The following is a 57,671-nucleotide window of genomic DNA, read 5'->3' as shown; positions in this document are numbered from 1 at the left end:
CATAGGTTTGCCAAACCAATAGCCTTGACCATACTGGCAACCCATAGCCAAGAGCAAATCGCGCTGTTGCTCATTTTCGATACCTTCTGCGATGACCTGCATATCCAGTGCTTCTGCTAATGCCAAAATAGCGTTAACAATGGCACGTTGAGTTTTGTCTGCGGTAATTTTAGAGATGAAACTTTTATCGATTTTAATGAAGTCAAAGGGATATTCTTGCAGATAACTCAAAGAAGCATAGCCGGTACCAAAGTCATCTAAAGCCAAGCAAACCCCTAGCGCTTTTAACGAATTTAGCTGTTCTTTAACATTAGAGTGGCGCTTCATCAAAGAAGATTCTGTCACCTCAATATGTAATTGGTGCGCGGCAATTTGATGCTGTGCCAGTAAATTACTGACCACATCAAAAAATTCTGGATTGCTGAATTCAGCGGCATCGGCATTGATACAGATATGTTGGTCAAAGCCAAGTTTTTGCCAAATGGTTAATTGTTCAGCGATTTGGGTTGCAACTTGAGAGAACAACTCAAGCGATAATTTGTGAGAGAGAATGGCATCAATAAAATCAATAGGTTGCAGCAATCCGCGAATGGGATGCTGCCAGCGTACCAAAGCTTCAAAGCCTGAAATATCACCTGTATCTAGGGCGAATTTGGGTTGATAATAGGCGATAAACTGACCTTCGTTAGTGGCTTTTTTAAGCTCATATTCTAATTGTAAATGATCAGCATTGAGCTCAAGAAGGGAGTTGTTATACCAAAAGACATCGTCGCCACCTTGCTGCTTGACATAATTTAATGCTCTTTCAGCTTTGGTTAATAAGCCGATAAACTCATTATCATTTTCAGGATAGTAACTGACCCCGACAGAGACATGACAATACACCTCGGTATTTGTGGCTCCATTATCACTAATAAAGAAAGGACGCTCACACATTTGCATTAAAATATCTAGTTGATGGCGCACCATATTGGCATCACTACACTCAAACAGTAAAGCAAAATCATCACCGCCAAAATGAGAGAAACAGCGCAAACAACCGAGTTTTAGGTCTTTGATGCGTGTCACAAATTTTTTTATTAAGCTATTGATACCATCGGGACCCAGTAAGCTTGCAAGGCTGCGATAGCGATCAATATTTAAACGTACAATGATAACTTCTTGATAGCTATCCAGTAACAAGTCGCTAGTTTGGCTCAAAAATACTTTGCGGTTAGGCAGTTCAGTTAATTGGTCGTAGTTTAACAAGTGTGCTACTTGTTTTTTATTTTTTACCACGGCAGACATATCTCTAACCATACCAACGTAATAAATAGTATGACCTATTTTTATTTTTCGATAGGTCATATAACAATCTAGAAGATCTCCGTAGCGATTTGGCATTGAAAAGTCGTTTTCATAAAAACCTTGACTGTCTAAGTGTTCAGCAATATCTACTAGAATAGATCTTTCTTCTTCTGATAAAAATTCAGCCGCGTATATACCAAGTGGACGCCCAAGTAAAAAATCTTCCGTATAACCGATCATGCGCTCATAAGTTGCATTGACCGATAAATAATACAAATTTGCATCCAATATAAAGATAGCATCTTCATATTGTTCACAAAGTTTGACCAATAATTGCTGTTTATCCGCCAGTGGCATTGGTGTAAAAGCAGTCATAAATGAACTCATAAATTAGAGGTAAATCGATAAAGAGAGCTTTTCGTATTGGCAATTAGCGCTGTTTTAATGTAATTAGTGCAGTTTAAAAAGATACAGTGCTACTAGGACAAATTTTTGAAGACTGTGGTGCTCATACGCATAGTGCACAGCAAGCGAAATTTGTCTCAGTAAAACGCTATTTCATTTGTATCTTTTATTGTGAACTGACTATATAACGCTTTGCACTGCTACTAAGGATTGACACGTGGCAACAGCGCTTGCAATGTTGCCAAGGCGACTACTGGCGCAGTTTCTGTTCGTAATACCCTTGTGCCAATTTGCCAAGGCTCAAAACCAACGTCTGCTGCTTGAGCGCATTCGTTAGCACTTAGGCCACCTTCAGGACCAATCAACAATTCAATATAAGGCACTGGTTGCTGTAATACCGATAGTAGCGAATCAGGCATAGCAGGTTGTCCTGCCGCTGGTACACTAAGCTGTAGACGCAAATCAGCGGGTTGTTGTAATACTTGATAATAAGCATCCTGACTAAGGGTGGTAACCATAGAGCTGATAGTCGCTTCTATCTTCACAGGCGTGGTCGTTGTGATAGGCTTAAGCCAATCGTTAATGGGAATAGGCGCAATAATAAGCGGTGGACGGTTAAGACCGCATTGCTCACAGGCAGCAATCGCAACCTGCTGCCAATGAGCAAGCTTTTTTTCGACTTGGGCAGGCTTCAGGTTGACCTCGCCATGATGACTGCTTAGCAATTGGATGGCAGTGACGCCAAGCTCGGTAGATTTTTGAATGGCGTAATCCATCCGTTCGCCACGACTCATTACCAGCCCGATTTTGGTAAATATTGGTGCACTATTATCATTATTTGTGTGAGAAAGCAGGGTCACAGTCGCGTTTTTTTTACTGATGGTCAGTATCTGTACCTGATATTCACCGCCAAAACCGTCAAATAAGATACCTTTATCGCCAATATTAGCGCGTAATACACGGCACCAATGATGGATGATACTTTCGGTTAATTCGACGCTGGCACCGATAGGCAAGGTGCTAAGCTGAGGGTAGGTCGCAGCCTTTTCATTGGTAACGTCATTACTAATGTTGCTATTAGTGGCATAAAAGAAACGTCGCAAAATTACTTATTCCTATAATGGGGGTCATGATATTTTTAAATATCTTAGCAGAATATCATTTGAGTGGGTAAAGGGATTGTCAATAATGGAATTCGCATAACTGCAATTCCCATACCAAAAAAGACTGGCGCTCCTAGGAACGCCAGTCATTAAGCAATACATTCGGTAAATATTTAAGCAATCAAGCCTAAGGCTTCAATTAAGCGCTTGTTTGGCTCAACCTTATTCATGCTATAAAAATGCATGGCAGGTACACCCTCGCTAATTAAACGCTCACACAGACGATAGACCACTTCAAAGCCAAACTCGCGAATCGCCTTACTATCATCACCAAAGTCAGCCAATTGCTTACGTACATAACGCGGAATATCGGCGCCACAGCTGTCAGCAAAACGCATCAGATTGCTAGAGTTGGTGATGGGCATAATGCCAGCAACCAATGGCTGTGCTACGGTATCAATACCGCGTTTTTCTAAGCTCTCACGCAGATACAAGTAGCTATCAGCGTTGTAGAAAAACTGGGTAATCGAAGCATTGGCGCCAGCTTGATATTTATTGACCAAGTTGTCGACATCAAGCTTAAAGCTACGCGCTTGTGGATGCATCTCAGGATAGGCGGCTACTTCGATATGGAAATGATCGCCCGAATGCTCACGGATGAACTTGACCAAATCTAATGCAAACGGCAGCTCGCCCATGCCTACTTGACCTGAAGGCAAATCGCCACGTAATGCGACCAAACGTTTGATGCCCAAGCTTTTGTAATGCTCAAGTAACTCGGCAATTTCACTTTTATCATCGCCAATACAAGACATATGCGGCGCAATATCAGTCTCACCGCGCGCGCATAAGGCTTGGACAATATCTAAAGTGCGGCTACGAGTTGAACCACCAGCACCATAGGTCACCGAAAAGTACGCAGGTGACAGCTTATTCAGCTCATCATAAGTGCTGAGGAGCTTTTCGTGTCCTTGCTCGGTTTTGGCTGGGAAAAACTCAAAGGAGAAAGCAGGCTTAGTCACAGTCTGACTCCTTTTAGTATTTATAAGCGTCAGGCTTAAATGGACCTTCAACAGGTACGCCTAAATACTCAGCTTGCTTTTCAGTCAACTTGGTTAGCGTACCATTAAAGCCAGCAACCATCGCAGCGGCAACTTCTTCGTCTAGCTTTTTCGGTAACACTTTGACGTATAAGTTTTCAGTACGTGTATCAGCTGGCAAGTCAGCAAATTTTTCTTCATACAGATACATTTGTGCCAATACTTGGTTAGCAAATGAGCCGTCCATCACGCGCGATGGGTGACCAGTAGCATTACCCAAATTTACCAAACGACCTTCAGCAAGCAAAATCAAGTAATCATTTTCGTCGTCTGAGCGGAAGATTTGATGCACTTGTGGTTTAATCTCAACCCAGCGCCAGTTGTCACGCATAAATTGGGTGTCAATTTCGGTGTCAAAATGACCGATGTTACAAACGACTGCACCAGGCTTCAATGCTGCAAGCATATGTCTGTCACAAACATGGTAGTTACCAGTAGTGGTAACAATCATGTCGGTATCTTCTAACAGACGCGTATTGATGTTTTCTGCGCCGCCAGTGTTATCGCCGTTGATATAAGGTGACAATACTTCAAAGCCGTCCATACAAGCCTGCATGGCACAGATAGGATCGACTTCTGAGACACGGACAATCATGCCTTCTTGACGTAGACTTTGCGTAGAGCCTTTACCCACATCGCCATAACCGATAACTAAGGCGCGGCGACCAGCAAGGAACATGTCGGTAGCACGTTTGATGGCATCATTTAAACTATGACGGCAGCCGTATTTATTATCGTTTTTAGACTTAGTAACCGCGTCATTAACGTTGATAGCGGGTACTTTAAGCGTACCTTTACCAAGCATTTCAACCAAGCGATGGACACCAGTGGTGGTTTCTTCTGAGATACCATGGATGTTATCAAGAAGCTCGGCATAATCGTTATGAATCAAAGCAGTCAAATCACCGCCGTCATCCAAGATTAAGTTAGCATCCCAAAGCTGACCTGATTCTTCACCACCAACGTGGATTTGTTGACGTAAGCACCATTCGTACTCTTCTTCGGTTTCGCCTTTCCAAGCGTAAACAGAGATACCAGCAGCAGCAATCGCAGCAGCAGCATGGTCTTGAGTTGAGAAGATGTTACATGATGTCCAGCGTACTTCAGCACCTAGCGCGACTAGTGTCTCGATAAGTACGGCGGTTTGGATGGTCATGTGGATACAGCCAGCGATTTTTGCGCCTTTAAGCGGCTGATCGGCTTCGTAGCGACGACGCAAACCCATAAGGGCAGGCATTTCGGCTTCGGCTAGAGTGATTTCACGGCGGCCGTAATCAGCTAGGCTGATGTCGGCGACTTTATAGTCAGTGAAAGAGGGGTCGATCGTATGGGCAGATGGGGTGTTAGACACTGCGTCCATAATATGCTCCTATCAGTGGTTAATGTATGATAAAAAGAATAATAACGCAGGTGCCGTTATTTGCGCTGTCAACAATCATGAGAAAGATTATTCAACAGTTGCCGAGCCTAACATAACCACTGATTAGCATGGCTCTAAAGCCTATTTGCAAGATCAGATATTATGGTGCAACACCTCTCGGAGGGTGATTATTGTAATAGATGATGTGTAATTTGTCACCTATTGACTGATATAAATGGTAAGTAGTGATGACACGCAATATCGTTTTATGTGATTGACATCCATAAAAAAGGCCATCGTTGGATGACCTTTTCTCATTTAAATGAATAATACCAGTTCAGTGTGATTCTAAATCACCCTAGAACCAATTATAGGTTAAAGAGGTGAAGAAGTTAATACCATCAGTATTATAACCCGGTAGAGTAATATATTTTTTATTCGCAATATTATTTAAACGAGCAGTCATAGATAGATTATCAGTGAGTTTATAGTTACCGCTGATATTCAATAAACCGTAAGAATCGACTAACTGTGAGTCTGTATTAGCGACACCACTATAATAATCACCAACATATTGGTATTCTGCACGAACATCTAAGCTTGGTAAGCGGTAGCCTGCATATACCAGACCTTTATGTTCAGGACGAATGGCAAGGAAATTACCATCGCTCGCACCGCCACTGGCATTTTTTGCTTGCTGATAGTCATAGCTACCACCAAATAAATAGCTATCAACAACCCAATCTGAAGTTAAGGTAATACCTTCAATTTTAGCTCTATCAACGTTTTCACTGCTACCGCCCCAAGGATTGCCAGGTGTAGGTTTTGCAACATAGCCAATTAGATCATCAACTTTGTTGTGATAGCCTGTTAGACGTGTCGACTGTAATACAGTATCGTATTCAACAAAAGCTTCATAGTTATCGCTGGTTTCAGGTTTCAAATTAGTATTACCTGAACCCGGATAGTATAAGTCATTAAAAGTAGGCGCACGAAAGCCTTTGGCGTAGTTGGCACCAGCGCGTAGGTTAGGATTAATGTGATAGGCACCACCTAGGTTGTAAGTCGTCTCACCACCATATTGTGAGTTGTCATCAAAGCGCACGTTGGCTTGAGCATCGAATTGATTTTTGGCCAATAGATAGCCTAAGAATGCGCTTTTCACGTCACGGTCATCAACGGTATAGGCAGTACTATCAAGCCCTTGGTTAAGGTATTCAAGGCCATATATGCCTTGACCAACTTGAAACTTATGCTGACCTACTAGGCTAACTTGATTTTGTTTGGTATCAAAAACACCAGGGAAGCTACCGTAGTTATCACTCTTATCAATAGAATGACCATACTGTAATTTGACAGAAGAACCAGGCATATAACGCCAATCAACAAACGCTTGCGCAGAACCGTTTTCTTGTTTTGAATAGGCGTTTGCTGCACCATCGTCATAATCTGTGGTCGATTTGCTATATAAGGCGCTTGCACCGGTTAACCATTGTTCATTGATACGCTGAGTTAACGCTAAGCTAACGTTATCGCTTTTAAAGCCGTCATCATCGCTATTATAACCATAGGCATTTGGTAAGGTCGCATTGATGCCATCCGTCTCATTATGGCTGGCTGATAAACTCATTGTCGTGCCATTGCCACTGTTAAGTTGAGCACTAGCGCCATATAGATATTCATTATGTGAGCCTATACCTGCAGTAATAGAAACCTGACTCTTTTCAATGTTTGAGCCTTTAGTAAACACTTGAATCACGCCGCCGATTGCGTCTGAACCATAAATACTAGAGCCAGAAGCACCATATAATATTTCAATACGATCGATTTGATCAGCAGGCAGTAAGCTTAATGTTGCGCCGCCAGCACTAATTGAGCTATAGCGTACCCCATCAATAAGCACCAATATTTGCTTATTATCATATCCACGCATATAAAAGTTTGAGGTGGTACCAGGCCCGCCATTGGTATAATGACTGATACCTGGCTGACGTTTGATGATATCAAGGGCATTTTGACCTTGGAAGCGTTTCAAGTCTTCTTGATCAATGACGCGAGTCTGAGCAATGACATTGCTGGTTTTAGTCGGTGTACGAGTGGCGGTGACTACAATTTTATCAAGCTCAACTTGTGGTAGCTCGCTATCACTGATGACATTGACGTCAGTAGCGGCGTTAGCGCTCATAGCAAATGCGCCAAATGCGCTTAAAATACACAACCGCAGATAAGTGGTTGAAGATGAACGTGATAAAACCATGTTGAATTCCAAATTAATCAAATAAAGAAGTTACAGAAGTGAAATCTGAGCAGCTAAAAATTACAAAAAGTAATAAATAAAATACATGGCGTTATTATCTATAAAAGCACCTCATTTATAAACCACTTTCACCTAATGTTTATTCATCATAGGGTGAATATTATTCACTATTAGCTATCTTTGATTGTTTTAAGCAAGGGACAAGCTATTTATCATTTTTTTATTCACTAGTGATATTTTTGACCATCATAATTGTTATTATAGGGCAGATTTTTCCCGTTTTTCGTTATGCCATTCATAAAGCCATGAGGTTTGTTTTGTTTATTAAACATCGTCTGAATACCACTACCGTGCCATCTTTATCGATGTCATTGATGAAATTACCATTAATCGTGATAACACTACTCGTTGCTATGGCACTTAGTATCCTCTCGCAGCCTAGTGCGTTGGCAGCTGAGACGAGCATACTGGGTGTGGGTGGGACTAAGACTGAGGAAGGGGATGGCACATCGATACCTGATTCATTCGGACGCGATACGCCTCGGCATACGGTGCAAGGATTTATTGCAGCATTGGGTGAAAATGATTATTTGCTGGCGAGTAATTACTTAAATCTATCTAAATCTGATAATCCCACAACCATTGTACGACAGTTCAAGCAAGCCCTCGATGCAGGTGGTCGTTTTCAGGCTGATCTACAGATTAATAATACGCCTGAAGGCAATTTGACCGATCAGCTACCGCCAAGCCAAGAAAATGTAGGTGTCATCAAAGTCAGTGATGCCAGCATTCCTCTATTACTTGAAAGAGTGGTGTCAAAAGAAGGTGAGCAATATTGGCAGTTTTCTACCGATACACTCAGCTCAATACCAGAGGCGATAGAGAACTATGAGCCGACTTTGGTTTCTCGTTATACCATTGACTCGTTGGAAGGCAAAAAGCTTTTTGGTTATCAGTTGGCTGATTTGGTAGCCGCTTTAATGATTACTATCAGTAGTTTTTTGTTCACGTACATCGCAGTATGGCTATTGTATCATTTATTAGAAATCACTTACCCTCGTGTCCGTGATGTACCGCTACCATTGCCAGATAAAGTGATATTGCCGCTAGCGGTGGTGATTATGGCGCTGATTTTATCTGAGGTGATGGTTTATGCGGGCGTGTCAGTGACCCTGCGCGAGCCTGTCAACCGTTTCGCCGAGATTGCTTCGTGGGTGGCGATAACGTGGTTGTTATTACGCATTATCGATGCATTATTTACCCGTGCAGTGAACTTAAGCTATAAGAAAAACTATACTGAACGGGTCTCAATTTTGGGGCTACTACGCAAAGTCGTCAAAGCACTGCTATTGATATTTGCAGTCATTGTCACTTTTGGTAACTTGGGCTTTGACTTAACGACGGGTATTGCGGCACTAGGTGTCGGTGGTTTAGCGTTAGCATTAGGTGCGCAAAAGACCATCGAAAACTTAGTCGGTAGTGTGGTAGTAGTGGCAGATTCGCCCGTACGTATCGGTGATTATTGCAAGTTTGGTACCTATGAAGGTACTGTTATTGATATTGGTATTCGCTCATCGCGCGTGCGTACTTTGACTCGCACTATCGTCACAGTACCTAATGGTGATTTTTCATCGATGCAAATTGAAAACTTTACCTCGCGTGATATGTTCCGCTTTTTGCATCAGCTATATATCAAGCGTACCGCTGATATCGATGTTGTGTTTAAAATGGTCAAGCACTTGGATACGTTTTTGGATGAGCATGAATTAACCAATCAAGAATGGAACCAAGTCAATATCTTAGAGTTGCGTCAAGATTGTTATATTATTCAATTGCAAGCCTATATCAATGCCACTGGTATCATCGAATTCTATGAAAAACAAGATGTGTTATTTGTTGATCTATTAATGCAAGTTAGAAAGTATGATGTAGAGCATGCCCTGCCAACACAGCAGCTGATTGTTAAGCAACCAGAGCTTCAGGCTGAATTAGATCATGAAAGTAAAGAAGGCGAGACGGTTGACAAGAAAGCTGATAAAAAAAATGCTGCTGCTGATAAGCCTGAAGCCGTTAATTTAAGCAAAGATGTGGATACTATTGATGATGAGCAGACCGCAGATAAACCCAAAGATGGCTTAAAAAAGGATATGATCGACAATAGATACAAACGCATTCATAAAAATCGTGGGTATAATTTAGCAAAACTAAAGTTCAAGCAGGTTAAAAAGAGCTTTAGATTCCCTAAGATATGAAGCATTTAATAAGATAGCCTATTATAAAGGCACTGCTTTTCTATTATTTAGCCAGCCGTAATGTGACCATAGTAGTAAGCTAGCAGCACTCCGATGTGGCGACCAATCTTTGGTCGCCATTTTTAATTGTTTTGGTGTTGGACGTTCTGCTAGACCTAGCAAATCCATCGCTGCGACTTTAATCGCCAAGTCATCGACCGCCAGTACATCAGCTCGTCCTAAAGAGAATAATAAGTACATTTCAGCCGTCCAACAGCCAATACCAACGACGGCAGTGAGTATCTCAAGCACTTCTTTATCACTTATGGTGGTTAATGCTTCAAAGTCGATATCATGCTCAACCAATGAGCGCGTATAACGAATTTTTTGCTTAGATAACCCTTGTGTTCGCAATATATCGTCTTCTACCTGAATAATCGTTTGCGGTGAGGTGAGGTTAGCATTAAGCAGTTTTTTCCAAATGCTGGAAGCCGCCGCTACAGATAGCTGTTGACCAATTATCGCTCTCATTAGCTGCTCAAAGCCGCCAGTATTACGTCTTAAGTCTGGAGCACCTACTTGCTCATAGATAGAAGAAAATTTTGGTTCAATAGCAATAAGTGCATCGATGTGAAGTTTTAGCTGTTCATTATTTTCAATTGTTTGAACGGTTTTTATTATTTCAGTATTTTGTACGTCCATGAGAGACTTGTCCTAAATAATTAAATTTACCTACTGAATATAGGTTAAATACAGCTATAAAAAAAGACTGCTTATTTGCAGTCCTTTTTTGTTCCTAAACCAAAGAGCTTACTCGCTATCAGGCTTATTCTTTTTTAATAATACCAATACAGCGCCATTACCACCATCTTTTGGCGGGGCTGAGCAAAATGCCAACACTTCTGGTAATTGACGTAACCAACCGTTGACGCAAGTTTTTAGAATCGCTTCACTACCTTTACCATGGACGATTTTTACCGATGTTTCATTGTTTTGCTTTGCTTGGCTGAGTAATTGAGTCATTGCTACACGCGCTTCTTCAATAGTGCAGCCATGAATATCTACAGCATCATACCAACGTAATTTACCTTGTTTGAGCTGGGTAAAAATTTTGTTTTGTAAGGTAGGGTTTTTATAAGATAAGTAGGCTTCACCAGCAACAGGGTTCAATAAAGCCTGCATATCTGATAAACCAGCGCCCAAGTCGCTTGCTTCGCCACCTTGAGCGGCTGCACGTTTAGACAGTGTCGCTGCATCAGGCTTCTTGGCTTTTGCTGCATTGGCAGGTGAACGTACGTTTTTATCGTCGAGTTGATTGACACCATTCATCGCTTGCATGAACAAGACTTTATCATCATCGATATGTTCGCTATCCATCTGTTTGACGGTTTTTTTAACTTGCTTTTGAGTCAATAGCGAGACAGGCTCAGTGGGCTTACCGTCGTCGCCATCAGGTGACACGGTATCACGACCTTTACTCAATTGACCTTTAAGCTCTTTAAGTTGGTCTTGCATTTCTTTTGAAAATAGAGAGTTTGACATAATAATTAATGTATCGTTGGTTAGTGAATAAATGATTAATTAAGTAAGTAATAAAGATAATGACTATTTTCATATTGGCTTTATCTAAACTATCTCACTTACTTTACGCCTGTGCTGCGACGCTCGCAAGTAAGGATTGTAATGCTTGTCCAGGATGATCGGTTTTCATAAATTGCTCCCCGATTAAAAAGTGCTGAATATTATGGCTTAGCATCATGCGGATATCGTTACTGCTGTGAATGCCACTTTCGGTCACGATAAGCGGTCGTAGCAAGCTATCATTAGAGTTAGCAGAAAATGCATCATCAATGGCAAGCTCGCGTAATAGGGCGTTCTTTAAATCAAGTGTCGTCTGCAAATCCACATCAAAGGTATTTAAGTCACGGTTATTGATACCGTAGATATTGTGCTCTGAATGTGGCAGTTGTAGGGCACGTTCAAGCTCTTCTGCCGTATGCACTTCTATCAACACATCCATACCAAGCTCGATGCTAAGCGCATGTAGCTCTTGCACCTGTGCATCATCAAGGCAAGCCATAATCAGTAATATACAATCTGCGCCAAGTAGATATGACTGATAAATCTGATAGAGATCAATCATAAAATCTTTACGTAATATCGGCAGATTACAAGCTTCACGTGCTTGGACCAAGTAGCTATCATCACCTTGGAAGTAATCGCGATCTGTCAATACAGACAGACAGCTTGCGCCTGATTGCTCATACTGCTTAGCAAATAAAGCCGGCGCAAAGTTGTGATTGATAATACCTTTAGAAGGCGAGGCTTTTTTTATCTCAGCAATAATACCGATATTAGCGGCGCGCAAGGCACTGGCAAAACCGCGACGAGGTTGTTTATCTGCCGCGACTTTCGCTTGTAAGTCCTCAAGTGATAACAGATTACGAGCAGCAGCAACCTCTTCATGTTTGGTAGCAACGATACGTTGTAATACTGAAGGAATATGTGAGCCAACTGTTTTGTTAGTAGTCATGGCGGTATCCAAATATGGTTAAAGATAAATAGTCTATGATGGCTAGGTTTATGTACTTATAAGTTAAGCATTGGCTGCCAATTGCTGCGTATATTGTGCCAAAGACTCAAGCTTCACTAAAGCCTCGCCATTTTGGATAATTTTTTGTGCTCGGCTCACACCGTTTGGATAGTTGCTTGCAAGTCCTGCAGTATATATCGCTGCGCCTGCATTTAACGCAATCATATCGCGCGCTTTAAGCACTGATCGTTCATGTGTCTCTGTGCCTGACAAAGCGGCACGTATTAGCTCAAGGCTTTGCGCTGGTGAGTCAACATCAAGCCCAATCAAGGTTTGTGAATCAATACCTGCATCCTCTGGCATCATATCATAGACAGAAATTTCACCATCTTTTAATTCAGCCACCGTGGTCGAGGTTGCGAGACTTATTTCATCCAAACCATCTTTTGCACCGACGACCATCACATGGCGCGCGCCTAGATTTTTCATGACCTTTGCTAAAGGTTCACATAATTGCGCGGTAAAAACGCCAATCACCAAATTGGGCGTACCAGCAGGGTTGGTGAGTGGACCTAAAATATTAAAAATCGTTCTAGATTTTAGCTCACGGCGTACTGGATTGGCATAACGCATGGCGCTATGGTGGTTTGGCGCAAATAAAAAGCCAATACCTTGGTCTTCGATACAGGCTTGCGCTTGCTCAGGCGTCAGCGATAGACTGATACCAGCTTGCTCAAGCAAGTCCGAGCTACCAGATTTGCTTGACACACCGCGGTTACCATGTTTGGCAACTTGTGCACCTGCTGCTGCTGCTACCAACGCTGCCGCTGTAGAGACATTAAATAAGTTGGCACCATCACCACCTGTACCAACGATATCGACCATATAGTCACAGTCTTTTGGGGCGATATTTGACGCTAATGCACGCATAGCACTTGCTGAGGCAGTAATCTCATCGATTGATTCGCCTTTCATACGCAGACCGGTCAAAATAGCACCCATCATGGCATCACTACATCTGCCTTGCATGATGATTAGCATCACTTGATACATCTCATCAAAGGTCAGATCAATGTGTTGAAAAATCCTACCTAATGCGGTGGTTAGTAGCTCATGGATACTGTCATCTGACAACTGATGGATATCTTCTGGCGTACGGGTTACGTTTGAAAGTACATTCTGCAAAGGAGCAGTGGTCATCATATTCTCACTTATTATTATTTTAAATTTTTAGATAATTTCTAGCGGCTAGCCTACCTGTGGCAAGTTATCGGTGTCTATAACAGCCAAATGATGCGCTCGTAAAAAGTTATTAAGCAGCTGATAGCCAGCCTCGCTTAAAATAGATTCAGGATGAAACTGTACCCCTTCAATGGCAAAGTCACGGTGACGAATACCCATGATTTCTTCTATACTGCCATCGATATGTTGTGTCCAAGCAGTGACCTCAAAGCCTTCTGGTAAGCTTGATTTATCAATGACCAGTGAATGATAGCGGGTAAACTGTGCAGGATTGGGTAAATCCATAAACACACCCTCTCCATTATGGTAAATAGCGGATAAGCGTCCGTGCATCACTTCGCTTGCTTTGACTATGTTACCGCCAAACGCCTGTCCAATAGCTTGGTGACCCAAGCAGATACCCAGTATTGGTATCATGCCTTTAAAAGTATCAATCAATTCAAGTGAGATGCCAGCGCTATCAGGGGTACAAGGTCCAGGACCGATAACGATGACGTCAGGCGCAAGCGCTTTTATTTGCTCAATGCTAATCTCATCATTACGACAAACGGTGATGTCCTGCTGCAATTCACCGAAGTACTGTACAATATTATATGTAAAGCTGTCGTAGTTATCGATCATCAGAATCATGAGGGCTTCAACTTATTGAGATGTTTACTGTTGGCATTGATTAATAAATTTGTATGGCAGTTTGCTATGTCACTTAATGTTAAAGATTTTATGGCATCATTATATTAACATTATTTTGTCGTCTATCAAATGTGATGATTCTATAGATTGAATGTCGATAGATAAAAGGATGTTTAATCGTTAATGGAACGGCAACTTGGCACCATTACCGCGGCTAAAAAAAGTATATTTTCAAAAAATATTTGTAAATGTTCCACTATGGTGCACGTGCACTAAATATATTCTTATCTATGCACTATTATGATGCTAATATTATGATATTGAATCGTCGATATTCATTGTCAGAAGCAAATGTGAGACAATATTTTTTCTGGAAGATTAGTCTGTATTTTATTTAACCGACTGTATTTATTGGTAATAAACTAAAAATCTGATGATCTAGAGTAATGAAACTAGCTAGGTTGGCATGGCTGTTGCATCTTCCTAGCATACAAGTATCTTGTATTGCCTTGCAGCACAAACTATTTATCAATCGGCGTCTGAAGAGTGCAACATTATTAGCGAGATATTGCTAATATAGCAATTGCATTTGTCTGATTGATAAAAATGTGTCATTAATAATAAAGACAGATACTGGCTATTAGTATGAATAACGAGTAAAAATCGTTATCTTCAACCTCAGCACTGTTTAGTAATACAAAGCCATTACTATAATTTCAGTACCATGATAATCACTAGGGAAACTATCTATGTCAAATAAACTACTTGATCTGATCAAATCATCCAACGCTAAATGGGTTGATTTCCGCTTCACTGATACCCGCGGTAAAGAGCATCATATGAGCTTTCCAGCTCATAGCGTTGATGAAGAATCGATGGAAGATGGCAAAATGTTTGATGGCTCATCGATTGCTGGTTGGAAAGGGATTGAAGCATCAGACATGATATTGCGTCCTGATCCTGATACGGCGTTTATTGACCCATTCTTTGATGCGGTTACGGTTGTTGTGACTTGTGACATCATTGAGCCATCAACCCTACAAGGTTATGACCGTGATCCACGTTCTATTGCGCGCCGTGCTGAAGAGTATTTAAAATCTACCGGTATTGGTGACACTGCCTATTTTGGTCCTGAGCCTGAATTCTTTGTGTTTGATGAAGTAAAATGGTCTGTGGGCATGTCTGGTGTCAGTCATGAAATCGTCGCTGAAGAAGCCGCTTGGTCAACTAACAAAGACTACGAGTGGGGCAACATGGGTCATCGCCCACGTGTCAAAGGCGGTTATGTACCAGTGCCACCGGTTGATAGCGCACAAGATATGCGTACCGTCATGTGTGATCGCATTGAAGATATGATTGGTGAAGGTTGTATCGAAGTCCATCACCATGAAGTTGCGCCTTGTCAGTTAGAGATTGGCGTTGCTTTTAACACCCTAGTACGCAAAGCAGATGAAGTGCAAAAACTCAAATATGCCGTACATAATGTTGCTCATCAGTTTGGAAAAACCGCAACCTTTATGCCAAAGCCTATCGTTGGTGATAATGGTTCTGGTATGCACGTCCATATCTCAATCTCAAAAGATGGTGTCAATACTTTCTCTGGTGATGAATATGCGGGCTTGTCTGAAACGGCATTGTATTTTGTCGGTGGTATCATTAAACACGCTCGTGCACTTAATGCGATTACCAATCCATCAACCAACAGCTATAAGCGCCTTGTGCCACATTATGAAGCGCCTATCAAGCTTGCGTACTCAGCATCTAACCGTTCAGCGTCTATCCGTATTCCGCACGTTAGTAGCCCAAAAGCAGTGCGTGTTGAAGCACGTTTCCCTGATCCAGCAGCCAACCCATATCTAGCGTTTGCGGCGTTGTTGATGGCTGGTATTGACGGTATTCAAAACAAAATGCATCCAGGTGAAGCAGCTGACAAAAATTTATATGATTTGCCACCAGAAGAAGAAGCACTAATCCCAACGGTCGCTGAAAACTTAGAAGTGGCGCTACAAGCACTAAAAGATGATCATGAGTTCTTATTAAAAGGCGATGTATTCACTAAAGAGATGTTAGAGGCTTATATTGCTCTAAAACAAGAAGAAGCACAGCGCGTCAACATTACTGTTCATCCAGTTGAGTTTGACTTGTATTACAGCTGCTAATTTATAGCTGATACGCTCAATGATTTTAATAAAAAACCAGTTAAGTAGATCTTAGCTGGTTTTTTTTTGCTCTTGAATATGTGTGTTGACTGAGCTGACAAAATTTCTGTGCAGACGATACTGCTTTAATATGAAAAGTAACGCATAATAGTTTCATCTGTATATTAATAATAAGTATCTATTAGGCTGACTGACTATGACTCTATTATCAAAAAGTAATCTTTTGAATAAAAGTGTGACTTTAAGCCTGCTGACGGGTTTTATAGTTAGCACGGCTAGTCTTTGGATGCCTGTTACAAATGCCGCTGCTATTTATAAAGTCATTGATGAGAAAACGGGTCAAGTCACCTTTACCGATCGCCCGCAGAACTACGAAAATAAACCGGGCAAGCAAATTAGTGAAACTTCTGTGATAACGGACACTCGCTCTACATCCAATAATGCTACTAATAACAGCACCGCAGTAGATAGTAATCCTATTGCACCTGCTAAGCCAATGGTCACTAGCAATGCAACACCGCCAGCGATGGCAAGTGCTTCAATCGCAATTCAAGCACCACGCGTCAGTTATCAATTGACGATGATTGAGCCTAGCGAAGAGCGTGCCTATCGTCGTCCGGCGCAAAGTATCGTGGTCACTCTACAAATTAAACCTGCACTACAAGTAAGAGATAGTGTGAGTATTACGCTTGATGGTAATGAGATGGCCCAAGGTTTAAGTGCCTCAATTTCTACGGTTGATATCCTACCGGGCTCTCATGTTATTCATGCTGTGATTAAAAACGCGAAAGGGCAGACGTTAAAGCAGATATCACGCACTATTTATGTGATTCAAAATACGCAGACATTGCAAAATAATAAAAAAATTGCTGAGCAGCTTTTGGCTTATCAGCGCTTGCCTTGGCATCAAAAGGTGTTGTTAAAACTGCGTCAAGATGGCAAACAGCCTAATATGCAAACCTTTAATAAACCACAAGTAGACACACCTATGACTCTTGAGCAACCAGCTATAAAGTAGCCTATGATGAATAATGTTATCTAAAAAATAAAGGCAATCACTGATATCAGCGATTGCCTTTATTCATACTCATCTTTTCATATAACTTTGACTGTATTTTATTTAGTCAACTCAATCGTACCATTGGCAGTGACTGAGATGGTGCTGTTACCAGATTCAAAGTTTTGGCTTGGTACAGACGCATCAGCACTCTCAGCTTTCATACTCATTGCATTATACATCGGGCGCGGATAATTGCTACCAGTGTTTAGATTGACATTGACGACACGATAGCCGCGTGCATCCCAAGCACGGGTCATATTTTTAGCTTGCTGCTGAAAGGCGCGAGAAGCTTCGGTCATTAGCTTTTGCTCTAGCGCATTCTTTTTGATATCTGAAACACCAAAGCTGAGATTTTCCATCACTAAGGTTTCTTGTAAATCAGCAATCAGCTGGCTAGTTGCGGTAAAATCCGTACTTTTTAGATCTATATTTGCCTGTCCTGTCCATCCAATGATTTTATTATTTTTATCATAGCGTGGGTAGGTACGCTGTTGCCCTGTACTGACGGTGACAGTTGGGTAGCGTTTAGCGATTTTCAAAGCATTATTAATCGAAGTGTTTAATGTGGTTGCTAATGCTTTTGCATCAGTTGCCTGTGCTTTTTTATATAAGCTGGCAGTGACCTCATCGTTTTGAATCTCTTCTTTTACTTCTGCCTGAAAAGTAAGTTGGTCGTAGCCAGTTGGTGCTGCATGAGCGCTTCCCATCATCGCTGTTAATAAAAGCGCTGTACCAGTGCTGAGAGCAGCTTTACTAGTTAATATGTTTTTCATCATAATCTCCTGAATGACGTAATTGTGTTTGAAGAAGTTAATTTGAAAGCCATAAAAATGCATTTTATTTATTTGGCATTTTTTATAGCATTTAAGCTTCTTAGCTAAAATAGCAAAATTTAAAAGTATCGCTGTGAGAATTTTGTCACTTAAGTTACAGGCGCATGTAGTATAAAAAGCGAACAGTTTTACGATTGGGGTTGTAATAATAAAAAATTCTTGTATAATCTGCAGCTGGTGGCCCCATTGGTAGCCTCGCAACATTGTTCTATGAATCCCGCCAGGACCGGAAGGTAGCAACGGTAATAGTTATAATGTGTGCCGAGGATGTGCTGATGGGGTCGCTTTTTTTTGCCCAAAATTTGATAATAAAATATAAATAAGCCCAAATATTGAATCCTAATAAGAAGCCCTTCATTATAAAGGGCTTTTTTTTCGCCTGTCTTTTATCTTATTTTGAACTTTTAGTAAACTATATAAGTTAAAATACAATACAGTAACTTTTATTAACAATAAGATTAATACAAAGCGTATTGGAGTCTGACGATGAAAGTGTTTGTTTGGTCATTCATTGTAGTGGTTGTATTTGTAATGATTTTTGGTGCATCAATATTTAATAAGTTGATACGCGCCCGTAATCAAGCAAAAAATGGTTTTGCGCAGATAGATGTACAGCTAAAACGTCGTCATGATTTGATTCCAAACCTAGTCGAAACTACAAGACGTTACTTGTCTCACGAGGAAGAGACGCTGATACGCGTTATTAGTGCGCGCAACCATGCTCAGAGTCTGCAGGATTCTAGCAAGCATCAGCCAGACTCGCTTGAACACATGGCGCTATTTGCCAAGGCTGAGAGTATGTTGTCCAAAGCATTAGGACAGTTCTCAGCGGTTGTGGAAGCGTATCCTGAGCTAAAAGCAGACAGCATGATTAAAGAGTTAATGGATGAGCTGACCAATACTGAGAACCGCATTGGCTTTGCCCGTCAGCACTATAATGACAGCGTGATGTTCTACAACAATGACCGCGAGGTATTTCCCAATAATCTGATTAGCACGACTTTTGGCTTTCGCCCGTTAAGCCCGCTAGTATTTGAAGACAGAAATGTGATTGCACAAGCACCTGTCGTCAATATGGGCTGATGTTTCATTACGTTCGGATGCCTAAATGCGTTTAGCTATTTTTAAGTCGGCAACTAGATGGATTTTTTTGGTGAACAGCGCACCCGTACTCAGCGAAGTCTGTTGCTCTATGGGCTATTTTTTCTCATTGTCTTTGCACATCTGGCAGTAGCGCTGGGTATCATGGCGCTGCTGCTGACGATATTTACTGGTGGCATTGATCATTGGGTGTTGATACTGGTTGTGGTCTGGATAATCGGTAGCTTTGTCATTGGCAGTTTTTTAGAGTACAGACGTTTAGAAGCGGGTGGTCGCGCTATTGCTCAGCGTGTGGGCGGGGTTCGCCTATTTATCGACCACAGCCAAGATGCGTGGGAGCATAGTCAAGGGATTGCCCATCAGCATGAGCCTGTACCAAAGGTTCGCTTCAGTGCACGCCAAATTGCGGTACGTGATGAGCGTGATTTCCCGCCTGTTTATCGTCGCTATTATGAGATTGCCCAGCAGCTAGCGATTGCTTCAGGTTTTAGTATGCCAATATTATATGTGTTGCCTAACGAGCAAGGCATCAATGGATTTATTGCAGGTCGTCATAGTCAAGATATGGCGCTTGTAGTTACTCAAGGCGCACTTGATAAACTGTCTGATGAGGGGCTATATGGTCTGATAGGGCACGAATATGGTCATCTATTACATGGTGATGCCAAGTTTAATCTACAACTAATGGTTGTGCTGGCAGGCTTACAATTACTCTATGACTGGAGTGATCCAATTTCCAATCATCGTTCTCTTGATACTGATATCACTTCCCATCAGTCTCTATCACAGAGACAAGTTGATCATTTTGCACGCAGTACAGAGGCGCAAACCGCCCATTTTACCACTCATAGTGAGTGGGTCACTTACTGGCAGCAGCAATCACAACAACAGCAGTCCTCAGCCAAGCGTCAGTCGAAATGGTTGCAAAATAGACCTGTAATAGATCGACAAGCACCGCGTAATATCTGGACATTACTAATACATGGGTTGAGCTTCTCTAGTATGGCAAGTGCCCAACTAATCAAGCACAGCTTTAACCGCGAGCGTGAATTGCTAGCCGATGCGACCAGTATACAGCTCACACGCTCGCCAGCAATTATGGAAACCTTGCAAGCCATTCATCAAGATTCCTTGGGTTCGCGCTTGACAGGTATCGCCGATATTAATGGACTTAGTCATTTTTTCTTTGCCAGTAGCGGCGCCGACCTAGGTGATGTCTCATGGTTTGCTACTCATCCAAGTTTGAGTGAGCGTATGAGCGCCATTAATGCCAATACTTATCACGACTTTGCCATACAAGTTGCCAAAGAAAAACGTATTAATCAGAAGAAAGTACAAGAAGTTTATGAGCAGCGCCGGCTGGGTGATTGGGGAGTAATAACAGTAAATAGCCTAAAAAGAAGAAATAATAGCCTAAGTACAGAATCGCCAGAAAAAATCATACTTCAATCTCAGTCATCACCTAGTATTTATAAGAACAATGATACAGAGATAAGTAGTGAGTTAGACACGGACTCAGGTCTTGAGTTCGCTGTAGAGAAGGATATGATAGTTGATGGGCGTTTACAAGTAAAAGCAATCTCTATTGGTACACGTCAGCTGATAAGGCCATGGCAAGCAAAGCATGATAGCGACCTGCTGGCAAAAAATTTAATCAGTACTGCTGATATAAACAAGGTGTCACTGCCACAATATGTGCTTAATCACAGTTATCATCCGCGGGGTGCGCAGGCTTTGATTGAGGCGGTGATGTTATGCCATCAAGGTTGCATATTGTCTACCACTGCCACTTATGATTTATCAGATATCTGGAGTGGTATTCCTAAAGATAGGGTAGTGACTACGACTGATAGTAGCTCTACGTCTAATGTAAAACCTCGAATTGATACAATGAGTGATCAGAAAATATTGTTGCATGCCATAGATCAGCAGTTACTAGAGGTGGTTGCTGGTATTGATCGGCGGTTAGATAGTGCTTTGATAATATTGGCTATAAAGCAACTATCCCAGCATAATTTATCCGAAAGCGTGATAAATGAATTACGCTTAAAAAGTGAAAGTAGTCATAGCCACCAAAGCCATCTATATTATAAACAGCAAACAAAATCTCGTACCATGCTGATGCGCTATCAGCATGGCATCACTCAGCTGTTTAAAAGCCAGTTAATCGTCGATTTGAGCAGAAATTTTGCTGATAATATAGCCAACGATGATAGTTATATTGATAAGCCTAAACCAGTATTCACGCGCTCAGAGAATACAATCTCTCGGTCACCGTCAATTTTGTCATTATGGCAGGCGCTGCACTTACAGCAACTACTGCCTATATTGTCTGGTGTTTTAAACCATAATTTATCAAGCGCCAATGAATCATGGCAACTGGAGTTACGAGCTGGTTTAGATGATATTTATGCCCAGCTTGATCCATCAGGTCAGGTTTTTAACAGCCTTGGCAACGCTGAAAAAACAATATTAACGCTACTAGCCTACCGATTATCAAAAGATGTCAAAGGTCAGGTAGCATCAGCTCTGAGGGATAGAAGTTTTAGTGTGTCCAATTATGTTGTATATGTACGCCGTCATGCACGCCTGATTGATATTGATTTAACAGCAGTGAGCGATGCAAATTTACAATGGCTACTATTGACTGCACAAAATTTAAATAGTGTGCAATTATTGGCATTGATAGAAGCAGTGCCTGTTTTTATATCATCAAGCATAGACAGTGAAGAGGCTGGTGATAATTATCAAGACAGGCAGCAGAGTGATGGTCAAATAGAGTATAATAGCGCTATAAAAAACAGCCATATTGATGATGTCATTACTGATAATCTATATATAGTTAGCAATTATCGTCAATGGCTAAGTACATTGCATACAGTGATGTTACACGATACGATAGTCAGCCAAGATGAATATGATTGCTTAACGATACTGGCAGAGCACTGGCTTGGTGTTAGACAGCTTTTTTAGGTAGATTGGACGATTTTATAGTTAGTGCGTCAAGTAATGGTTAACATCGTTTTTGACAGTAAAAGCCTGTAAACCCATTTTATATAAGTAGGATAGTAGAGTCGCATGAGTGATATCCAAGACCCGCAGCTGGTATTACAGCACCGTGTACAGCAGCGTCAGATTTTAGCGATGATGGGTATCAATCAGTGGGTGCAGCCAAGCTCAGAAACTCTTAATATCAGTGATATTGCAGCATCTACTGTCATGCCCAGTATGACTCAGTCTGATTCTACTTCTAGCAACGTCAAGACACAGCCAAATAATGAACAGCCAGTTGTCAGCATCGTAAATCCAGATGAAGAAAACGTTGAAATATTAGATAGCAGTGCTGACCATAATGTCTCTGCTTATCCATATAATGAAGCGGGAACTGACGACCTCCAAGATATAAGCGCGCATACCTTTAACCAGCAAAGCCCAGTTACTTATAGTTTTGATGCAGTCAGCCCTGATACCGCAGTTGGTTCTAAGATAAATACGGTCGTTCAACAAGACGTTGCCCTGTTTGATGAGCAGGTATTTTCTAATGACAGTCATTATGACCATGCCCTTAAGGTAGCACCGTTCGACTTACAAGGTGGTCGTTATGGCGATTGGGTAATCATTGCTGATATTCAAGCGCTTAATAATGACAGCCAAAAACTGTGGCAAAATATCACACAAGCGCTATCAATCTCTTGTGAGACAACATCATTCCCTATCTGTGAGGGCATGGATACGGCTGAGCTTGCCAATGCCAGTTTTGCTGGACATGTCTTTAAAATTGGACGCTGCGAAGAAGAAATAAAGGTGTTGGCGTTGACTGCGTTACCTGAAGGGCTTGAGCATCCCGATTTGACTGCTGCACCAACGTTAGATGAAATGCTTACTGATAGTCGCTTAAAGCGCACGCTTTGGGAGATGATTTCTGGTTCGGCTGATCAACAGTGAAAGTTTTGATCATTTTGTATAAGCAACATAGTCGTTAGCCAATAAAATAAAAACGTAAGAAGTATTTCAATGGTTAACTTTTAAATCCCATAATTTTTAAAACCCAACTAACAACGATGATTTTATCATATTTAGGATAATGATTATGACTACCAAAGCCGCTCCTAACCGTGTACCTAATTTTTCAGCAGGACCTGCTACTATACCGACCGCCGTGTTATCACGTGCTCAAGAAGAGTTGCTAGACTGGCAAGGACGCGGCGTATCGGTGATGGAAATCAGCCATCGTAGTAAAGAATACATCGCGATTACTGAAAAAGCTGAAGCCAAACTGCGCTCATTGATGGATATTCCAGACAATTATAAAGTGCTGTTTTTGCAAGGTGGCGCCAGCTTACAGTTTTCAGCCATTCCATTAAATCTGTTAAATGGTGGACGCGGTGACTACCTCACTACTGGTGCTTGGTCAGGAAAAGCCATTAAAGAAGCGCAGCGTTATGCTAATTTAGGCCTTGGTGAGGTTAATCTGGTGGCAACAGGCAAAGACAGTAACTTTACCGACGTGCCAGACCAAAGTGACTGGAACCTGAGCGAAGATGCGGCGTATTTCCACTACTGTGCCAATGAGACCATTCATGGTTTGCAAGTATTTGAGCCACCGAAAGTTGATGCGCCTATTATCGTTGATATGTCATCTTGCATTTTGTCACAACCGATTGATGTGTCTAAATTTGGGATGATTTATGCTGGTGCGCAAAAGAATATTGGTCCAGCTGGGCTAATTATTGTCATCATTCGCGAAGACTTATTAGGGCAGGCAAGTGAGTGGTGCCCGCTACTCATGAACTATGAACACCAAGCCGAAAAAGAATCTATGTCAAACACGCCAGCGACGTACTCTTGGTACTTGGCAGGTCTGGTCTTTGATTGGTTAGAAGAGCAAGGCGGCGTTGCTGCTATCGGAAAAATCAATCAACAAAAAGCGGATTTGCTCTATAAAACGATTGATGATAGTCGCTTTTATAGCAATCCAGTCGACACTAAGTATCGTTCTATCATGAACGTCCCATTTACGTTGGCTGACAGCAGTCTTGATAAAGTATTTTTAGAAGAGTCAGAAGCAGCAGGTTTACTGCATCTAAAAGGTCACCGCGATGTTGGCGGTATGCGTGCTAGCATCTACAATGCGGTGTCGCTAGACTGGGTACAGCAGCTGGTCGACTTTATGATTGCGTTTGAAAAGAAGCACGCCTAAGTCAGTACAGTTTTTGGAAAAAAGACGCACTTTTATGAGTTGCGTCTTTTTTTATGAGCATTGATGCTTATCATTGGTGAATAATGTGTCATAGAGTCACTTTCACGCTGCAAACCATTAGGTTAAAAAATCTAAGTTTGTTATGATAAAATTTTGCGGCACTTACTGCTTTCCATTATAGAGCAGAACTTTAGTCAATTATCACCATATTCATTGGGCTAGCACAGGGGTTTGTTATAACTTTATTATGCTAAAAAATACCATGCTAAAAACTGTCCTATTAGTGACCATGGCGAGCTGGATACCAGCCAGTATCGCGGTGCCGATCACTACTACTGCGCTTGGTCATAATAGTCCTACTGAATATATCGACGCCCCATTTATGCCGTATGCCAATCCAAATGCGCCCACCGGTGGCACGTTGTCGCTTGATGCGCGCGGTACTTTTAATGCGGCTAATAAATGGATGACGACGGGGGTAGCAATGGCTGGCACCGACTATCTATATGATACCTTGATGACTGGCTCATTAAATGAAGCTTTTACCATGTATCCGCAGCTGGCAAGTAAGGTCACTTATGACCCTGATGATACCAGCTGGATTATTTATCATATCAATCCTGCCGCACGCTTTTGGGATGGATCATTGGTGACCAGTCATGATGTAAAAGCCACTTACGACGCGATACTGAACAAAGGGCCGATGTATATTCGCAGCTATTTGGGGGATATTAAAGACATTCAGATTATTAATAAACAGCAAGTAAAATTTGTTTTTGCCTCTGATAAAAATAAAGAGATTTTATTAACGGTTGGTCAATTTCCTATTTTTGCCAAGTCTTCTATCGATGCTGATTTTGAAAAAATTAGCCTAACGCCATTGATGGGTAGCGGTCCTTACAAATTAGGGCGTGTTGATGCGGGACGGGCAGTCAGTTATGTGCGTGATCCCAATTATTGGGGTCGTGATTTGATGGTCAATCGTGGTCGTTATAATTTTGATATGATTAAGTTTGTCTACTATCAGAGTGATGAGATTGCTTTTGAAGGTTTTAAATCGGGTCAATATCGTTTTCGCCCAGAGAATAAAGCGTCTAACTGGGCAACGGGTTATAATTTCCCCGCAGTAAAAGCAGGTCTTATTAGTAAAGAATCAATAAGCAGTCAAAATCCAGTGCCGATGCAAGCACTTATCATGAATATGCGTCGGCCCATCTTTCAAGATATTCGTGTCCGTCAAGCCTTAACCGCAGCTTATGATTTCGAATGGATGAATAAAACCTTATTTCATGGGCAGTATGAGCGTTTGCAAAGCTTTTTTCATGGATCAGAGCTTGCCGCCACTGGCACGCCGACAGATGCAGAGATGCAGGTGCTAATTCCATTATTATCTAAACTTGAACCAATGCAGCGCAAAGCAGTATTAATGGAGTGGCAGCTGCCAACCAGTGATGGTAGTGGCTTTAATCGCGAAGGGTTGTTAAAAGCGCGGCAGCTGTTGCTAGATGCTGGATTTTATTATGAAGATATGAAGCTGTATCAGCCGGATGGCAAGCTTGCTCAGATTGAAATTTTAATGACAGGCGAAACCATGGGTCGAGTGTTGTTGCCTTATATTCGTAATCTAAAGCGTTTAGGCTTTGATGTGACGCTACGCCAAGTGGATGGTGCACAATATTATGAGCGTGTGCGTCGTTTCGATTATGACATGGTAGTCGATGTATTCGCCCAGAGCTTATCGCCTGGTGCTGAGCAAGCGGCATTTTGGGGCAGTGCGGCGGCTGATGAGCCTGGTAATCATAATACGGCTGGCATAAAAAATACTGCTATCGATACAGTGACAGCGTTGCTTGCCAATGCTAAAAACCGTGATGAGATTGTACTCTATACTCAAGTGCTCGATCGCCTGCTGCGTGCAGGTCACTATTTGGTGCCATTATATGGTAAGTCTAGTACCAATGTCGCGTATTGGAATCAATACCGTCATACTGAAAAGCTGCCATCTAATGCCATCGGTATTGATTACTGGTGGACGGATAAAAAAGCAGAAGCACGCGTTAATCAATATTTAAAACAGTAAGTGACAGTGACAGTGACAATGACATTAAAAGTAATTTGAAAGAATTTAATAGACATTAGCAATAAAGATAACCACTGGTAAGGATTTAGTATGAGTATTCGTATTCACCCAATTAAAGCATTCAATGACAACTATATTTGGACACTAATCAATGAGAGTAACAAGCAAGCCATTGTTATTGATCCGGGTCAAGCGGCACCAGTTGTTGCTTATTTAGAGGAAAATGGATTAGAGCTGACGTCTATCTGGACGACTCATCATCATCATGACCATATCGGCGGCGTTGCAGAGTTACAAGAATCGTATCCGATGACGCATCTGGTTGCGCATACCGAGCATAATGTCGATGAAGATCAGACCATCAAAGATGGCAGTACAGTAAGCGCGTGGGGCTGCTCTGCACAAGTTTGGGATGTGTCAGGTCATACCGCTAGCCATATGGCTTATATATTAGATATCGATGGCCTTAAGCATTGCTTTTGTGGCGATACCTTATTTAGTGCTGGATGCGGACGTGTGTTTACAGGAACGATTGAGCAGTTGCATGACAGCTTTAAGCGTCTAAATGGACTGCCAGCTGAGACGCTGTTATATCCTGCACATGAATATACTGCTAGCAATCTACGTTTTGGGTTGTCGATTGAGCCTGATAATGAAGCGATGCAGCAAGCTTTGGCACAAGCAGAAGACAAAACCGCACAAGGCATTCCGACGCTCCCTGTTACTTTAGGACATGAACGTGCGATCAATGTGTTTTTACGGACGCAAGAGCCGAGTGTGATTGCAGGTGTAAAAGCTCAGTTTAATATCGATGATGATAAATCTTTGACTGTATTTGCAGCTCTACGTGAGCTTAAAAATAACTTTTAAATTCTAATCAATGCTTCGACTGACGCTTTGAGAGTTATTAGCTGCGCATTATTTCTATTGCCATATTTCTTACTATTAGGAAGCCGCCATTATGGGTCGTTATATCTTAAAAAGGTTGTTATTGATATTACCGACGCTATTTTTGATATTGCTGGCGAATTTTGTCATTGTACAAGCAGCGCCCGGCGGTCCTGTTGAGCAGCAATTCGCCATGATTGAGCAAGGTGCAAAAGACAATGCCTTGGGTGGTAATATTGGTGCGGGTAGTTCAGGTAATAATAGTACGTATCAAGGCACGCGCGGCCTATCAGAAGAGATGGTGGCGGCGATTAATGCACAATATGGCTTCGACAAATCCGCGCCTGAGCGCTTTTGGCTGATGCTAAAAAATTATGCCCAGCTGGATTTTGGGGAGTCGTTTTTTAAAGGGCAATCGGTCACTGATTTGATTATCGAGAAGCTACCCGTTTCAATCTCGCTTGGGCTTTGGAGCACGCTGCTGATTTATATGATAGCGATTCCACTAGGGGTCTATAAAGCCATGCATCATGGCTCAGGGATTGATAAAGTCACAGCCATGCTACTAGCTATCGGCCATGCGATTCCCGTTTTCGTATTTGCCGTTATATTACTGGTGTTTTTTGCAGGTGGTAGCTACTGGAATATCTTTCCACTGCAAGGCTTGACCTCTGAGAATTTTGATCAATTGAGCGTGCTGGGTAAAATCAAAGATTACTTTTGGCATTTGGCGCTACCGCTGCTAGCAAGTACGGTTGGTGGTTTCGCTGGCTTGACCTATTTGACCAAGTTTAGCTTTTTAGAAGAGCTCGGCAAGCAATATGTGCTTACTGCTCGTGCCAAAGGCTTGGCTGAGCGTCAAGTGCTATACGGACATGTGTTTCGTAATGCCATGCTGATTATTATCGCCGGTATTCCAGCGGCTATCGTTGGCATTTTCTTTGCTGGTAATTTCCTTATTGAGATTATCTTTAAGCTTGATGGTTTGGGCTTGTTAGGTTTCGAAGCCATTCAGCAGCGTGATTATCCCGTGATATTTGGCACGCTGTTTATTTTTACCTTGGTCGGACTGTTATTACAGTTAATCAGTGATTTAAGTTATCACTTAATTGATCCCCGTATCGATTTTGAGGGGCGCTAATGTCAAGTCATCCATTACCTTCAACGCACTCAAGCGCATCTGCTATTGCTATAGAAAAAAAACGTCGCCTAAATCCTATCTGGCAGGCAAGACTTAATCGCTTTCGTCAAAATCGTCTTGGTGTCATATCGCTGTTCATTTTTGCCTTGATATTTGTGATCTGTATGGCAGCCAATGTGATTGCCAATGACAAGCCGCTACTTGTACAGTATCAAGGCGATTACTACTTCCCCGTACTAAAAGCCTATCCTGAGACGACTTTTGGCGGAGTGTTTGAGACCGAGACCAATTACAAAGATCCTGCGGTACAGACGCTGATTACTGAGCAGGGTTATTATGTGATGCCGATCATTCCGTTTGCTGATCAGACGCCAAACGTTGAGCTAGGTATTCCATATCCAGCGGCACCCAATAGCCAGAATTGGCTTGGTACGGATGACTTGGGTCGCGATGTGCTGGCGCGTATACTGTATGGCATGCGAGTGTCATTATTATTTGGTCTGGCATTGACACTTGCCGGTGCATTAATTGGTATTATCGTCGGTGCGATACAAGGTTATTACGGTGGTTGGATAGATTTGGCTGGTCAGCGCTTCATGGAGGTTTGGGGCGGTATGCCGCAGCTGTTTATGATTATTATTTTGGTCAGCTTATTTAGCCCTAGTATTTTTATGCTATTTGCGATGATGTTATTGTTTGGCTGGATGGGATTGGTTGGTTTGGTACGGGCAGAGTTTTTGCGCGCGCGTAACTTTGATTATGTGCGTGCGGCGCGCAATCTGGGGGCTTCCGACAGCCAAATCATGCTAAGGCACATCTTGCCCAATGCCCTAGCATCAAGCTTGTCACAGCTGCCGTTCATTTTAACGGCCAATATTATTGCGTTAACAGCGCTAGATTTCTTAGGTTATGGTTTACCGCCTGGGTCACCGTCGCTGGGTGAGCTGATGGTACAAGGGAAAAACAACCTTGATGCGCCTTGGCTGGCCTTATCGGGATTTTTTAGTTTAACCTTTATTTTGTCGTTGCTCATCTTCGTTGGCGAAGCACTGCGTGATGCCTTTGATCCGAGGCGCTCTTAATATGACAACTGAGAATATGACAACTGCTACTGAGCAAAATAGTCTTTTAAATGACAATCATAGCAATTTATCAAATAAGCTCATGCTGACAGTGGATAAGCTTAACATTGCAACCACTTCGGGTACTGTTTTAGTCGATAAGCTAACGTATGAGCTCAGGCAAGGTCAAACACTAGCCATCGTTGGTGAATCAGGCTCTGGCAAATCGATCGCAAGTCTCGCGCTATTAGGCTTGCTCCCAGATAGTTTGACCGTTACTGGTAAAGTGCAGTTAGCAGATACAGTAGGAATGACTACATTACCGATAGCCAACGATAGAACACGTAATGCAGCTCTACGTGATGTACGTGGTCAGCGCATCGGCATGGTGTTCCAAGAGCCAATGACAGCGCTTAATCCATTGCATACAGTTGCCAAACAAATTGCAGAATCGCTCCGTCTAATCGGAGTATCCAAAAATCAATGGCATGAAAAAAGTATCGCCTTGTTAAATGATGTCAATATCACCGATCCTACTGATAAGCTAAATCGCTATCCGCATGAGTTATCGGGTGGTCAGCGTCAGCGGGTGATGATTGCCATGGCATTAGCGCAGCAACCTGACATCTTAATCGCTGATGAGCCAACCACCGCGCTTGATGTAACCTTGCAACATGAGATTCTCGCTCTATTAGATAATCTTAAACGTCAGCACGATATGGCGATGATATTGATTAGCCATGACCTCAATCTGGTCAGGCGCTACAGTGATGAAGTCATCGTTATGCGTCAAGGGCAGACTATTGAGCAGGGTAGAACTGCAGCGGTATTTAGTCAGCCTAAAGCAGAATATACCCGCTCGCTAATCAAACAAGACTTTGGCCAAGCGCTGAACTTCTCTAATGATGATAAAATTCAGCAATCAACCGTATTGCAAGTCAGCAATTTACACGTACAGTTTCCAATTGAAAAAAGTCTGTTTGGCGGTACCAAACGCTGGTTCGAGGCTGTTAAAGACGTCGATATGAGCCTGCAAAAAGGTCAGGCATTGGGCATCGTTGGTGAGTCAGGCTCGGGTAAAACAACAATTGCCCTTGCGTTAAGTCAGTTACTTAGCAATCAAGCGCGTGTCAGTGGTCAGGTAGTGGTGAATAATCAAGATATTGCGGCGTTATCAAAACGTGATTTGCGCACCTTCCGCTCACAGATTCAAATGGTTTTTCAAGATCCATTTGCCAGTATCAACCCTCGTATGACTGTCATGGAAATCGTCGAAGAAGGGCTGTTAGTACAAGGCGTTGTTAAAGTAGCACGTCAGCAGGCAGTAATGAACAGTCTTGCTACCGTGCATTTACCGTTAGAGTTTGCGCAGCGTTATCCGCACGAGCTATCAGGTGGTCAGCGTCAACGGGTGGCGCTTGCGCGCGCACTCATTATGCAGCCAAGTCTCTTAATATTGGATGAGCCAACGTCTGCGCTTGATAGCACTACGCAAGTCACTGTAGTAAATTTGCTACGTGAAATTCAAGAGAAACTGCAAATCAGCTATGTGTTTATCAGTCATGATTTAAAAGTAGTCCGTGCCTTGTGTCAGCAAATTATAGTGTTAAAAGAAGGCAAGTGCATTGAGTTTGGGCGTACCGAAGACGTGTTTAATAATCCACAACATCCGTATGCAAAGCAATTATTTCAGGCGAGTGTGATATAGCCTAAGTAAATGATATTAAATACTCAGAACATAGCAGTTCATACTAATAGCGACATACCAAAAATCGCAATGGTACAATAAGTTTGGACAGTAGTTTACTTTATATAGAACCTAGTCCTATGTATATTATTTGAACCTTGATTTATTCGGTTAGTTCAAACGGTCATTATTACCATTAAAAGCATCATTAAAAAAGGATTTTTATACCCATGAAAAAACAAAATAGTATTGCTAAATTAGTAAGTAATAAGTTAGTAAGTACCGATGGATTACAGCATGCTGGCTATTTAGCCGTTGCCAAGACACGCGCCAAAGTACTAAAAGCCTTTGCTTATGTTATCCCGATTAGAAGACCGATGTTATTCGTCGGCGAAAGCTCTTGTGATGAGCTATGCGACATGCTTATTAATGAAGGTAGCACCAATGTCTTTATCGTCACTGATGCGGTATTGAATAAGCTTGGTATACCTGCAAAAGTCACTGATTATCTAGATAGCAAAAATATCCGCTATAAAGTCTATGACGGTATTACGCCAGACCCTACTTTTAAAGTGGTTGAAGAAGGGCTACGCATCTCCGTTGATGCTAAATGCGATTCTATTATTGCTATCGGCGGCGGCTCTGTGATTGATGCAGCTAAAATGATTGCTATGTCACAAGGTAACAACTGCAAGCCGCAGCAACTTATCGGCATTCTTAAAGCACGAAAGCCTTCTGTACCGCTGTACTGTGTGCCTACAACTGCGGGTACTGGTTCGGAAGCGACACTTGGTGCAGTTGTATCAGATGATAAAACCCATCAAAAAGCACTATCTATCGACCCAAGAATGGTGCCATTAGCCGCCGCTATTGACCCAGTTATTATGAAAGGGATGCCGGCTCATATCACAGCGGATACGGGTATCGATGTGTTGACCCACGCCTTAGAAGCTTGGATGAGTGCTAATGCGAGCGTCGAGACCGACTATTATGCGGCTTCTGCGGTGAAGTCAGTTATGCAGAATCTGCCAGTAGTATATAAAGACGGCGGCAATCTCAAAGCCAGAGAAGCAATGGGTATTGCCGCTCACTACGGCGGTATTGCCTTTAATAAAGCGGGCCTTGGCTATGTCCATGCCATCGCTCATCAGCTTGGTGCGTATTATAGTATTCCGCATGGTCGCGCCAATGCCATCGTGTTACCTTATGTACTTGATGTCAATCGTCAAGCAAGCAAAAAGAGACTAGCAGATCTGGCTAGAAAAACGGGTATGGTTAAGGATGGTCAAGCCGGCAAGAGTGATGCTGTGATTGCAGATAATCTGATTGCGCAAGTTCGCGAATTGATCGCTACTTTAAATATTGATCCAACGGTTAAAGGTATGAAAACCACTGACTTTGATAGCATTGCTAAAGCCGCAGCTAAAGAAGTCAGCGATACTTATGCGGTGCCAACGTATCTGTCAGCATCTGAAATCAAGAGCATTTTAACGAAGATTCAGCAAGCCAGTGATGAGCATGCCGATACTGATGTTAAGAGCGATAAAGTTGCATAGATGATTTGCTAAATGAATAACCTAGTCATGAATTAATAGAAAGCTTATTATCGAAAGGTAATAAGCTTTTTTTATGGCCATTCATTAAATATGGTGTATATAAACAACACTTTAGGAATATTTCTGTGAGACCTAAGGGTTACGATGGTTACATGATATTACCCTTAGGAGCCTTTCATGACACACCGATTATTAGTGAATTATAAATTACCAGCTAAAGTCGTGGGTATGGCGATAGTAGCGAGCAGTGTCTTTTATGTCGGTTGCGCCTCCACTGAAAAACCGCCTACCATAAAAGATGTTTCCATTGACAATCCTTATGCGCCTACTGACCCTAATTTAGCAGTAGCGACGGTCGCTGGTGGCTGCTTTTGGTGTGTCGAGGCGGGTTATGAAAAGATTCCTGGTGTGGTAGAGGTGGTGTCAGGTTATACAGGTGGCGAATCTAAAAACCCAACTTATAAACAAGTATCAGCAGGTGGTACGGGTCATACGGAAGCGGCTCAAGTTTATTATGATCCGACCAAGATTACCTACAATGGTATCGTTCAAGCACTATGGCGAATCGCTGATCCTACTGATGATAAAGGTCAGTTTGTAGATAGAGGCACCCAGTATCGCCCAGCTATTTTTTATAATAGTGAGCAAGAAAAACAGATAGCCGAAGCTGCCAAGCAATCGCTGCAAGCCTCTGGCGTCTATAAAAAGCCAGTCGTAATCGAGATTGTGCCTGTTAGCGAATTTTATCCAGCAGAAGAGTATCATCAGGATTATTACAAAAAGAATCCACTACGTTATAAGGCCTATACGTTTAACTCTGGTCGCTACCAGTTCATTGAAAGTGTCTATGGCAAAAAATATGAGTTAGATTTCAACCAATTCAAACCGACTGTAACCAGTGCAAAGTCAGCAATGTCGAATACCTCGTCAGCTGCAGTAAAGCCGTCGACAGTTAAGACAAGTGCAGGCTTTGACCCAGATACCTTTGTAAAACCGACAAAAGCTGATCTTAAAAAATCACTAAGTGACATTCAATATAAAGTCTCTCAGGAAGATAGTACTGAGCGCGCTTTTGATAACGAATATTGGGATAATAAAGAACCTGGACTGTATGTCGATGTAGTATCAGGTGAACCATTATATTCGTCTCGTGATCAATACAAGTCCGGTACAGGTTGGCCGAGCTTTACTCGTCCACTGAATGCTAGCTTTGTCGTAGAAAAGGCAGATCGAGGAATATTTGGCACCCGTACCGAGATTCGTAGCCGTTATGCAGATTCACACGTCGGTCATGTATTTGACGATGGTCCGGCACCGACGGGTAAGCGCTATTGCATGAACTCAGCAGCAATGCGTTTTATCCCACTGGCGCAGATGGAAGCGGCTGGCTATGGTAGATGGATCAATGACGTAAAATCAGCTAGCTAATTCCCTTACTGTCATAAGAAATCAAAAACCGCTTATCATATCAGTAGTTAACTACTGATATGATAAGCGGTTTTTGTATGTGATGCTATATAGTCTTATTGAACATAATAGAGAACATATCTATCTATCAAAAAAATGAATATATTTTCTTAAATTTTCATGTCATAATTATTAGTACAATGTATCAGTTTAGTAATAATTGAAATTTAATGTTATTTTTGATGGCTAGATTGGAATTTCTTAGTGTGTAAATTACAAGGAAGAGTTATGTTAAAAAGAGAATTGAATACAGTGTCGGGTCTTGTAGTAGTAAATTCTGCCGATAATAAAATGCGCGGAGCAAATATAAAAATATCATTTTTAACAATCAGTATGCTAGCAGTTAGCGGCATATGGTTAACAACAGAGTCTGCCATGGCATATGATCCTTATTGCGATATGCATCCATGGGATTGTGGATACTCTGGAATGCCAGGTCCTATGGGTCCTGCTGGTATGGATGGTGCTAAAGGTGATACTGGTGCTCAGGGCATACAGGGTGAAACTGGCGCTAAAGGTGATCAAGGTATTCAAGGTATTCAAGGCCTACAGGGTGAAATTGGTGCCAAAGGCGACATCGGTCTAACTGGTGCTAAGGGCGAACAAGGTATCCAAGGTCTGACGGGTGCTACAGGAGATACTGGCGCCAAGGGAGACAAAGGTGATATCGGTCTAACTGGTGCTAAGGGCGTACAAGGCATTCAAGGTCTGACCGGTGCTAAAGGTGATACTGGTGCTAAAGGCCTACAGGGTGAAATTGGTGCCAAAGGCGAAACTGGCGCCAAGGGTGATAAAGGCGACATCGGTCTAACTGGTGCTCAAGGGGAACAAGGCATCCAAGGTTTGACTGGCGCTAAAGGTGAGGCAGGTAAGGATGCTAATATCAATGTTGCTATACAGACCTCTAATAGTACAGCGACACCAGCCCAAGCCACAGGTAAAGATTCTATTGCAATAGGTAATGGCGCAGTAGCTGAAGGCAGCCAATCTATTAGTATTGGTGTGGGCAATTTAGTAACCGGTAAAAACTCTGGTGCAATTGGCGATCCAAGCACAGTAAGTGGCTCAGGTAGCTATAGCTTCGGCAATAATAATACGGTCACTGGCAACAACACAGTAGTTTTAGGAAACGGCATCAGTACGGGTGTGAATAACTCAGTTGTGCTTGGAAGTGACTCCACAGCAAACCGTGATAACACAGTATCAGTTGGCTCAGTAGGTAGTGAGCGTCAGATAATTAATGTGGCAGCTGGTACACAGGGTTCTGATGCGGTTAATGTCACACAATTAAATACGGCTAGGCTCAAAGCAGTGACTGATGCCAATACTTATACTGATACTAAGTATGACGTTTTGAATAACAGCTTTCAGAATTATTCTAACGGCATAAATCGTCGAGTCGATGATGTGGAAAAAACAGCCAATAGTGGCGTGGCTATTTCTTTAGCAACACAACAGGCTATCCCCAATCTCCAACCAGGCAAGGTTGCTGTGTTTGGTGGTATGGGTCATTATGAGGGTGAAAGTGCTTTAGCTATTGGTGCCGCTACAATGTTAGATAATGGTCGCACGTCAGTCAGTGGTGCATTTGGTTTTGCTGATTCAAAGTTCGGCGGCCGAGTTGGTATGTCGTACATATTTGGTCGATAGTCATTTTATTGATTTAGTTTTTTTAACCTGTCGTAGCCATACGGCAGGTTTTTTTATGAAGTCTAATCATGTTCTTATCACTATTGAATGGATTATGGCCAGTGAACTATATTTGAAATACTAAAAAGATAATCAAGAAAAGGACGCATGAGCGTCCTTTTTATAACTAGGTAATATTAATCTTCAACATTAAAAAGCAGGTTTACGCTTCGGTACAGCATCTAAAAACTCATTGCGCGCTTGATTGTCATGTACATACTCACCTAACATCGACATTGTGCGCGTAGTAGAGTGTTGCTTATTGACACCGCGCATCATCATACACATGTGAGCGGCATCCATCACGACAGCTACACCGCGGCAACCTGTCACATCCATAATCGTCTGCGCTATTTGTTCGCTTAAATTTTCTTGAACTTGCAAGCGACGAGAAAACATATCGACGATACGAGCAAATTTAGACAGCCCTAACACTTGACCGTTTGGTAAATAACCAATGTGCGCAACACCGTGAAAAGGCAACATATGGTGCTCGCACAATGAATAAAACTCAATATTTTGCACCAATACCAGCTCACGGTTGGTCGATGGAAACAAAGCGTCATTAACGACTTCATCTAAGCTTTGATGATAGCCTTTGGTCAAATGCGCAAATGCTTTGGCAGCACGTGTTGGGGTGTCTTCAAGTCCTGGACGATGCAAGTCCTCACCCGTTGAGGCGATGAGCTGGCGATAGGATTCGATGCTTTCTTGGTAGTCTGATGCTATTGTTGCAGTATTGCTCATAAGTTTGGCAGCCATCCAAAATGTGGGTGTAGCTTAACGCTAAATCCTTAGTTACAAACAATGGTTGTAAAGGATTATTATAAAAATTGTGCAAGCTGGGAGGGCTGTGATTATACTCGAAATCTACTTAACTTCCTACTGCTGTAGCCGGTAGTTCACCGTTTTATCAATATTAAATGGTATTATTGAGCGGGATTAGGCATTAATACAGTGTAAGCAAATACAGTTTACGACTGTTTACTTAAATCAATTCGTGTATAATAACTCATCTTTCAATTGGTACTTCCACTCGCTATTTGTTAGCCAACTATTAAAAATAATCGATCATTTAAATGACCTAAATTGACTTAAAAGGAAATATTATGCTATTACAAGGACAGCGTTTTGTCGTTACAGGCATCGCTAGCAAACTATCTATCGCTTGGGCAATCGCTGAAGCACTACATCGTGAAGGCGCGTCGTTAATTTTGACTTATCCTAATGATAAAATCAAAAAACGGGTAGATATGGCGGCTGAAGCATTTGAGGCGGACTTGGTCCTTGAGTGTGACGTGGCATCAGATGCGTCTATTGCGGCTTGTTTTGAGCAAGTCACTGCCCATTGGGGCGATGGCATCAATGGCGTAGTACATGCGATTGGCTTTGCACCGATGGATCAGCTTGATGGTGATTTTGTCAATGCGACAACCCGTGAAGGCAGTCATATCGCCCATGATATCTCAAGCTATAGCTTTGTGGCATTGGCAAAAGCATCGCGTGAGCTACTTGCTATGCGCCACGGCTCAATGTTGACGTTGACTTATGAAGGCAGTATTTCAGTATTGCCAAACTACAACGTCATGGGTATGGCAAAGGCGAGTCTTGAAGCCAGTGTTCGCTACCTTGCAACTTCTATGGGCGGTGAGGGTATTCGCGTCAACGCGATCTCGGCAGGTCCTATTCGTACGCTTGCCGCCAGTGGCATCAAGTCATTCCGTAAAATGCTCGATATCAGTGAAAAGATTGCACCTCTACAGCGTAATATTACTCAAGCTGAAGTCGGTAATGCCGCGCTATTTTTATTGTCGCCTTGGGCATCTGGTATCACTGGCGAGATTATGTTTGTTGATGCCGGTTTCAATACGGTTGCGATCAGCGAGCAGCTAATGATGCTTGATGAGCCGAAATAGTTAAAAGGCAATCCTCAACGATATATAATGAGAAGTAAGGAAGGCAGCCAATCGGCTGTCTTTTTTGACTATACTATGGGTTTTTTGCTGATAAGCCATTAAGCGACGAATATGATAACCAAACTACCAAGATGGATATTGTGGGGTGGCGCCGTATTGGCATTCAGTGCAGGCTGTGTCAATACGGCAGCATTAATGGGTTTTACCAATTTATCTGTTTCGCATGTGACAGGTAACGTAAGCTTGTTTGCCGCTGCCATCGCTTATTTAGACATTCGAAGCCTTTTATTTATCGGCGCGTTACTGCTGTCTTTTTTGGCAGGGGCTGTATTAAGTGGTTTTGTTATCGGTCAGACGTCATTGAAGCTTGGTCGACGTTATGGCAATGCGCTTTACATTGAAGCGGCATTATTGTTAATAGGCTATTGGTTATACCAGCAGCATGATTATCTAGGACAGCTTGCCGCTGCTATGGCATGTGGCTTACAGAATGCAATGGTTGCAACTTATAGCGGTGCAGTGATTCGTACCACGCATTTAACAGGACTAACCTCAGATATGGGCGCTGCCATCGGTAATTGGCTGGCGGGTCGTCGTATCAGTAAGCCAACATTAGGTTTTCAGGCGATTATTTGGTACTGTTTTTGCGCTGGCAGTGCCGTAGGTGCTTTTTTATATGCCAGAGTCGGCTATGGTGCGTTGTTTTTGCCTATTACTATTGTTTTGAGCGCAGCCTTCGTATACAACTATGTATCAGACAATCTACCAGAAAAAAGACAGCCAAGAAAAAAGCGCCCATCAGGTTGATAAACGCTTTTTCATTTTTAAATTTTATTTCAATCGAATCCATACAGACTACTGATCGTCTTCTTTATGGTCTTCATGTTCGTGCAACCCTTGCATCATATCTAACGCAGAATCGTCAGTACGCTGCTGATCTTCTTTAGCCAATCCATCTTGGTTGATGTCTTTTGGTGCCATTTTCGTCGTTGAGTCAGTTTTGTTGTCATCTGCCATGAGAATCTCCTATTTGTTTTTATTAACGTTCTTCACCAACTCAGTATGTGATACAGCTTATGAGTTGTACAGGGAAGATATGAACATATTTAGTGACGGTATGTAACTTTGTATCAAACTGACTTCTGGTTTTTCAAAATAGACTTAAAGCCATATTTATAAAGCCAATTGGTTTTGGATAGATGAAATAAAGATTATATTTCTGACAAGGTTTTCAATATGTCTATATTGATAATAATTTGGTGGATAATATTTCTGCTATGATGGCACCTTGTTTTTGTCAGTACTGTTATTAAGTACGATTATAAAGGTATGGTTAACAGCTGAAAGACGTCTTTATATTTATAATTTTTAACACCGTCTTTGGGTACAATAAGGACATTATATGTCAGAGAAAAAACTAGATAGCCATCTTCCTAATGATGGCAACGAGTATTTATTTACAGATACCTTCCCAAAAGGTACCGGTAAAGGATTGATAGTTGTCGCTATCGCGGCGGTTATCAGTCTGTTTATCTATAACGTATTGCCGTATGATATCAGTGCCAATAAAGGCCTCGCCATGTTGTTCTTTATCGGCGTTTTATGGTTAACTGAAGCGGTACATGTGACGATTACAGCGATATTGGTGGTGGTCGTAGGAGCGCTAATTGGTTTACCGGATTTCGATGCTGAAATTGGCTTACAAAGCTTTGCTAACCCAATTATTTATTTGTTCTTTGGTGGCTTTGCACTAGCGGCGGCATTGCATGTGCAGCAATTAGACAGGAAAATAGCGCTCAAGATTCTATCAATGTCAGGTGGCAATCTGAGGAATGCGGTATTCCTAATATTTGGGGTCACCGCATTTTTATCGATGTGGATATCAAATACGGCTACTGCAGCGATGATGTTGCCACTGGCGCTTGGTATTCTAACGCAGGTTGACCGCGAAAAAGACCGTGGCACTTTTGTGTTCGTACTATTAGGTATTGCCTATTCTGCGAGCCTTGGTGGTTTGGGTACGATCGTTGGTTCACCACCCAATGCTATTGCTGCAAAAGCACTGGATATCGCGTTTGTCGATTGGATGAAGTTTGGTATTCCGATGATGTTGGTGCTGCTGCCATTATTGCTCGGTGCGATGTATTTATTCCTCAAGCCCAATCTTAATCGTCAGGTCACGCTGAACGAAGATGATGAGGCTATTGCATGGAATAAGCCACGTGTACTGACGATTATTGTTTTTATCGTCACAGCGCTAAGCTGGATACTCTCGAAACAAATTGGTGCTGCACTTAATATTGCTGATGTTGATTCTATTGTGGCACTGTTAGCAGCATCAGCGGTGGTCAGCTTAGGGTTGGTTTCATGGAAGCAAGTTTCTGACAATACCGACTGGGGTGTGCTCATGTTGTTCGGTGGTGGTATTGCGCTATCAACAGTGTTAAAAGTTTCAGGCGCATCGTTGGTTCTTGGTCAAGCAGTTGCTAATGGACTGTCCTCTGCACCGCTTATCGTCGTGGTACTGGCAGTTGCGGCATTCATTATATTCTTGACAGAATTTGCTTCTAATACGGCTTCTGCCGCCTTGTTAGTCCCTGTGTTTGCGGCTATTGCTGAGCAAATGGGTCTACCACCTGCAGTATTAGTCATGATTATTGGTATCGGTGCTTCTTGCGCATTTATGCTACCAGTTGCCACGCCACCAAACGCTATTGTCTTTGGGACGGGTCTTATTAAGCAGACAGAGATGATACGTGTTGGTGTCATACTGAATGTTATTTCTACCTTTATCATAGGTTTGTGGGCATATTTTTTCTTACTATAATCTATGAGTGAAAACAGTTATAACCGAACAAACCCAATGTTTAAGTGATTCTTAAACATTGGGTTTTTCATTTACTAGTAGTCATAATGTCGGTATAAAATACTTATCGTTTCTTTCTTGTTATCATTGATGTATTAGCTGCTCAAAGCAGATTGGGATGACTATTAACTGACTAGGTTTATCTAACAAGGAACATATAAGATGTCTAAGGAATCTCTAAAATGCCAACCCTATATATGATTCAATTAGGCGGTCGTCCCAAAGGACGGTTGATTGAACAACACGATATATTTTTTGGCGTGGCCAATCAGGTTAATGAATTAATAGCAGATATCAATAACCATTGGCCTGAAGTGAAAAATAAGTGGCATATTGATTCATACCGCGCTATTAGCAAAGTTGATAATTATGCGATTAAATTAGTGGAATCCAATATTCAAGCAGAGTGCGCCAACGACTTAAAGCTATTCTTTATCAATTTAGGCGGCTATCAGCAGGGCAGTTTTGAAGAGTTTCATTATAAGCTACTTATCGTGGCTGATAGCCAAGCAGATGCAGTTAAACAAGCAAAACAGAGCGAATTTTATAAACAATTTACTTTTAAAGATAAAGCATCGCCTTTTAACGCTGCCTCACATATTGATGACAAGTTTGAAGTAGATATAGACAACATATATAACGTCAATGATCTTATCTCAAATGTTAAAATCATTATCGAGCCTCTTGCCAGAGCGCTTGATAAAAGTATAAATGTCATAGAAGATAAAAAATACGTAGGATATTTAAGTATTAAAAATCTTAAAAAATTAGCACTGTGATAATATTAATTGTCGCTTACGTGTTTATGAGTTTTAAGAGATACGTCTAATCACTCGTTATCTCTGTGAGATTTTTGGTTATTTTAGAAATTTGATACGTTCTATAAGCAACAACTCAAGTCTAGGCCATACACGAGTAACTTGAATCGCAGCTCAATTATCCCCATAATCTAACAACTCCTAAATAATAAATAGCCTAAGTAAATATGCCTGATACTTCAACAGAAAATCAAGAAAAAATCCAGCCTGTACAAGCCGAAAATCTGAACGCCGAGACAAAAAATACGCAGAAAGAGAGTGTGAATGCTCAACAGGTTATTTCTGTTGCTAATTTACCCGTGCTCGCGAAGGATGAGTATTATCTCAGTCGCCTTGAGCGTGAGCTGGCACGGGCAAAACCGTCTGCTAATAAAAATAGCAATACGGATGGCAAACACAACGTTAAAAGTAGCAATGATTTGGATAAAAAACACGCCCAATATGAGCAATTAAAGGCTCGCTCGCAGCAAGCGGTGCAAGCGCGTATAGAGAGCATTCCAGATAGGCTGGCAGAAAAACTGAATCAGGATCTCCCTGTTAGCCAACGTGGTGATGATTTGATTCAGGCAATCATCGATAACCAAGTGATTATCGTTGCAGGTGAGACAGGCTCCGGTAAAACTACGCAACTGCCTAAGTTAGCAATGTTAGCAGGGCGCGGTATACGTGGCCAAATAGGGCATACACAGCCTCGACGACTGGCGGCACGCAGTGTGGCAAACCGTATCGCTGAAGAATTGGGCGAGCAGCTTGGTAATACGGTCAGCTTCAAGATTCGCTTTAACGAGCAGGGCACGGCGCAATCTGTCGTTAAACTAATGACTGATGGTATTTTGCTTGCTGAACTTGGTCATGATCGTTTTTTGAGTAAATACGATACTATTATTATTGATGAAGCCCATGAGCGTAGTTTAAACATTGACTTTATTATGGGTTATTTAAAAAAACTGCTGCCAAAGCGCCCTGATTTAAAAGTCATTATTACCTCAGCGACACTGGACACTAAACGCTTTAGTGAATACTTTAGTCGCTACGATAATAAGCTTAAACGGCAAATTCCTGCGCCTATTTTTAATGTCGAAGGACGAAGCTTCCCTGTCGAAGTGCGTTATCGTCCGTTAACAGATGAGCCCGTAACCAGCTCAGACGATGATAGCTATGATGACTTTGAAGAAAATCTGCCACGTGCGGTGGTTGCTGCAGTGGAAGAATGCTTTAGCGATGCACAAAATAAAGGTCATGCCGATCAAGCAGATATCTTGATATTTGCTGCAACTGAAGCTGAGATTCGTGAGCTCCAAGAGGTGCTTGAGCGTCATGGACCTAAACATACAGAAGTGTTGCCACTATTTGCACGGCAGACTTATGAAGAGCAACAGCGTATCTTTCAGCCATCAGGTCGCGGCCGACGTATTGTTATCGCGACTAACGTCGCTGAGACGGCATTGACCGTACCCGGCATTCGCTATGTGATTGATTTGGGTTTTGCGCGTATATCACGCTATTCTTATCGTTCGCGCGTACAGCGTTTACCAATTGAAGCCATCTCGCAAGCTGCTGCCAATCAGCGTAAAGGGCGTTGTGGTCGTGTTGCGCCGGGTGTTTGTATTCGTTTATATAGCGAAGAGGACTTTACTGGTCGTCCTGAATTTACGGAACCTGAGATTTTACGCACTAACTTAGCATCCGTTATTTTACAAATGGCAAATCTGCGCCTAGGAAGCGTCGATGATTTCGCCTTCATTGAGCCACCTGACAGTCGCTTGGTTACTGATGGACATAAATTGCTTGATGAGTTAGGCGCGATTACTGCTAAAAACGACGTACCTTCAGCTAAACAAACTAACAAGCCAAAATCAAAACAGGGTCTGGATCATCTGGTTCTGACACCGACTGGTCAAAAGATGGCACGTATGCCAATCGATCCAAGGCTGGCACGTATGCTGGTAGCTGGTAGCGATTTTGACTGTATCCGAGAAATGCTCATTGTCGTTGCGGCGCTTGCTGTCCAAGATTCACGCGAGCGGCCAGTAAATAAGCGCCAGCAAGCGGATCAGAAGCATGCTGAATTTCGCCAAGATGACTCTGATTTTTTATTCTATTTAAGTCTGTGGAAAGCCCTGTTTGAGAAAGACGAAGATGGCAATAAGTTGTCTGGCAATCAGCGTAAGCAGTTTACGAAGAAAAACTATCTAAGCTTCCCGCGTGTACGTGAGTGGAGTCAAACCCATCGTCAGTTAGTACAAATGGTCACTGAGCTTAAGCTGACTGATGCTAACGAGGCAAAAACTGCTGACAAGAATGCCTCGAAAGAAGTGACTCACAGTGACCCTACCGCGATTGAAGATGAAGAACTCAAAGCTGTTAAATACGGCAATTTACATCGCGCATTATTAACAGGTCTATTGTCTACGATTGCTCACAAAACTGAAAATCGCGGTGAATACTTAGCCGCTCGCCAGCAGAAAGCCAAAATATTCCCAGCCAGTACGGTTTTTAAGCAAATACCACCTTGGGTCATGGCTTTTGAAGTGGTCGAAACCTCACAAGTCTTTATGCGTACCGTTGCCAAGATTGAACCAGAATGGATTATCTCAGCCGCCGGTAACTTATTAAAGTATCACTACTTTGAGCCACATTGGTCGAAGAAGACGGGGCGTGTCAAAGCTTATGCCCAGATCAGTTTATTCGGGCTGATTATTATCAGTAAGCAACTGACCAACTATGAGCAAGTTAATCTAAGCGAGTCGCGCGAGATATTTATCCGTGACGGTCTGGTTACTGGAAATTTAGGTAGACAAGCACCGTTCTTACAGCATAATATGGATAAAATTGCTGACATTGAACGCATCGAGGATAAATTACGCCGCCGTGATTTATTGGTCGATGAAGAGTCCTTGTATCAGTTTTATGATAAAAAAATCCCCGATCATATTGCGAGCCGCAAAACGTTTGAAGACTGGCGTGCCGAAGTTGAAAAAACCGATACTAAGTATCTGTTCTTTACCGATGAAGACGTGCTTAATAGCCAAGCGCCAACGACAGGCGATTTCCCAGAAGTGTGGAAACTTGGCGATTTAAAGTTGCCACTACGCTATATTTTTGATCCAGCGAGCGATGATGATGGGGTGACCATCCGTGTGCCACTTGTCGCGCTACCGCAGCTTGATGCGATTGAGCTGTTATGGGGTGTACCCGGTTGGCGTTATGAGCTGGTATTACAGTTATTAAAATCATTACCAAAAGACATTCGTCGTCAGATTGTACCTATTCCTGATACTGCCGATAGCTTGTTTGATGAATTGCAGCCTGCGGGTGGACAGGGGTTATTAAAACAGCTTTGCCAAGCACTTAACCGCCGTGGCATTATGTCAGTTACTACAGAGCATTTTAATCCGTCTAGTATTGATCGTTATTTGCAGCCACAAATCTGCGTGGTCGATGATAAGAACCGTATCATCGAAAAAGGACGCGATCTGCAAACGCTACAGATTCGCCATGCTTCTCAGACGCGCCAAGCGGTGAATGAGCAGCAAGGCGCGCATACAGAATTTCCTGAGCACTTTGCCTTTAGTAAAAACCATCATAGCGCAGGTGTGGTTATGAAGCAGTTTGCTGCTTTGGTTGCTGACGAGGCAGGTGAAGCGGTATCTATCCATCAATATACCGATGTTAATGCAGCACTGCAGGCGCACCGTATCGGGGTGTTAACGCTAATCAAAAGCAGACTTGGCTCAAAGAAAAAACAGCTGACCAGTCAAGTTGATAACATATTTAAACTGGCATTCGCACCGCTTGGCGATATGGAAAAGCTTAAGACTATCATTATTGATGCGACTTTAGATGCAACACTCGAAGAGCACTATGTATTGTTTGATCATACGGCAGACCTACCTGAGAGTGCTAATGATGTTGCGGTTGGACTCAGTGAGGAGCTACCCTTTACTCCTGAAGAGTATAGCCAAACGCTCGATGTGCTACTAAGTAACTTCTTGCTGATTGGTCAAACGGTTATAAAAACGCTCAAAAGCGTTTATACCCGCTGGCAACGTATTCGCCAAAGCATGCTAATGCTTGATCGAGAGATATTTGGCGAGTCTATTGAAGATATTGAAGATCAGTTAGCAGATTTGCATTTGGCTGATTTTGTTTATCGTATGGATTATAGCCACTGGCAGCAGTATCCACGCTATCTGGAAGCGCTAGAGATTCGTATCGACCGCCTTGAGCACAATGTCGAAGCTGACCTCGATGGCGTCTATGCCCTTGACTTACATATGGAAAGACTTGCAGGACGTGCTAATGATAAAGCCATCAGCGATTACCGCTGGATGGTCGAGGAGTACCGCATTCAACTGTTTGCTCAGCCGATGAAAACCCGTATGGCGGTATCGCCCAAGCGTCTAAGTAAGATATGGGATAAAATGAGTTAGCATAAAAGTAAGTACTTCAGTAACCGTTCGCAAATTTTTATGGTCATGCTTTTAGTTGCTAGTTGCTAGTTGCTAGTTGCTAGTTGCTAGTTGCTAGTTGCTAGTTGCTAGTTGCTAGTTGCTAGTTGCTAGTTGCTAGTTGCTAGTTGCTAGTTGCTAAAAGCATGACGCTCTTGTCCGTATTATCAAAAAGCTTATTCAACCGCTTATATAGATATCTTAGACATTATCATGACACTGGCTGCTAAGCTCATACCTTACAAGCCTTTCTAGAGGAATAAATATTCAAGCAGTCGCCATGCACCGATTGCTAACCTCTACAGTGTTTCAGTTATCATTTTTATAAAATTGATGCATCTCTTTCACGTTAACAGTCGTATTTGAATCTCTGTCATCTCTTACATTGGCTGGTGCTGTGATCGCATTTGTACAAGGTATTAGTTTGTTATTACCGCAATTATTCCGTACTTTGCCGGATTTTTGCGTGAGTGGTCAGGTAGCTTTCAAGCCGTTTGGCTGATGCTACTTATCACATTGGTGAGCATGCTGATTATTACTATGAAGCGTGCGCCTGAGAGTTAAGCAAAGACAATGAATTATTCATAAAATCAAATCAAGGATTGAAGATGGGAATTACAGCTATGGATAGCGTCTCTTGTACTGAAACACAAGATACAAAAATCTCGTTACTTACAGGCGAGATGGCACAAGATATGGTGAATGCTGCATTTATAGAGTCTAAAAGGCATGGTCTAATGGTATCGGTGACGGTGGTTGATCGTTCTGGGCAAATACTGGCCTTTTTAAAGGATCATCGAGCGGGTGTGCATACTATTCGCTCAAGTTATAAAAAAGCCTATACAGCCAATTCGCAAAAAAGAGAAACAGCAGTTATCGCTAGAGGCGTTGCGGACGGTAGTATTGCTGCCGACATCAGATACCTTGATGAAAACATACTGATAATGCCGGGCGGTATTCCTGTATATATTGATGGTATTGTGGCTGGCGGTATTGGTGTGGGCGGCGCACATGGCAATGAAGATGTAAGTATTGCTCTCGCAGGCTTAAGCGTTTTAGAGTAAATATATAGGGCAAGTTCCACGCACTAATTTTTAATTTTCACAATCTTTAGACAGTGCGTAGATATAGCTTATAGGCTTTCCCCAAATAATGCAGGTATGAATAAAATAAAAAAAGGCTGGATTAGCAATTGCTAACCCAGCCTTTTTACGTTAAAAAAGAAAAACTAAGGGGTTAGTTTGACCTTTGGATATACCATGTTAGCAGGAGAGAGTAGATTGTCTAACGTCTCTTTATCCATCAGGTTCTCTTCTAGAACGATGTCATAAACACGACCACCGGTTTCTTGGGCTTTTCTTGCCACATAGGTAGACGACTCATAACCCAAATGTGGGTTTAATGCGGTTACCAGACCAATATTGTTGAATACTTCAGTATTACACGCTTCATTATTCATCATTACGCCATCGATACAGCGCGTGGCAAATATCTCACAGATATTTGCCATCATGCTCATACCGGTAAATAAGTTGAAAGCAATGACTGGCTCAAAGACATTGAGTTGTAGCTGAGCGTTCTCTGATGCCATGACGATAGCGGTATCAATACCCATTACATGAAAACACGCTTGATTGACCACTTCAGGTATAACAGGGTTTACTTTACCCGGCATGATTGAGCTACCAGGCTGCATCTCAGGCAGGCGATATTGTGCCAAGCCTGCACGAGGACCCGAGGATTGCAAGCGTAAGTCATGAGCAATCTTTGATAGACGAGCAGCAAATAGACGCAGATTGCCAGACAAAGCAACATAAGCACTGGTATCTTGTGTGGCTTCAATCAAATCTTCAGCGATATAATAAGGTCTGCCAGTTAGCTCTTGTAATGTCTCAGCACACAGCTCTGAATACCCAGCAGGTGCATTCAAGCCAGTACCGATAGCGGTACCGCCCATATTAATCTCATGAAAAAGTGCGCGAGTTGACTCGATACGCGCCATCTCTTTTTTGACCATCGTTGCAAAAGCGTTGAATTCTTGACCTGCTGTCATCGGCACCGCATCTTGTAGATGGGTGCGTCCCATTTTTAATTGATCGGCGAATTCGATGCTTTTGTTAATTAGACTTTGGTGCAGCACCGCCATCTTATCCAATAGACGCGTGCAATAGTCATCCAATGCGACATTAAGCGCCGTTGGATAGGCATCATTGGTCGACTGCGAAAGGTTGACATGATTATTTGGATGCACATGCTGATATTGCCCTTTTTCATAGCCTAATATCTCTAAAGCACGATTGGCAACGACCTCATTGACATTCATATTGGTTGAGGTGCCTGCGCCGCCTTGAAACATATCGACGATAAATTGGTCATGATATTTATCAGCGATTAAGTCATCACATGCCGCGACGATCGCATCTTTGACGGTATCATTTAATACACCAACTTTGTTATTGGCAATGGCAGCGGCTTTTTTGACGGTAGCAAAGGCACGGATAAAGGTAGAGAATTGATGTAAGCGCACACCGCTCACAGTGAAGTTTTCAAAAGCACGTAAGGTTTGTATGCCGTAGTAAGCGTCAGCTGGCACATCGCGATGACCAAGTAAGTCGTATTCTTGGCGAGTAGTGGTTGTCATTTAATAAAATTCCTTCAATAAAAAGCCCTGATAAAAACGGCCATCGCCTGCGATATTTATAAAACCCTGTTATCACTATGGCGATGTCGCCTCAAATGAGCATTATAGACAACTTTTCAGCATAAGCGCCTTATATTGTGACTAATATGGCTGTTTATTTAAAATAAAGACCAATACTGCGCTCAAGATGACAGTACTTGCTATCATAAAAGTTAAAGTGATCGGCTCGGACAAAATTACCACGCCCAGTAAGGCTGCAAGCACGGGCACACAAAGCTGTATAACGGCAGCCTGTGTGTTTTTTAATAAAGGCATTGCCATATACCAGATGCTGTAGCCAATGCCAGAGGCAATTGCCCCTGATGCACACGCCAACCATATCCCTTCCATGGTGATACTGTCGATATGAATGAGTTGCACATCCATAATGTTTTGATATATAAAACCAGCGACTAATAATATCGGTATCGCTAGCAAACTTCTGATGAAATTAAAACCTGTGGCTCGCAGCGGTGAGAGACAGGTCTTGCCGCGTATGCTATAGATACCCCATGCCACACCACTGATTGCCATGAGCATGGCAGCGAGTAATGAAGGCATTGAGGCCGATGGTAGCATCAAATATACAAACCCTGTGATAGCAATAACAAAGGCAATCCATTGCAAATGACTCAACGTCTCTTTTTTATAAATCCCCCAACCAATCATAGTGAGCTGAACCGCTGAAAATAAAATCAGCGCCCCAGTGCCAGTCTCAAGCTCTACATAGGCAATCGAAAAACACAGCGCATAAATAACTAAGCTTATGCTACTCAGCCAATTACCTCTTTCACTTAATATCTCTTCATTGAAAGAATGACTAAGTCTCAATTTGCGATGTCTTAAGTAGTAGGACTGAGTTGCCATGATCATACTCAAGCAGACAGCAGCGCTTAATAGGCGAACAATGGTAAAGCTCCAAGCGTCTATATAACCCTCTGCTAAGGCCATCCTACAAAACAGAGAGTTTGCAGCAAAGGCTATTAACGCAATCAGCGTATACAATGTGACTTTCAAAAATAATTCCTACAATTAATAAGTAAGTTTTTGCATAAAATAGAGCAGCTTTAAATAGAGTGGTTTTGATGCCATCATTAAAAATAATAACAAGGAAAAAAATATGGACTGGGCAAGTATTTTCATTCATGATACAACATGGACATTTGCTGCTGAGATACTGATACGTGTCATTGTCATGTTTGTGCTCATCATTTCATTTTTGCGCTTTACCGGCAAGCGCGGCGTTCGACAGCTCTCCATCTTTGAGCTGACCATCATCTTGTCACTGGGATCTATCGCAGGTGACCCGATGTTTACCGAGGATTTACCGATTATTCAAGCGGTACTAATCATGAGTACGGTAATACTGCTTTACCGGCTCTGTACATGGGGCATGATGAAATATCAGCCTTTTGAAGATTTGTTAGAAGGTAAGTCCTTATATATCGTCGAAGATGGCATGCTGGTACACGACAAAATAGCAGAAGGGAAAATGTCACATGATGAGTTTTTTGCGGAAATGCGCCAACAGGGGGTCGAGCATTTAGGTCAGGTTCGTACCGGTTTGCTTGAAACCGATGGCAATTTTAGCCTGTTATTATACCCACCTGATGACACCGGCTATGGTCTGCCACTTTTCCCGAAACAGTATCAGGCGGTTGAGCAGGTAGAATCACAAACGTATTACGCTTGTATGTACTGCGGACACGTGGACTTTATCTCTGATGCCAACCAGCAATGCGAGCGCTGTGAAGATAACTGCCGGAATTGGGCAAAAGCTTTAAACACTAAGCTCGTGAGGTAGTAATGGGTGCAAGGTTTGACAGTGTTTATTAAATAGCCTAAGCATTATTATTTAATTCAGATGCGTCTAGCAATTTTATCACTTGTTGAACCCGCACCTCTCTATCACCACCAATTGATTGAAATGGTTTGTTATAAGCTGTTAACTGATCAGCAAAATAAGCGCTTATTTCATCGCGCTGATGTGGGCTATCACGCAAGTCATCAGCAACCCAAGGTGTATCAACGTCGGTTAATAGTATTAAGTCATAATGATGTACCAATGCTGCTTGGGTAAGCGTTTCAGGGCAATCGCCATAATACCAATTGGAATAAACCATCAGTTCAAACAAGCTGGTATCACAAAATAAATAATGATGGTCGTTTGACGTTTGTGATACTTGCTTTGCCAACTTATTCTCAAGCAGTATCTGACCTTGTGCAATAGGTAGCAAATCCTCCCACGTACAGGTCAGTTGCTCGTCGTCCCATTTAGCTTGCAAGTAAGTGCGCATATACTCTGGCACCCAAGGACAGCCAAAATGGGTAGCTAAATCACGGCACAGTGTGGTTTTTCCCGTACTTTCTGCGCCTAAAACTGCGACCTTGATGACGGATTTAGGCGTATGCTGCGTGAGATTGAAGGCGGTAGCGTTGTTGCCATTCATAATAAGCCCAAATTGCGATGAGAGTGAAGACTACGTATTGTAATGCTGTAAAGGTTAGACCTTTATAAAAATAGAGCGGTACTGAGATAGCATCAGCGACAATCCAGAGTATCCAATGCTCAATCTTGCGCCGTGCCATCAGCCACATCGCCATCAAAAACAGGGCAGTGGTCAGCATGTCAGTATAGTCAACCCACGTAAATAGATGCATGCCAAGCTCAGCGCCATCGAAGCTGAAGTTGTTATTGATAACTGGTCTAAAATAATAAACCAGACCAACAAAAGCTATAGTTGCCGCGGCTAATAGTGCCAATATAGGGACGTCATTTTTATCTAAACGTTCTACTTGGATAAGGTTTGGCGCATCAGTGTTTTTAAGCTCTTGGTTATGTTGTTGAGCGGTGGGGTTTATATGGTCTCGATGCTGTGTAAGTTCTTTATTTTTTGACCAATTTATCCAGCCATAAATACTCATAATGGTATAATAAGCATTGATAAACATATCACCAAATAATTGCCATTCCCATAACAGATAGACAAATATAGCGGTGCTGACCAAGCCAATAGGGAATACCAAAATATTGGTTTTACTGGCGAGTAGTACACTGGCTACCCCAAAGATAACCGCAATCAATTCCAACCCGATAAACAAGGTCGGATAGTCGGCATACTGACCAAACAACCAATTCAAAAGTTCCACCATTGTCATTCCAAAATAGATAATAAGTTTGATATTTCTTAATAGAGATGTAGACAATCAAAATGCAGATCAATTATTTATACAAATAACGTGAGTAAGCAAGGCTGATTATAACGCAGCTGCCGCAAAATGAAGCCAATCTTTGCTTATTCTTGGCAAGAAGCTGATTATTTGTAACAAAGTATTAGAAAAATAATAATATTCAGGCATAATAAAGGCACTTATTTTAAGTTTACAGTCATTCACCCAAAATTAGACGACTGTTGTTTTACTTCACCTTATGCTTATTTCAAGCACCATAGTAGTAGACAAGGAAGCGTATCATGACGACTTGTATCACAGGCACCGGCCTGTATATCCCGCCTTTTAGCATCAGTAATGAAGAACTGGTAGAGTCCTTTAATCAGTATGTTGAAAAATATAATACAAAACATGCGGCTGACATTGAAGCAGGCACACTCACGGCTCTTCAACCTTCATCAGCGGCTTTTATCGAAAAAGTATCTGGTATCAAATCACGCTATGTGATGGAAAAAGACGGCATCTTAAATCCTGACATCATGGCACCTGTTATCGCTTATCGTAACTTGGGCGAAGAGCTGTCTATCATGGCAGAAATGGGTGTGGCCGCGTTAAATGATGCCTTGGCTGATGCAGGACTTGAGGCCAATGATTTAGATGGTATCATCCTTGCCTGCTCAAACTTTCAGCGTACTTATCCAGCTGTCTCTATCGAGATTCAAAATGCGATCGGTATGGTGGGCGGCTTTGCTTATGATATGAATGTAGCTTGTAGTGCCGCAACTTTTGGTCTATCACAAGCACATGGTTCTATCGCATCAGGTCTTGCTAAGCGCGTCGCTGTGGTCAACGTTGAAATTACTTCAGCGCATCTAAACTGGCGTAACCGTGACAGTCACTTTATCTTTGGTGATGTCGCAACCGCTTGTATTGTCGAAGAACTCGATACGCCTAAAGGCTATGAGATTTTAAACTCTAAGCTATTTACTCAGTTTTCGACCAATATCAAAAACGAATACGGTTTTATGGATCGCTCAGAGTTTTTGGCCGCGCAAACAGAGATGTATCCGGATATTAAAGAGCCAGTAACCGATAAATTATTCTTACAAAATGGTCGTAAAGTCTTCCGTGAAGTCTGTCCAAAAGTGTCAGAAGTCATTACTGAGCATCTACAAGAGAATAACATCGCAACCTCTGATGTAAAAATGATGTGGCTCCATCAAGCCAATGCCAACATGCTAGATTTAATCTTGCGTACGGTCATCGGTAAAGAAGCAGACAAAGCCATTGTACCGAGTGTCATTGCTGAATTCGCCAATACCAGCTCAGCAAGCCCAATGATTGTTTTCCATCGCTATAAAGATGACCTTGCATCCGGTGATTTGGGTGTTATTTGCTCGTTTGGTGCTGGTTACTCTATTGGGTCGGTAATCGTCCGCAAGGTCTAATTTTTTTAAGCCTTGAGTCTTAATTATTATCAAAATAGTCAAGAATATTCTTGGCTATTTTTTTATTTAAATTTTAAGGGAAGCTGATGCTGCATTCAAATTATCAGAAAAAAGCATCGATATGGTGCAAGCAGTAGAAAAGTTTGTTCATATATTGACAAGATTGCTGAGAGGTTTTAATTTAAGCGCAAAAATTTGCTATAATCACGGTCTTATTTCAATTATTCAATTAAAAGTCCTTTTATGAAAGAATCCTTACGCCTGCGTTTAGACCAAATGGTAGACCGTTATGAAGAGGTCACTGCCTTATTATCAGACCCGAGTGTCATCAGTGATAACAATAAATTCCGTGAATTGTCCGTCGAACACAGCGACTTGATGGATATCACCACTTTATGGCAGAACTATGTTGGTGCAGAAAAGGATCAAGCTGATGCAGAAGCGATGCTAAAAGAAGCATCAGATCCTGACATGAAAGAGATGATGCAAGAAGAGATTGACAGTGCTCGCGATACTATCGTAGAGATGGAAGAAGCACTTAATCTCATGATGCTGCCAAAAGATCCTAACGATAAAGTGCCCGCATTCCTTGAGATTCGTGCAGGGACAGGTGGTGATGAAGCAGCGATTTTCTCTGGTGATTTATTCCGCATGTACCAAAAATTCGCCCAGAACCAAGGCTGGACTTTAGAGATTTTGTCAGCCAATGAGGGTGAGCATGGGGGTTATAAAGAAATCATTACTCGTGTGTCTGGTAATAGCGTTTATGGTCGTCTAAAGTTTGAGTCTGGTGTACATCGTGTTCAGCGTGTGCCTGATACAGAAAGCCAAGGTCGCGTACATACGTCAGCCTGTACTGTCGCTGTGATGCCTGAAGTTGAAATTGATGATACGGTTGATTTGAATCCAGCTGATATTCGCTTTGATACTTTCCGCTCAAGCGGTGCTGGTGGTCAGCACGTGAATACTACCGACTCTGCTGTACGTTTGACGCATATACCAACGGGTACCGTGGTAGAGTGTCAACAAGAACGCAGTCAACATAAAAACCGTGCGCAAGCGATGAAAATGCTGATTTCAAAAATTCAGCAAGTCAAAGTCCAAGCACAGGTAGATGCCGCTGATACGATACGTCGCGATTTGGTCGGTAGTGGCGATCGTTCAGAGCGTATCCGCACCTATAACTTCCCGCAAGGACGTATGACGGATCATCGTATTAACCTGACTTTATATAAGCTTGACTCGATTATGGAAGGTGACTTGGATGAAATCCTTGATGCGCTGTTACGTGAGCATCAAGCGGACTTGATGGCAAGTATTGGCGGTGCTTAATAAGCACTTCATCAGCCAATAATATAAGAGGCGTACGCCATGCATATGATAACCAACTCATCGCTACTATTACCGTTTAATAAAATCGCGATGACTATTGTCGCGATTTTGATGGCGTTTTGGTTATCTGCTTGTAGCGTCACGCCTTCATCAACGTCAGTCGTACAGCCAGACCAGAGCGATAGTAGTGTAACGACTAATAAAAATGACCTGTTTTCTTATCAAGCGTGTGTTTATCCGCCTAATGAGACTGTACAAGCGTGTACTGCGAAGGGTGGCGCGTTTTCACAGCGAGGTCGCCTTGGCTGCTATCAATGTGTGGTGACTTATACCGATGCAGGAAAAGCTTGCCAAGACAGTACCGACTGCCAAGGTAAGTGCAAAAATACCGGTAAGTTCATTAAGAGTGGTACTAAAAACCAGTCTGGGCAATGCGCTAGTGACAGCAGCGGTTTTGGCTGTTATCAAACCATAGAAAAAGGTGTGGCACAGCCTGCTATCTGTGTTGATTAATTTACTATTTATTTTTAATACTAAAGCCACATAATCATTAGGCAGCTGCCTAATTTGAATTTTTTGTTTTAATCCCTTAATTTAAGTTTATCGTTTTCGTTTATTCCTTTAATTATCTAATAATTTTGAGAGTGTTATGTCAAAGCCTAATAATCAAAATCAGCAAAACAATCAAGAGCCAGCTCCAGAAGACGCTAATGAGCTGATTGCCCAATTGCAAGCCAAGCTGGATGATATCGTCGCTTCAGGTAAACAGCCTTATCCGAATACGTTTAAGCGCACAGATTATGCTCAAGACTTGCAGGCAGCTTTTGAGGGTATCTCAAAACAAGAAATTGCTGACAATGATGCTAAAGGCGAAAAAACACAGGTGAATGTCGCCGGTCGCGTCATGCTGAACCGTGGGGCGTTTATTGTTATCCAAGATATGACAGGTCGTATCCAGTTATATGTGGCACGCAAAGAGTTAGATGAAAAGACGTTAGCAGACATCAAATCGCTAGATTTGGGTGATATCGTTGGTGTATCAGGTTATATCGGTCGTTCAGGCAAAGGCGATTTGTACGTACATATTGAAGAGATTGAGTTATTGACCAAAGCATTACGCCCAATGCCAAATAAATTTCATGGACTAGCTGATGTAGAAGCTCGTTATCGCAATCGTCATCTTGATTTGATGACCAATGAGACGACCCGTGATACCTTTATGGTGCGCAGTCAAGTCATTAGCGGTATTCGCAAGTTTATGCTAAATGAGCGTTTTATGGAAGTTGAAACGCCTATGATGCATCCGATCCCAGGTGGTGCAGTGGCACGTCCGTTTGTGACCCATCATAATGCGCTTGATATGCCATTATATCTGCGTATTGCTCCTGAGCTTTATCTTAAGCGCTTGGTCGTTGGTGGTTTTGAAAAAGTCTTTGAGATTAACCGTAGCTTCCGTAATGAAGGCGTTTCAACCCGTCATAATCCTGAATTTACCATGATTGAGTTCTATCAAGCGTATGCGGATTATCATGATTTGATGGATTTGACTGAGCGCTTATTTAATGAATTGGCGACGGATATCTTGGGAACGACTGAGATTACTTACCAAGAAGAAGCCATTAGCCTAAAAGCGCCATTTATACGTCTATCTATGTCTGATGCGATTGCCAAATATGCAGAAAACTTTGATATGAATCGTATTAACGATCGTGAGTATCTTGCAGAGTACGCATCGACAACGCTAAAGCAACAGGTAAAGGATGTCTTTGGTGTGGGTAAGTTGCAAACCATCATCTTTGAAGAAACCGCTGAGCACCAATTGCGTCAGCCGACGTTTATCACTGAATACCCTGCTGAAACCTCACCGCTAGCACGCCGTAGTGATGACAACCCTGAGATTACGGATCGTTTTGAGCTGTTTGTTGGGGGTCGTGAGTTGGCAAATGGCTTTAGTGAGCTCAATGATCCTGAGGATCAGGCTGAGCGTTTCCTTGGTCAGGTGGCTGAAAAAGATGCTGGCGATGATGAAGCGATGCATTTCGATGCAGAGTATATCGAAGCTTTGTCTTATGGTTTACCGCCAACAGCAGGTGAAGGTATTGGTATCGACCGTTTAGTGATGTTATTGACAGACTCTGCCAGTATCCGTGATGTGATTTTATTCCCACACATGCGCCGTAAGCTGGAAGGATAAAGAAAGATAGTTCGCTTGCCATAAGTCTATCCTAGTACTAAACTGAACATAAGAAGGCTTTTCCGCTTTGATGGAATAGCCTTCTATGGTTTTTTGGTACTTAATTAATAGGGACATTATGCATACTATGGACAATCAGCAAGTAACGCCCTCGATTTGGCAACAGATGATTCAACAGAGTTTTTTGTCTTTGTATGACTTATCAGAAAATAAAATCACTAGCCCTGAATATTTTCAGGGTTATGATTTTGTTTTCAGGTTCTCTAATGCGACGATTTATCTTATTGTCAATGATGTCGTGATGCAGGCAAGTAAGCAAGGCATTGATACTAGTCAAGTTCGTACATGGAGAAAAGAAGTTGTCAATCAGCTTATCAAGCAACATGCACATCTTTATCTCAAAAACGATAAAGCTATCACTCATAAAAATGAAGCGACATCTAATAAACCCGTATATTTTATTGGATTAACATCACTTTCAGTTCAGCATCAAGATTACGATCATAATAATCTACAAAACCAGTATTCATCATCGCCATCTTATGCGGTTGGTTATGAGTATGGCAGTCAGTTCTTTGCTGAAGATTGTGTGTTAGATTTGGACGATGAACACAGCGTTCTACAAGTATTTAGCTACCAGAACTTTGCTGAGATATTAAACCAGTTGGTGACGCCAAGTGATTTGACCGCCTATCTAGCGTTTCATCGTAGTAAACTGACTGGGT

45 protein-coding genes and 1 other RNA gene (2 of these 46 cut by a window edge) are annotated in these 57,671 nt (G+C 42.2%); 28 read left to right on the top strand and 18 right to left on the bottom strand.

Annotation, left to right across the window (positions count from 1 at the left end; translation table 11 throughout):
* The 5 genes from PCRYO_RS07405 to PCRYO_RS07385 all read right to left on the bottom strand — a co-directional run.
* Nucleotides 1–1,662, bottom strand: the 5' portion of a protein-coding gene (locus tag PCRYO_RS07405; protein ID WP_105575664.1) for a putative bifunctional diguanylate cyclase/phosphodiesterase. The gene continues 63 nt to the left of window position 1, outside the view; only the first 1,662 of its 1,725 coding nucleotides appear in the window; its start codon is at nt 1,660–1,662; its stop codon lies beyond the left edge, outside the window.
* A gap of 233 nt (nt 1,663–1,895) precedes the next feature.
* A complete protein-coding gene (locus PCRYO_RS07400; RefSeq protein WP_011513781.1) occupies nt 1,896–2,795 on the bottom strand; it encodes a 16S rRNA (uracil(1498)-N(3))-methyltransferase in 900 nt (299 codons plus the stop codon).
* A gap of 173 nt (nt 2,796–2,968) precedes the next feature.
* Nucleotides 2,969–3,817 (bottom strand): methylenetetrahydrofolate reductase, encoded by an 849-nt coding sequence (locus PCRYO_RS07395; RefSeq protein ID WP_011513780.1) that lies wholly within the window; start codon nt 3,815–3,817, stop codon nt 2,969–2,971.
* Nucleotides 3,818–3,830: 13 nt separating this feature from the next.
* A complete protein-coding gene (gene ahcY, locus PCRYO_RS07390) occupies nt 3,831–5,255 on the bottom strand; it encodes an adenosylhomocysteinase (protein WP_011513779.1) in 1,425 nt (474 codons plus the stop codon).
* Between the two features lie 358 nt (nt 5,256–5,613).
* Nucleotides 5,614–7,512, bottom strand: a complete 1,899-nt coding sequence (locus PCRYO_RS07385) for a TonB-dependent receptor plug domain-containing protein (RefSeq protein WP_011513778.1) — start codon at nt 7,510–7,512, stop codon at nt 5,614–5,616.
* A gap of 305 nt (nt 7,513–7,817) precedes the next feature.
* Between PCRYO_RS07385 and PCRYO_RS07380 the strand changes: the two genes are divergently transcribed.
* Nucleotides 7,818–9,764 carry a mechanosensitive ion channel family protein gene (locus PCRYO_RS07380; RefSeq protein ID WP_011513777.1) on the top strand — a complete coding sequence of 649 codons (1,947 nt, stop codon included), beginning with the start codon at nt 7,818–7,820 and terminating at the stop codon, nt 9,762–9,764.
* A 21-nt stretch (nt 9,765–9,785) separates the two neighbouring features.
* Here the strand turns inward: PCRYO_RS07380 and PCRYO_RS07375 are convergent, their stop codons facing one another.
* From PCRYO_RS07375 to PCRYO_RS07355, 5 genes are all read right to left on the bottom strand, one after another.
* On the bottom strand, nt 9,786–10,445 hold the full coding sequence (locus PCRYO_RS07375; protein WP_011513776.1) for a DNA-3-methyladenine glycosylase family protein: 660 nt from the start codon (nt 10,443–10,445) through the stop codon (nt 9,786–9,788).
* A gap of 108 nt (nt 10,446–10,553) precedes the next feature.
* Nucleotides 10,554–11,285 carry a Smr/MutS family protein gene (locus PCRYO_RS07370; protein ID WP_011513775.1) on the bottom strand — a complete coding sequence of 244 codons (732 nt, stop codon included), beginning with the start codon at nt 11,283–11,285 and terminating at the stop codon, nt 10,554–10,556.
* Nucleotides 11,286–11,388: 103 nt separating this feature from the next.
* A complete protein-coding gene (trpC, locus tag PCRYO_RS07365; RefSeq protein WP_011513774.1) occupies nt 11,389–12,276 on the bottom strand; it encodes an indole-3-glycerol phosphate synthase TrpC in 888 nt (295 codons plus the stop codon).
* 63 nt (nt 12,277–12,339) lie between these two features.
* Entirely contained in the window at nt 12,340–13,479 is a 1,140-nt protein-coding gene (trpD, locus tag PCRYO_RS07360; RefSeq protein ID WP_011513773.1) for an anthranilate phosphoribosyltransferase, read from the bottom strand.
* 45 nt (nt 13,480–13,524) lie between these two features.
* Complete coding sequence (locus tag PCRYO_RS07355; protein WP_011513772.1) at nt 13,525–14,148, bottom strand: anthranilate synthase component II; 624 nt, start codon at nt 14,146–14,148, stop codon at nt 13,525–13,527.
* A gap of 749 nt (nt 14,149–14,897) precedes the next feature.
* Between PCRYO_RS07355 and glnA the strand changes: the two genes are divergently transcribed.
* Nucleotides 14,898–16,307 (top strand): type I glutamate--ammonia ligase, encoded by a 1,410-nt coding sequence (glnA, locus tag PCRYO_RS07350; protein WP_011513771.1) that lies wholly within the window; start codon nt 14,898–14,900, stop codon nt 16,305–16,307.
* A gap of 286 nt (nt 16,308–16,593) precedes the next feature.
* Entirely contained in the window at nt 16,594–17,325 is a 732-nt protein-coding gene (locus PCRYO_RS07345) for a DUF4124 domain-containing protein (RefSeq protein ID WP_226939347.1), read from the top strand.
* Nucleotides 17,326–17,423: 98 nt separating this feature from the next.
* Here PCRYO_RS07345 and PCRYO_RS07340 read toward each other — a convergent pair whose 3' ends face one another.
* The gene (locus PCRYO_RS07340; RefSeq protein WP_041753125.1) at nt 17,424–18,140 is read right to left on the bottom strand and encodes an SIMPL domain-containing protein; all 717 of its coding nucleotides are present in this window, start codon (nt 18,138–18,140) and stop codon (nt 17,424–17,426) included.
* 244 nt (nt 18,141–18,384) lie between these two features.
* Here PCRYO_RS07340 and ffs point away from each other — a divergent pair.
* From ffs to msrA, 12 genes are all read left to right on the top strand, one after another.
* Nucleotides 18,385–18,481: signal recognition particle sRNA small type (gene ffs, locus PCRYO_RS13010), an RNA gene on the top strand.
* 205 nt (nt 18,482–18,686) lie between these two features.
* A complete protein-coding gene (locus PCRYO_RS07335; RefSeq protein ID WP_011513768.1) occupies nt 18,687–19,283 on the top strand; it encodes a LemA family protein in 597 nt (198 codons plus the stop codon).
* 57 nt (nt 19,284–19,340) lie between these two features.
* Complete coding sequence (locus PCRYO_RS07330; RefSeq protein WP_011513767.1) at nt 19,341–22,274, top strand: M48 family metalloprotease; 2,934 nt, start codon at nt 19,341–19,343, stop codon at nt 22,272–22,274.
* Between the two features lie 105 nt (nt 22,275–22,379).
* Nucleotides 22,380–23,246 carry a hypothetical protein gene (locus PCRYO_RS07325; protein WP_011513766.1) on the top strand — a complete coding sequence of 289 codons (867 nt, stop codon included), beginning with the start codon at nt 22,380–22,382 and terminating at the stop codon, nt 23,244–23,246.
* Between the two features lie 145 nt (nt 23,247–23,391).
* A complete protein-coding gene (serC, locus tag PCRYO_RS07320; RefSeq protein ID WP_011513765.1) occupies nt 23,392–24,501 on the top strand; it encodes a 3-phosphoserine/phosphohydroxythreonine transaminase in 1,110 nt (369 codons plus the stop codon).
* A 247-nt stretch (nt 24,502–24,748) separates the two neighbouring features.
* Complete coding sequence (locus PCRYO_RS07315) at nt 24,749–26,581, top strand: extracellular solute-binding protein (RefSeq protein ID WP_011513764.1); 1,833 nt, start codon at nt 24,749–24,751, stop codon at nt 26,579–26,581.
* A gap of 90 nt (nt 26,582–26,671) precedes the next feature.
* The gene (gloB, locus tag PCRYO_RS07310; RefSeq protein WP_011513763.1) at nt 26,672–27,451 is read left to right on the top strand and encodes a hydroxyacylglutathione hydrolase; all 780 of its coding nucleotides are present in this window, start codon (nt 26,672–26,674) and stop codon (nt 27,449–27,451) included.
* A gap of 91 nt (nt 27,452–27,542) precedes the next feature.
* Entirely contained in the window at nt 27,543–28,610 is a 1,068-nt protein-coding gene (yejB, locus tag PCRYO_RS07305) for a microcin C ABC transporter permease YejB (protein WP_011513762.1), read from the top strand.
* The gene (locus PCRYO_RS07300; RefSeq protein ID WP_011513761.1) at nt 28,610–29,692 is read left to right on the top strand and encodes an ABC transporter permease; all 1,083 of its coding nucleotides are present in this window, start codon (nt 28,610–28,612) and stop codon (nt 29,690–29,692) included. Before yejB ends, PCRYO_RS07300 begins: the two co-directional genes overlap by 1 nt.
* A gap of 1 nt (nt 29,693) precedes the next feature.
* Nucleotides 29,694–31,379, top strand: coding sequence for an ABC transporter ATP-binding protein (locus tag PCRYO_RS07295; protein ID WP_011513760.1), 1,686 nt, complete (start codon nt 29,694–29,696; stop codon nt 31,377–31,379).
* A 209-nt stretch (nt 31,380–31,588) separates the two neighbouring features.
* Nucleotides 31,589–32,914, top strand: a complete 1,326-nt coding sequence (locus PCRYO_RS07290; protein WP_011513759.1) for an iron-containing alcohol dehydrogenase — start codon at nt 31,589–31,591, stop codon at nt 32,912–32,914.
* Between the two features lie 177 nt (nt 32,915–33,091).
* On the top strand, nt 33,092–34,342 hold the full coding sequence (msrA, locus tag PCRYO_RS07285) for a peptide-methionine (S)-S-oxide reductase MsrA (RefSeq protein ID WP_011513758.1): 1,251 nt from the start codon (nt 33,092–33,094) through the stop codon (nt 34,340–34,342).
* 212 nt (nt 34,343–34,554) lie between these two features.
* Here msrA and PCRYO_RS13165 read toward each other — a convergent pair whose 3' ends face one another.
* Complete coding sequence (locus tag PCRYO_RS13165) at nt 34,555–34,758, bottom strand: hypothetical protein (RefSeq protein WP_146110327.1); 204 nt, start codon at nt 34,756–34,758, stop codon at nt 34,555–34,557.
* Here PCRYO_RS13165 and PCRYO_RS12985 point away from each other — a divergent pair.
* The gene (locus tag PCRYO_RS12985; RefSeq protein ID WP_192941321.1) at nt 34,757–36,031 is read left to right on the top strand and encodes a YadA-like family protein; all 1,275 of its coding nucleotides are present in this window, start codon (nt 34,757–34,759) and stop codon (nt 36,029–36,031) included. The two genes, PCRYO_RS13165 and PCRYO_RS12985, sit on opposite strands and share 2 nt — an antisense overlap.
* 189 nt (nt 36,032–36,220) lie before the next feature.
* On the opposite strand, the gene folE is transcribed toward PCRYO_RS12985, so the two are convergent.
* Entirely contained in the window at nt 36,221–36,817 is a 597-nt protein-coding gene (gene folE / locus PCRYO_RS07270) for a GTP cyclohydrolase I FolE (protein ID WP_226939345.1), read from the bottom strand.
* Nucleotides 36,818–37,179: 362 nt separating this feature from the next.
* Here folE and PCRYO_RS07265 point away from each other — a divergent pair, with 362 nt between their 5' ends.
* Complete coding sequence (locus tag PCRYO_RS07265) at nt 37,180–37,986, top strand: enoyl-ACP reductase FabI (RefSeq protein WP_011513755.1); 807 nt, start codon at nt 37,180–37,182, stop codon at nt 37,984–37,986.
* A gap of 111 nt (nt 37,987–38,097) precedes the next feature.
* Entirely contained in the window at nt 38,098–38,793 is a 696-nt protein-coding gene (locus PCRYO_RS07260) for a YoaK family protein (protein ID WP_011513754.1), read from the top strand.
* 48 nt (nt 38,794–38,841) lie between these two features.
* On the opposite strand, the gene PCRYO_RS13235 is transcribed toward PCRYO_RS07260, so the two are convergent.
* Nucleotides 38,842–39,003, bottom strand: a complete 162-nt coding sequence (locus PCRYO_RS13235) for a hypothetical protein (RefSeq protein WP_011513753.1) — start codon at nt 39,001–39,003, stop codon at nt 38,842–38,844.
* A gap of 385 nt (nt 39,004–39,388) precedes the next feature.
* Between PCRYO_RS13235 and PCRYO_RS07255 the strand changes: the two genes are divergently transcribed.
* From PCRYO_RS07255 to PCRYO_RS07240, 4 genes are all read left to right on the top strand, one after another.
* Nucleotides 39,389–40,813, top strand: coding sequence for an SLC13 family permease (locus PCRYO_RS07255; protein ID WP_011513752.1), 1,425 nt, complete (start codon nt 39,389–39,391; stop codon nt 40,811–40,813).
* Between the two features lie 221 nt (nt 40,814–41,034).
* Complete coding sequence (locus PCRYO_RS07250; RefSeq protein WP_011513751.1) at nt 41,035–41,631, top strand: DUF1543 domain-containing protein; 597 nt, start codon at nt 41,035–41,037, stop codon at nt 41,629–41,631.
* A 206-nt stretch (nt 41,632–41,837) separates the two neighbouring features.
* Nucleotides 41,838–46,103 carry an ATP-dependent RNA helicase HrpA gene (gene hrpA, locus PCRYO_RS07245; RefSeq protein WP_011513750.1) on the top strand — a complete coding sequence of 1,422 codons (4,266 nt, stop codon included), beginning with the start codon at nt 41,838–41,840 and terminating at the stop codon, nt 46,101–46,103.
* Between the two features lie 626 nt (nt 46,104–46,729).
* Nucleotides 46,730–47,185 (top strand): GlcG/HbpS family heme-binding protein, encoded by a 456-nt coding sequence (locus PCRYO_RS07240; RefSeq protein WP_049751811.1) that lies wholly within the window; start codon nt 46,730–46,732, stop codon nt 47,183–47,185.
* Nucleotides 47,186–47,349: 164 nt separating this feature from the next.
* Here the strand turns inward: PCRYO_RS07240 and PCRYO_RS07235 are convergent, their stop codons facing one another.
* Both PCRYO_RS07235 and PCRYO_RS07230 read right to left on the bottom strand, forming a co-directional pair.
* Complete coding sequence (locus PCRYO_RS07235; protein WP_011513748.1) at nt 47,350–48,762, bottom strand: aspartate ammonia-lyase; 1,413 nt, start codon at nt 48,760–48,762, stop codon at nt 47,350–47,352.
* 141 nt (nt 48,763–48,903) lie between these two features.
* Nucleotides 48,904–49,818 carry a DMT family transporter gene (locus PCRYO_RS07230; protein WP_011513747.1) on the bottom strand — a complete coding sequence of 305 codons (915 nt, stop codon included), beginning with the start codon at nt 49,816–49,818 and terminating at the stop codon, nt 48,904–48,906.
* Between the two features lie 103 nt (nt 49,819–49,921).
* On the opposite strand from PCRYO_RS07230, the gene PCRYO_RS07225 reads away from it, so the two are divergent.
* The gene (locus tag PCRYO_RS07225; RefSeq protein ID WP_011513746.1) at nt 49,922–50,605 is read left to right on the top strand and encodes a DUF421 domain-containing protein; all 684 of its coding nucleotides are present in this window, start codon (nt 49,922–49,924) and stop codon (nt 50,603–50,605) included.
* Nucleotides 50,606–50,642: 37 nt separating this feature from the next.
* Here PCRYO_RS07225 and PCRYO_RS07220 read toward each other — a convergent pair whose 3' ends face one another.
* Nucleotides 50,643–51,251 carry an AAA family ATPase gene (locus PCRYO_RS07220; protein ID WP_011513745.1) on the bottom strand — a complete coding sequence of 203 codons (609 nt, stop codon included), beginning with the start codon at nt 51,249–51,251 and terminating at the stop codon, nt 50,643–50,645.
* Entirely contained in the window at nt 51,202–51,954 is a 753-nt protein-coding gene (gene pnuC / locus PCRYO_RS07215) for a nicotinamide riboside transporter PnuC (protein ID WP_041753122.1), read from the bottom strand. Before pnuC ends, PCRYO_RS07220 begins: the two co-directional genes overlap by 50 nt.
* A gap of 320 nt (nt 51,955–52,274) precedes the next feature.
* Here pnuC and PCRYO_RS07210 point away from each other — a divergent pair, with 320 nt between their 5' ends.
* The 5 genes from PCRYO_RS07210 to PCRYO_RS07190 form a co-directional block, all read left to right on the top strand.
* A complete protein-coding gene (locus PCRYO_RS07210) occupies nt 52,275–53,420 on the top strand; it encodes a beta-ketoacyl-ACP synthase III (protein ID WP_011513743.1) in 1,146 nt (381 codons plus the stop codon).
* A gap of 243 nt (nt 53,421–53,663) precedes the next feature.
* Nucleotides 53,664–54,752, top strand: coding sequence for a peptide chain release factor 1 (gene prfA, locus PCRYO_RS07205; RefSeq protein ID WP_011513742.1), 1,089 nt, complete (start codon nt 53,664–53,666; stop codon nt 54,750–54,752).
* 39 nt (nt 54,753–54,791) lie between these two features.
* Nucleotides 54,792–55,265 (top strand): hypothetical protein, encoded by a 474-nt coding sequence (locus PCRYO_RS07200; RefSeq protein WP_011513741.1) that lies wholly within the window; start codon nt 54,792–54,794, stop codon nt 55,263–55,265.
* A 136-nt stretch (nt 55,266–55,401) separates the two neighbouring features.
* The gene (gene lysS / locus PCRYO_RS07195) at nt 55,402–56,946 is read left to right on the top strand and encodes a lysine--tRNA ligase (protein WP_011513740.1); all 1,545 of its coding nucleotides are present in this window, start codon (nt 55,402–55,404) and stop codon (nt 56,944–56,946) included.
* Nucleotides 56,947–57,064: 118 nt separating this feature from the next.
* Nucleotides 57,065–57,671, top strand: partial view of a hypothetical protein gene (locus PCRYO_RS07190; RefSeq protein ID WP_011513739.1) — the 5' end (the start) only. It continues 689 nt past the right edge of the window; only the first 607 of its 1,296 coding nucleotides appear in the window; it begins with the start codon at nt 57,065–57,067; its stop codon lies off the right edge, out of view.

This window comes from Psychrobacter cryohalolentis K5 (assembly GCF_000013905.1).
In the GTDB taxonomy this organism is placed as follows: domain Bacteria; phylum Pseudomonadota; class Gammaproteobacteria; order Pseudomonadales; family Moraxellaceae; genus Psychrobacter; species Psychrobacter cryohalolentis.
The sequence above is the reverse complement of the archived record's forward strand: the minus strand, read 5'-3'. Positions and strand labels throughout refer to the sequence as shown.

Coding starts and splice junctions, on each gene's coding strand:
- ahcY (WP_011513779.1), bottom strand. CDS start 5,255: ATGGACGCAGTGTCTAACACCCCATCTGCCCATACGATCGACCCCTCT.
- PCRYO_RS07385 (WP_011513778.1), bottom strand. CDS start 7,512: ATGGTTTTATCACGTTCATCTTCAACCACTTATCTGCGGTTGTGTATT.
- PCRYO_RS07380 (WP_011513777.1), top strand. CDS start 7,818: ATGAGGTTTGTTTTGTTTATTAAACATCGTCTGAATACCACTACCGTG.
- PCRYO_RS07375 (WP_011513776.1), bottom strand. CDS start 10,445: ATGGACGTACAAAATACTGAAATAATAAAAACCGTTCAAACAATTGAA.
- PCRYO_RS07370 (WP_011513775.1), bottom strand. CDS start 11,285: ATGTCAAACTCTCTATTTTCAAAAGAAATGCAAGACCAACTTAAAGAG.
- trpC (WP_011513774.1), bottom strand. CDS start 12,276: ATGACTACTAACAAAACAGTTGGCTCACATATTCCTTCAGTATTACAA.
- trpD (WP_011513773.1), bottom strand. CDS start 13,479: ATGATGACCACTGCTCCTTTGCAGAATGTACTTTCAAACGTAACCCGT.
- PCRYO_RS07355 (WP_011513772.1), bottom strand. CDS start 14,148: ATGATTCTGATGATCGATAACTACGACAGCTTTACATATAATATTGTA.
- glnA (WP_011513771.1), top strand. CDS start 14,898: ATGTCAAATAAACTACTTGATCTGATCAAATCATCCAACGCTAAATGG.
- PCRYO_RS07345 (WP_226939347.1), top strand. CDS start 16,594: ATGCCTGTTACAAATGCCGCTGCTATTTATAAAGTCATTGATGAGAAA.
- PCRYO_RS07340 (WP_041753125.1), bottom strand. CDS start 18,140: ATGAAAAACATATTAACTAGTAAAGCTGCTCTCAGCACTGGTACAGCG.
- PCRYO_RS07335 (WP_011513768.1), top strand. CDS start 18,687: ATGAAAGTGTTTGTTTGGTCATTCATTGTAGTGGTTGTATTTGTAATG.
- PCRYO_RS07330 (WP_011513767.1), top strand. CDS start 19,341: ATGGATTTTTTTGGTGAACAGCGCACCCGTACTCAGCGAAGTCTGTTG.
- PCRYO_RS07325 (WP_011513766.1), top strand. CDS start 22,380: ATGAGTGATATCCAAGACCCGCAGCTGGTATTACAGCACCGTGTACAG.
- serC (WP_011513765.1), top strand. CDS start 23,392: ATGACTACCAAAGCCGCTCCTAACCGTGTACCTAATTTTTCAGCAGGA.
- PCRYO_RS07315 (WP_011513764.1), top strand. CDS start 24,749: ATGCTAAAAAATACCATGCTAAAAACTGTCCTATTAGTGACCATGGCG.
- gloB (WP_011513763.1), top strand. CDS start 26,672: ATGAGTATTCGTATTCACCCAATTAAAGCATTCAATGACAACTATATT.
- yejB (WP_011513762.1), top strand. CDS start 27,543: ATGGGTCGTTATATCTTAAAAAGGTTGTTATTGATATTACCGACGCTA.
- PCRYO_RS07300 (WP_011513761.1), top strand. CDS start 28,610: ATGTCAAGTCATCCATTACCTTCAACGCACTCAAGCGCATCTGCTATT.
- PCRYO_RS07295 (WP_011513760.1), top strand. CDS start 29,694: ATGACAACTGAGAATATGACAACTGCTACTGAGCAAAATAGTCTTTTA.
- PCRYO_RS07290 (WP_011513759.1), top strand. CDS start 31,589: ATGAAAAAACAAAATAGTATTGCTAAATTAGTAAGTAATAAGTTAGTA.
- msrA (WP_011513758.1), top strand. CDS start 33,092: ATGACACACCGATTATTAGTGAATTATAAATTACCAGCTAAAGTCGTG.
- PCRYO_RS12985 (WP_192941321.1), top strand. CDS start 34,757: ATGGCATATGATCCTTATTGCGATATGCATCCATGGGATTGTGGATAC.
- PCRYO_RS13165 (WP_146110327.1), bottom strand. CDS start 34,758: ATGGCAGACTCTGTTGTTAACCATATGCCGCTAACTGCTAGCATACTG.
- folE (WP_226939345.1), bottom strand. CDS start 36,817: ATGAGCAATACTGCAACAATAGCATCAGACTACCAAGAAAGCATCGAA.
- PCRYO_RS07265 (WP_011513755.1), top strand. CDS start 37,180: ATGCTATTACAAGGACAGCGTTTTGTCGTTACAGGCATCGCTAGCAAA.
- PCRYO_RS07260 (WP_011513754.1), top strand. CDS start 38,098: ATGATAACCAAACTACCAAGATGGATATTGTGGGGTGGCGCCGTATTG.
- PCRYO_RS13235 (WP_011513753.1), bottom strand. CDS start 39,003: ATGGCAGATGACAACAAAACTGACTCAACGACGAAAATGGCACCAAAA.
- PCRYO_RS07255 (WP_011513752.1), top strand. CDS start 39,389: ATGTCAGAGAAAAAACTAGATAGCCATCTTCCTAATGATGGCAACGAG.
- PCRYO_RS07250 (WP_011513751.1), top strand. CDS start 41,035: ATGCCAACCCTATATATGATTCAATTAGGCGGTCGTCCCAAAGGACGG.
- hrpA (WP_011513750.1), top strand. CDS start 41,838: ATGCCTGATACTTCAACAGAAAATCAAGAAAAAATCCAGCCTGTACAA.
- PCRYO_RS07240 (WP_049751811.1), top strand. CDS start 46,730: ATGGGAATTACAGCTATGGATAGCGTCTCTTGTACTGAAACACAAGAT.
- PCRYO_RS07235 (WP_011513748.1), bottom strand. CDS start 48,762: ATGACAACCACTACTCGCCAAGAATACGACTTACTTGGTCATCGCGAT.
- PCRYO_RS07225 (WP_011513746.1), top strand. CDS start 49,922: ATGGACTGGGCAAGTATTTTCATTCATGATACAACATGGACATTTGCT.
- PCRYO_RS07220 (WP_011513745.1), bottom strand. CDS start 51,251: ATGAATGGCAACAACGCTACCGCCTTCAATCTCACGCAGCATACGCCT.
- pnuC (WP_041753122.1), bottom strand. CDS start 51,954: ATGGTGGAACTTTTGAATTGGTTGTTTGGTCAGTATGCCGACTATCCG.
- PCRYO_RS07210 (WP_011513743.1), top strand. CDS start 52,275: ATGACGACTTGTATCACAGGCACCGGCCTGTATATCCCGCCTTTTAGC.
- prfA (WP_011513742.1), top strand. CDS start 53,664: ATGAAAGAATCCTTACGCCTGCGTTTAGACCAAATGGTAGACCGTTAT.
- PCRYO_RS07200 (WP_011513741.1), top strand. CDS start 54,792: ATGCATATGATAACCAACTCATCGCTACTATTACCGTTTAATAAAATC.
- lysS (WP_011513740.1), top strand. CDS start 55,402: ATGTCAAAGCCTAATAATCAAAATCAGCAAAACAATCAAGAGCCAGCT.